The sequence below is a fragment of the Vibrio sp. SCSIO 43137 genome, assembly GCF_028201475.1.
Classification (GTDB): domain Bacteria; phylum Pseudomonadota; class Gammaproteobacteria; order Enterobacterales; family Vibrionaceae; genus Vibrio.
This window is the reverse complement of sequence record NZ_CP116383.1, coordinates 2479873-2537543: the sequence shown is the minus strand read 5'-3', so window position 1 is coordinate 2537543 and position 57671 is coordinate 2479873. Positions and strand designations below refer to the sequence as shown.

The 57671-nt window shown below is 45.5% G+C and carries 51 protein-coding genes, 17 tRNA genes and 1 pseudogene (2 of these 69 only partly in view); 31 read left to right on the top strand and 38 right to left on the bottom strand.

Going from position 1 to position 57671, the window contains the following annotated elements; translation table 11 throughout:
- Window positions 1–1492, bottom strand: the 5' portion of a protein-coding gene (gene leuS / locus PK654_RS11890) for a leucine--tRNA ligase (protein ID WP_271695990.1). The gene continues 1082 nt to the left of window position 1, outside the view; only the first 1492 of its 2574 coding nucleotides appear in the window; it begins with the start codon at window positions 1490–1492; its stop codon lies beyond the left edge, outside the window.
- Window positions 1493–1729: 237 nt separating this feature from the next.
- Between leuS and PK654_RS11885 the strand changes: the two genes are divergently transcribed.
- Window positions 1730–2200, top strand: a complete 471-nt coding sequence (locus PK654_RS11885; protein ID WP_271695989.1) for a zinc ribbon-containing protein — start codon at window positions 1730–1732, stop codon at window positions 2198–2200.
- A 61-nt stretch (window positions 2201–2261) separates the two neighbouring features.
- On the opposite strand, the gene lnt is transcribed toward PK654_RS11885, so the two are convergent.
- The 5 genes and pseudogenes from lnt to miaB form a co-directional block, all read right to left on the bottom strand.
- A complete protein-coding gene (lnt, locus tag PK654_RS11880; protein WP_271695988.1) occupies window positions 2262–3785 on the bottom strand; it encodes an apolipoprotein N-acyltransferase in 1524 nt (507 codons plus the stop codon).
- Between the two features lie 33 nt (window positions 3786–3818).
- Complete coding sequence (gene corC, locus PK654_RS11875) at window positions 3819–4712, bottom strand: CNNM family magnesium/cobalt transport protein CorC (protein ID WP_271695987.1); 894 nt, start codon at window positions 4710–4712, stop codon at window positions 3819–3821.
- A 73-nt stretch (window positions 4713–4785) separates the two neighbouring features.
- Window positions 4786–5247 (bottom strand): rRNA maturation RNase YbeY, encoded by a 462-nt coding sequence (gene ybeY / locus PK654_RS11870; protein WP_271695986.1) that lies wholly within the window; start codon window positions 5245–5247, stop codon window positions 4786–4788.
- Window positions 5247–6339: pseudogene (locus tag PK654_RS11865) on the bottom strand (PhoH family protein). Before PK654_RS11865 ends, ybeY begins: the two are co-directional and overlap by 1 nt.
- 85 nt (window positions 6340–6424) lie before the next feature.
- Window positions 6425–7849 (bottom strand): tRNA (N6-isopentenyl adenosine(37)-C2)-methylthiotransferase MiaB, encoded by a 1425-nt coding sequence (miaB, locus tag PK654_RS11860; protein WP_271695985.1) that lies wholly within the window; start codon window positions 7847–7849, stop codon window positions 6425–6427.
- Window positions 7850–8140: 291 nt separating this feature from the next.
- On the opposite strand from miaB, the gene PK654_RS11855 reads away from it, so the two are divergent.
- Window positions 8141–9304, top strand: a complete 1164-nt coding sequence (locus tag PK654_RS11855) for a 2-octaprenyl-3-methyl-6-methoxy-1,4-benzoquinol hydroxylase (protein ID WP_271695984.1) — start codon at window positions 8141–8143, stop codon at window positions 9302–9304.
- Between the two features lie 206 nt (window positions 9305–9510).
- Here the strand turns inward: PK654_RS11855 and PK654_RS11850 are convergent.
- The 20 genes from PK654_RS11850 to lolB all read right to left on the bottom strand — a co-directional run bounded on the left by PK654_RS11850 (window position 9511) and on the right by lolB (window position 15996).
- Window positions 9511–9585, bottom strand: a tRNA-Gln gene (locus tag PK654_RS11850).
- A 9-nt stretch (window positions 9586–9594) separates the two neighbouring features.
- A tRNA-Leu gene (locus PK654_RS11845) sits at window positions 9595–9679 on the bottom strand.
- 81 nt (window positions 9680–9760) lie between these two features.
- A tRNA-Gln gene (locus PK654_RS11840) sits at window positions 9761–9835 on the bottom strand.
- Window positions 9836–9844: 9 nt separating this feature from the next.
- Window positions 9845–9929 (bottom strand) — tRNA-Leu (locus tag PK654_RS11835).
- A gap of 54 nt (window positions 9930–9983) precedes the next feature.
- Window positions 9984–10058, bottom strand: a tRNA-Gln gene (locus tag PK654_RS11830).
- 9 nt (window positions 10059–10067) lie between these two features.
- Window positions 10068–10152: transfer RNA gene (locus tag PK654_RS11825), tRNA-Leu, on the bottom strand.
- Window positions 10153–10329: 177 nt separating this feature from the next.
- Window positions 10330–10404: transfer RNA gene (locus PK654_RS11820), tRNA-Gln, on the bottom strand.
- A 9-nt stretch (window positions 10405–10413) separates the two neighbouring features.
- Window positions 10414–10498, bottom strand: a tRNA-Leu gene (locus PK654_RS11815).
- Window positions 10499–10552: 54 nt separating this feature from the next.
- A tRNA-Met gene (locus PK654_RS11810) sits at window positions 10553–10629 on the bottom strand.
- 27 nt (window positions 10630–10656) lie between these two features.
- Window positions 10657–10741 (bottom strand) — tRNA-Leu (locus tag PK654_RS11805).
- A 25-nt stretch (window positions 10742–10766) separates the two neighbouring features.
- Window positions 10767–10851, bottom strand: a tRNA-Leu gene (locus PK654_RS11800).
- Between the two features lie 58 nt (window positions 10852–10909).
- Window positions 10910–10986 (bottom strand) — tRNA-Met (locus PK654_RS11795).
- A 193-nt stretch (window positions 10987–11179) separates the two neighbouring features.
- A tRNA-Gln gene (locus PK654_RS11790) sits at window positions 11180–11254 on the bottom strand.
- Between the two features lie 8 nt (window positions 11255–11262).
- Window positions 11263–11347 (bottom strand) — tRNA-Leu (locus tag PK654_RS11785).
- 39 nt (window positions 11348–11386) lie between these two features.
- A tRNA-Met gene (locus PK654_RS11780) sits at window positions 11387–11463 on the bottom strand.
- A gap of 236 nt (window positions 11464–11699) precedes the next feature.
- Entirely contained in the window at window positions 11700–12791 is a 1092-nt protein-coding gene (ychF, locus tag PK654_RS11775; protein ID WP_271695983.1) for a redox-regulated ATPase YchF, read from the bottom strand.
- Between the two features lie 10 nt (window positions 12792–12801).
- Window positions 12802–13392 (bottom strand): aminoacyl-tRNA hydrolase, encoded by a 591-nt coding sequence (gene pth / locus PK654_RS11770; protein WP_271695982.1) that lies wholly within the window; start codon window positions 13390–13392, stop codon window positions 12802–12804.
- Between the two features lie 156 nt (window positions 13393–13548).
- Window positions 13549–14493 (bottom strand): ribose-phosphate pyrophosphokinase, encoded by a 945-nt coding sequence (locus tag PK654_RS11765; RefSeq protein WP_271695981.1) that lies wholly within the window; start codon window positions 14491–14493, stop codon window positions 13549–13551.
- Between the two features lie 28 nt (window positions 14494–14521).
- Entirely contained in the window at window positions 14522–15409 is an 888-nt protein-coding gene (gene ispE / locus PK654_RS11760) for a 4-(cytidine 5'-diphospho)-2-C-methyl-D-erythritol kinase (RefSeq protein ID WP_271695980.1), read from the bottom strand.
- On the bottom strand, window positions 15391–15996 hold the full coding sequence (lolB, locus tag PK654_RS11755) for a lipoprotein insertase outer membrane protein LolB (RefSeq protein WP_271695979.1): 606 nt from the start codon (window positions 15994–15996) through the stop codon (window positions 15391–15393). The genes ispE and lolB overlap by 19 nt, the downstream gene beginning before the upstream one ends.
- Window positions 15997–16178: 182 nt before the next feature.
- On the opposite strand from lolB, the gene hemA reads away from it, so the two are divergent.
- The 8 genes from hemA (at window position 16179) to ybaK (ending at window position 24084) form a co-directional block, all read left to right on the top strand.
- Complete coding sequence (gene hemA / locus PK654_RS11750; protein WP_271695978.1) at window positions 16179–17447, top strand: glutamyl-tRNA reductase; 1269 nt, start codon at window positions 16179–16181, stop codon at window positions 17445–17447.
- 8 nt (window positions 17448–17455) lie between these two features.
- The gene (prfA, locus tag PK654_RS11745; protein ID WP_271695977.1) at window positions 17456–18544 is read left to right on the top strand and encodes a peptide chain release factor 1; all 1089 of its coding nucleotides are present in this window, start codon (window positions 17456–17458) and stop codon (window positions 18542–18544) included.
- Between the two features lie 9 nt (window positions 18545–18553).
- Window positions 18554–19420 (top strand): peptide chain release factor N(5)-glutamine methyltransferase, encoded by an 867-nt coding sequence (prmC, locus tag PK654_RS11740; RefSeq protein WP_271695976.1) that lies wholly within the window; start codon window positions 18554–18556, stop codon window positions 19418–19420.
- 23 nt (window positions 19421–19443) lie between these two features.
- The gene (locus PK654_RS11735) at window positions 19444–19827 is read left to right on the top strand and encodes a SirB2 family protein (RefSeq protein ID WP_271695975.1); all 384 of its coding nucleotides are present in this window, start codon (window positions 19444–19446) and stop codon (window positions 19825–19827) included.
- A 3-nt stretch (window positions 19828–19830) separates the two neighbouring features.
- Window positions 19831–20640 carry a SirB1 family protein gene (locus PK654_RS11730; RefSeq protein ID WP_271695974.1) on the top strand — a complete coding sequence of 270 codons (810 nt, stop codon included), beginning with the start codon at window positions 19831–19833 and terminating at the stop codon, window positions 20638–20640.
- Between the two features lie 15 nt (window positions 20641–20655).
- The gene (gene kdsA, locus PK654_RS11725) at window positions 20656–21507 is read left to right on the top strand and encodes a 3-deoxy-8-phosphooctulonate synthase (RefSeq protein WP_271698865.1); all 852 of its coding nucleotides are present in this window, start codon (window positions 20656–20658) and stop codon (window positions 21505–21507) included.
- Between the two features lie 368 nt (window positions 21508–21875).
- Window positions 21876–23531, top strand: coding sequence for a bifunctional UDP-sugar hydrolase/5'-nucleotidase UshA (ushA, locus tag PK654_RS11720; protein ID WP_271695973.1), 1656 nt, complete (start codon window positions 21876–21878; stop codon window positions 23529–23531).
- A gap of 82 nt (window positions 23532–23613) precedes the next feature.
- Window positions 23614–24084 (top strand): Cys-tRNA(Pro) deacylase, encoded by a 471-nt coding sequence (gene ybaK, locus PK654_RS11715; protein ID WP_271695972.1) that lies wholly within the window; start codon window positions 23614–23616, stop codon window positions 24082–24084.
- Between the two features lie 42 nt (window positions 24085–24126).
- On the opposite strand, the gene rluF is transcribed toward ybaK, so the two are convergent.
- From rluF to PK654_RS11700, 3 genes are all read right to left on the bottom strand, one after another.
- Window positions 24127–25110 (bottom strand): 23S rRNA pseudouridine(2604) synthase RluF, encoded by a 984-nt coding sequence (gene rluF, locus PK654_RS11710; protein WP_271695971.1) that lies wholly within the window; start codon window positions 25108–25110, stop codon window positions 24127–24129.
- 84 nt (window positions 25111–25194) lie between these two features.
- Window positions 25195–25776 (bottom strand): DNA endonuclease SmrA, encoded by a 582-nt coding sequence (smrA, locus tag PK654_RS11705; RefSeq protein WP_271695970.1) that lies wholly within the window; start codon window positions 25774–25776, stop codon window positions 25195–25197.
- Window positions 25777–25898: 122 nt separating this feature from the next.
- Window positions 25899–26039 (bottom strand): DUF3149 domain-containing protein, encoded by a 141-nt coding sequence (locus PK654_RS11700; RefSeq protein WP_271695969.1) that lies wholly within the window; start codon window positions 26037–26039, stop codon window positions 25899–25901.
- A 350-nt stretch (window positions 26040–26389) separates the two neighbouring features.
- Here PK654_RS11700 and PK654_RS11695 point away from each other — a divergent pair.
- A tRNA-Pro gene (locus PK654_RS11695) sits at window positions 26390–26466 on the top strand.
- Window positions 26467–26863: 397 nt separating this feature from the next.
- A complete protein-coding gene (locus tag PK654_RS11690; protein WP_271695968.1) occupies window positions 26864–27787 on the top strand; it encodes a Gfo/Idh/MocA family protein in 924 nt (307 codons plus the stop codon).
- Between the two features lie 2 nt (window positions 27788–27789).
- Here PK654_RS11690 and PK654_RS11685 read toward each other — a convergent pair whose 3' ends face one another.
- Together PK654_RS11685 and PK654_RS11680 are read right to left on the bottom strand one after the other, a co-directional pair.
- Window positions 27790–28656: a TraB/GumN family protein gene (locus PK654_RS11685; RefSeq protein WP_271695967.1), complete on the bottom strand. Its 867-nt coding sequence runs from the start codon at window positions 28654–28656 to the stop codon at window positions 27790–27792.
- A 64-nt stretch (window positions 28657–28720) separates the two neighbouring features.
- Window positions 28721–31426: a heavy metal translocating P-type ATPase gene (locus PK654_RS11680; RefSeq protein WP_271695966.1), complete on the bottom strand. Its 2706-nt coding sequence runs from the start codon at window positions 31424–31426 to the stop codon at window positions 28721–28723.
- A 174-nt stretch (window positions 31427–31600) separates the two neighbouring features.
- On the opposite strand from PK654_RS11680, the gene gltX reads away from it, so the two are divergent.
- Complete coding sequence (gene gltX, locus PK654_RS11675) at window positions 31601–33025, top strand: glutamate--tRNA ligase (RefSeq protein ID WP_271695965.1); 1425 nt, start codon at window positions 31601–31603, stop codon at window positions 33023–33025.
- Window positions 33026–33076: 51 nt separating this feature from the next.
- Here the strand turns inward: gltX and PK654_RS11670 are convergent, their stop codons facing one another.
- The 3 genes from PK654_RS11670 to PK654_RS11660 form a co-directional block, all read right to left on the bottom strand.
- Window positions 33077–34399, bottom strand: coding sequence for an IS4 family transposase (locus PK654_RS11670; protein WP_271695964.1), 1323 nt, complete (start codon window positions 34397–34399; stop codon window positions 33077–33079).
- Between the two features lie 126 nt (window positions 34400–34525).
- Window positions 34526–35020: a Fe3+-citrate ABC transporter substrate-binding protein gene (locus tag PK654_RS11665; protein ID WP_271695963.1), complete on the bottom strand. Its 495-nt coding sequence runs from the start codon at window positions 35018–35020 to the stop codon at window positions 34526–34528.
- A gap of 302 nt (window positions 35021–35322) precedes the next feature.
- A tRNA-Arg gene (locus PK654_RS11660) sits at window positions 35323–35399 on the bottom strand.
- A 181-nt stretch (window positions 35400–35580) separates the two neighbouring features.
- Between PK654_RS11660 and PK654_RS11655 the strand changes: the two genes are divergently transcribed.
- On the top strand, window positions 35581–37551 hold the full coding sequence (locus PK654_RS11655) for a methyl-accepting chemotaxis protein (protein ID WP_271695962.1): 1971 nt from the start codon (window positions 35581–35583) through the stop codon (window positions 37549–37551).
- Window positions 37552–37625: 74 nt separating this feature from the next.
- Here PK654_RS11655 and PK654_RS11650 read toward each other — a convergent pair whose 3' ends face one another.
- The gene (locus tag PK654_RS11650; RefSeq protein ID WP_271695961.1) at window positions 37626–38762 is read right to left on the bottom strand and encodes a flagellar assembly protein FlgT; all 1137 of its coding nucleotides are present in this window, start codon (window positions 38760–38762) and stop codon (window positions 37626–37628) included.
- Between the two features lie 179 nt (window positions 38763–38941).
- On the opposite strand from PK654_RS11650, the gene PK654_RS11645 reads away from it, so the two are divergent.
- Both PK654_RS11645 and PK654_RS11640 read left to right on the top strand, forming a co-directional pair.
- Entirely contained in the window at window positions 38942–39577 is a 636-nt protein-coding gene (locus PK654_RS11645; RefSeq protein WP_271695960.1) for a FlgO family outer membrane protein, read from the top strand.
- A gap of 8 nt (window positions 39578–39585) precedes the next feature.
- Window positions 39586–40017, top strand: a complete 432-nt coding sequence (locus PK654_RS11640; RefSeq protein WP_271695959.1) for an LPP20 family lipoprotein — start codon at window positions 39586–39588, stop codon at window positions 40015–40017.
- A gap of 86 nt (window positions 40018–40103) precedes the next feature.
- Here the strand turns inward: PK654_RS11640 and PK654_RS11635 are convergent, their stop codons facing one another.
- From PK654_RS11635 to flgA, 3 genes are all read right to left on the bottom strand, one after another.
- Window positions 40104–40529, bottom strand: a complete 426-nt coding sequence (locus PK654_RS11635) for a flagella synthesis protein FlgN (RefSeq protein WP_271695958.1) — start codon at window positions 40527–40529, stop codon at window positions 40104–40106.
- A gap of 20 nt (window positions 40530–40549) precedes the next feature.
- Window positions 40550–40858, bottom strand: coding sequence for a flagellar biosynthesis anti-sigma factor FlgM (gene flgM, locus PK654_RS11630; RefSeq protein WP_271695957.1), 309 nt, complete (start codon window positions 40856–40858; stop codon window positions 40550–40552).
- Between the two features lie 108 nt (window positions 40859–40966).
- Window positions 40967–41716, bottom strand: coding sequence for a flagellar basal body P-ring formation chaperone FlgA (gene flgA, locus PK654_RS11625; protein ID WP_271695956.1), 750 nt, complete (start codon window positions 41714–41716; stop codon window positions 40967–40969).
- Between the two features lie 75 nt (window positions 41717–41791).
- Between flgA and PK654_RS11620 the strand changes: the two genes are divergently transcribed.
- The 15 genes from PK654_RS11620 to PK654_RS11550 all read left to right on the top strand — a co-directional run.
- A complete protein-coding gene (locus PK654_RS11620) occupies window positions 41792–42724 on the top strand; it encodes a chemotaxis protein CheV (RefSeq protein WP_271695955.1) in 933 nt (310 codons plus the stop codon).
- A gap of 12 nt (window positions 42725–42736) precedes the next feature.
- Window positions 42737–43564 carry a CheR family methyltransferase gene (locus PK654_RS11615; RefSeq protein ID WP_271695954.1) on the top strand — a complete coding sequence of 276 codons (828 nt, stop codon included), beginning with the start codon at window positions 42737–42739 and terminating at the stop codon, window positions 43562–43564.
- Between the two features lie 279 nt (window positions 43565–43843).
- Window positions 43844–44239, top strand: coding sequence for a flagellar basal body rod protein FlgB (flgB, locus tag PK654_RS11610; RefSeq protein ID WP_271695953.1), 396 nt, complete (start codon window positions 43844–43846; stop codon window positions 44237–44239).
- 4 nt (window positions 44240–44243) lie between these two features.
- A complete protein-coding gene (gene flgC, locus PK654_RS11605; RefSeq protein WP_271695952.1) occupies window positions 44244–44660 on the top strand; it encodes a flagellar basal body rod protein FlgC in 417 nt (138 codons plus the stop codon).
- An 18-nt stretch (window positions 44661–44678) separates the two neighbouring features.
- Window positions 44679–45383 (top strand): flagellar hook assembly protein FlgD, encoded by a 705-nt coding sequence (locus PK654_RS11600; RefSeq protein ID WP_271695951.1) that lies wholly within the window; start codon window positions 44679–44681, stop codon window positions 45381–45383.
- Window positions 45384–45411: 28 nt separating this feature from the next.
- Window positions 45412–46716, top strand: coding sequence for a flagellar hook protein FlgE (gene flgE, locus PK654_RS11595; RefSeq protein ID WP_271695950.1), 1305 nt, complete (start codon window positions 45412–45414; stop codon window positions 46714–46716).
- A gap of 204 nt (window positions 46717–46920) precedes the next feature.
- Window positions 46921–47670: a flagellar basal body rod protein FlgF gene (locus PK654_RS11590; RefSeq protein WP_271695949.1), complete on the top strand. Its 750-nt coding sequence runs from the start codon at window positions 46921–46923 to the stop codon at window positions 47668–47670.
- 23 nt (window positions 47671–47693) lie between these two features.
- Entirely contained in the window at window positions 47694–48482 is a 789-nt protein-coding gene (gene flgG / locus PK654_RS11585) for a flagellar basal-body rod protein FlgG (RefSeq protein ID WP_271695948.1), read from the top strand.
- An 18-nt stretch (window positions 48483–48500) separates the two neighbouring features.
- The gene (gene flgH, locus PK654_RS11580) at window positions 48501–49277 is read left to right on the top strand and encodes a flagellar basal body L-ring protein FlgH (protein ID WP_271695947.1); all 777 of its coding nucleotides are present in this window, start codon (window positions 48501–48503) and stop codon (window positions 49275–49277) included.
- A 44-nt stretch (window positions 49278–49321) separates the two neighbouring features.
- Window positions 49322–50413, top strand: coding sequence for a flagellar basal body P-ring protein FlgI (locus PK654_RS11575; protein ID WP_271695946.1), 1092 nt, complete (start codon window positions 49322–49324; stop codon window positions 50411–50413).
- Window positions 50414–50423: 10 nt separating this feature from the next.
- Window positions 50424–51356, top strand: a complete 933-nt coding sequence (gene flgJ, locus PK654_RS11570) for a flagellar assembly peptidoglycan hydrolase FlgJ (protein WP_271695945.1) — start codon at window positions 50424–50426, stop codon at window positions 51354–51356.
- A 166-nt stretch (window positions 51357–51522) separates the two neighbouring features.
- Window positions 51523–53397, top strand: coding sequence for a flagellar hook-associated protein FlgK (gene flgK, locus PK654_RS11565; RefSeq protein ID WP_271695944.1), 1875 nt, complete (start codon window positions 51523–51525; stop codon window positions 53395–53397).
- Window positions 53398–53407: 10 nt separating this feature from the next.
- The gene (gene flgL / locus PK654_RS11560) at window positions 53408–54601 is read left to right on the top strand and encodes a flagellar hook-associated protein FlgL (RefSeq protein WP_271695943.1); all 1194 of its coding nucleotides are present in this window, start codon (window positions 53408–53410) and stop codon (window positions 54599–54601) included.
- Window positions 54602–54970: 369 nt separating this feature from the next.
- On the top strand, window positions 54971–56125 hold the full coding sequence (locus PK654_RS11555; protein ID WP_271695942.1) for a flagellin: 1155 nt from the start codon (window positions 54971–54973) through the stop codon (window positions 56123–56125).
- Window positions 56126–56734: 609 nt separating this feature from the next.
- On the top strand, window positions 56735–57671 hold the 5' portion of the coding sequence (locus PK654_RS11550) for a flagellin (protein ID WP_271695941.1). 194 nt of this gene lie beyond the right edge of the window; only the first 937 of its 1131 coding nucleotides appear in the window; it begins with the start codon at window positions 56735–56737; its stop codon lies off the right edge, out of view.

The following is a 57671-nucleotide window of genomic DNA, read 5'->3' as shown; positions in this document are numbered from 1 at the left end:
ACCAAGATGATTCCATAAAGGTATCAAAGGTATCTGTTTCTCTTAGTGCCGGCTGGCCTTCAAACGTGGTTTCTGCCCAGCTCTTGTCTGCCTTGATAGGACTGGTTACACCATCCATCACTACATCTTCAGGCAGAATAACAGGCAGTTGATCTGCCGGTACAGGATGAACTTCACCATCTTCAGTCGTTACCATTGGGATTGGTGCACCCCAGTAACGCTGACGAGATACACCCCAGTCGCGCAGACGGAAGTTAACGGTTTTGTTACCTTTAGAGATAGATTGCAGTTTTTCAGCAATAGCATTAAATGCCGCTTTAAAGCTCAGTCCGTCAAACTCACCAGAGTTAAACAGAACGCCTTTTTCCGTGTAAGCTGCTTCTGAAATATCCAGCTCAGAACCGTCTTCCGGCTTAATAACAGGCAGGATGTCCAGACCATATTTGCTGGCGAACTCATAGTCACGCTGATCATGTGCCGGTACTGCCATAACAGCACCTGTACCGTAATCCATCAGAACAAAGTTAGCTACATAGATTGGAACTTCACGGCCATTCAGAGGGTGAACAGCTTTCAGGCCGGTATCCATGCCTTTCTTTTCCATGGTCGCCAGTTCAGCTTCAGCGACTTTGTTGTTCTTACACTCATCGATAAAGGCAGCAAGTTCAGGGTTGTTCTGAGCCGCTACTGTTGCCAGAGGGTGACCGGCTGCAATACCTACGTAAGTCACACCCATCAGAGTATCAGGGCGGGTAGTGTACACTTCAAGATCAGCTTGTCCGGCAACATCAAATTTCAGTTCAACACCTTCTGAGCGGCCGATCCAGTTACGCTGCATGGTTTTAACCATTTCAGGCCAACCATCAAGGTTATCCAGTTCATCCAGAAGCTCCTGAGCGTAAGCGGTAATCTTAATAAACCACTGAGGGATCTCTTTCTGCTCAACCGGAGTATCACAACGCCAGCAAAGACCGTCTTCTACCTGCTCGTTGGCCAGTACTGTCTGGTCGTTCGGACACCAGTTAACGGAAGAGGTTTTCTTATAAACCAGACCTTTTTCGTACAGCTTAGTGAAGAACTCCTGCTCCCAACGGTAGTACTCAGGCGTACAAGTTGCGAACTCACGGTTCCAGTCGTAGCCAAAACCTAGCAGCTTAAGCTGGTTTTTCATGTATTCGATGTTTTCGTAGGTCCAAGGTGCAGGAGCTGTTTTGTTTTTAACCGCCGCATTTTCAGCAGGAAGACCAAACGCATCCCAGCCGATAGGCTGCATTACATTTTTGCCTTGCAGTCGCTGGAATCGGGAAACAACATCGCCAATGGTGTAGTTACGTACATGGCCCATATGGAGTCGGCCACTCGGGTAAGGGAACATTGACAGGCAGTAAAATTTCTCTTTGCTTGCGTCTTCAGTGACGACAAAAGTTTTGCTGTCGTCCCAGTGCTTTTGAACTTTTTGTTCAATCTCTTGCGGGTTGTATTGCTCTTGCATTTATGAAATCCGGTTATCTTGGAAACTGTGAGATCGGTTTGATCAGATACATATTGATCGGCATAGAATACCCTATATACCCGAGTAACCTCAACATGCTTATTACACAAGAGAATATTGGTTGATCTGAATCTCTGTTTTGAGGTGAATCGAGTATGTGCAGTTGTTTCAACAAGCTACAATTTAGATAGGGAGCTGTTTGTTCCCTGACATAACGGACTATGACGGAGGTAGAGTATGCCAAAGCGTAAACACGGCTATGAAGAGAAGTTTAAGGAAGTAGTAGAAACCATAAAGCACAGCCCTGAAGAGCTAAATAAGGTATTGGAAACTTCCGGTGAAGTTGCTCAGGCTGCCAGTGATATGACTAAAGATGAGCTGTCACTTATTTCAGCTTATATGAAGGCGGATTTAAAGGAGTTTGCTGATAACTATCAGGAGAGCAAAGACAGCCCGTTTTCTATTATGGTAACAGATTCCATCTGGCAGGCACTGCTGGACATTACTGACCGCACTAAAGTGGAGTGGGTAGAGCTGTTTGAAGACCTTGACCATCAGGGGGTATACAAAGCGGGAGATGTGATTGGCTTAGGTCACCTCATTTGCGAAAAGTGCGGACATAAAACCAAGTATATTCATCCGACGGTGATTGAGTCCTGCAGCCAGTGCGGTTGTAAAGAGTTTACCAGAATTGCATTGAAGCCTTAGAAGCGGCAGTGACAACTGCAATTGTAAAAGCAGCCTCTCAGGGCTGCTTTTTGCTGTCAGGTTATGCAGATTTAAGGCTATGCCTGTTAAACAAACAGATAACGGCGGAAACTATCAGGAACAGCCATACCGGCCAGTTACCCAGCGTATAGTAAGGCGTCATACCGGTTGTTGAAGCCACATTTGCGGTAAGTACCTGTGTTTCAAACTGAGGCACCTGAGCGATAATTTTGCCTTGATAATCGGTTATGCCTGTAACGCCGTTGTTGGTGGAGCGAATCAAAGGCTTACCCAGTTCCAGTGCCCGCATTCGTGCCATCTCCATATGCTGTAACGGGCCGATAGAGTGGCCAAACCATGCATCATTAGATAGGGTCAGAATAAAGTCTGTCTGTTCCGTTACATTCTTCCTTACCTGATCACTAAAGATAATCTCGTAACAGAGTGCCGGTGCCAGATGACGGCCGTTGGCAATCACGTTCTGTTGGATATAGTCACCGCGGCTAAAGGAGGACATAGGCAGATTAAACAAGGGTGCTAACGGGCGAAGTATCTCTTCAAATGGAACAAACTCGCCAAAGGGCAGCAGGTGATGTTTGTTGTATCTTGGCTGAGTATTGTAGTCGTATTCACCGCTGGGAGTTTCTCCCAAAGTAATAATGCTGTTGTAAAAGCGGCCTTTATCGTTGCGGGTTACCACTCCGGTAATCAGGGCACTGTTATTTTGACGGGCTGCTGAATCAACATTTCTCAGGAAGCTGGGCAGCTCTTTCTCCAGTGCAGGAATCGCCGCTTCCGGCCAGATAATAATATCCGATGACCAGTTCTTTCTGCTGAGATCCAGATACTTCATCAGGGTTGGCCAGCGCTGGCTAGGTAACCATTTTAACTGCTGGGAAATATTACCCTGAATCAGGGAGATTTTAGTCTGATCACTCTGGTTTTCTTCCACCCAACTTATCTGGTTCAGACCGAATGCGGTGGCAAATATAACGACTGGCAGTAACAGAGAATAGAAGCGTCGGGTTATTACCGAATATGCCAGAGCTGAACTACATAATGTTATGGCAAGCGTGATTAACTGAACGCCGCCAACCGGAGCGAAACTACTTAACGGACTGTCTATCTGACTATAGCCGAGCCATAGCCACGGGAAGCCGGTCATAACCCAGCCGCGGGCAAAGTCACTGATTAGCCAAAGTGCCGGTACGGCCAGAAAGAATCGTACTGCTGTATTGCCTTTGAAATAGCGGTTTAGTAAACCAGCAAAAAGCATGGGGTAGAGAGAAAGATAGGAAACCAGCAGAAACATTAACGTCAGGCTGGCAATTTTAGGCATGCCGCCGAAATTATCGATGCTAACCTGTACCCAGCTGATTCCTGTGGCGAACTGACCTAACCCCCAGAAAAAGCCGGTAAATGCAGCAGAACGGGCAGAGGCCTTATTTAAAAGCAATAACAGCAACGCGGGGCTAATAATAGCCAGAGGCCAGATTGAGTAAGGAGCAAAAGCTAAGGTTGTGGAGGCGCCAACAAAAACGGCCATTGCTGGCCGTATCAGGCGATGAGTCAGTTTGAGCATCATCTTTTACAATCGTATTGTTCAGGTTAGGAGGTATTAGTCTTCAACTAAGGTTGAAGTTTCACCATCCGGTATGGTTACCTGCAGTTGTACAACCCTGCGATTGTCTGCTGAGGTGACTTTAAAGCTGTAGTTCTCTATTTCAACCACTTCACCACGTGTAGGCAGATGACCAAATGTGGTCATAACCATGCCACCAATGGTATCCACTTCGTCATCACTAAACTGAGTTCCGAAGGTTTCGTTAAACTCTTCTATGGTGGTCAGGGCTTTGACGGCAAAGGTGTGCTTACTAAGTTTGCGGATTTCTGCTTCTTCCTCGTCATCGAACTCATCTTCGATCTCGCCGACAATCTCTTCGAGGATATCTTCGATGGTAACAAGGCCGGAAACACCGCCAAACTCATCAACAACGATAGACATGTGGTAACGCTCTTCGCGGAACTCTTTCAGCAGCCGGTCAACCCGTTTACTTTCCGGTACAACAACAGCTTGTCTTATGACTTCACTGATCTGGAATGGTTCACTGTCTGACCCAAGATATTTGATTAAGTCCTTCGCTAACAGAATGCCTTCTACATGGTCTTTGTCTTCGCTAATGACCGGGTAGCGGGAGTGTTGAGCTTCTGTGATAACAGCGATGAGCTCATCTAAATTCTGCTCTTTCTCTACTGTCACCATCTGAGAGCGCGGTATCATAATATCCCTTACCCGCATCTCAGAAATTTCCATTACACCCTCAAGCATGTCTCGGGTATCATGGTCTATCAGATCATTCTCTTCAGAATCCCGGATTACATCTACCAGTTCCTGTCGATCCTGAGGCTCTCCCTGAAATATTTTTCCAAGGCGTTCAAAGAAGGACTTTCTACTCGGACCTTCTGATTTGCCACTGTTCCCTTCGGAACTGGGCGCATTGTCGTCGTTCATATTTTCTCATAGTCAAACGCTATCAGATGTGTGATAGCACACTCAGCAGAGAGAGTTTGCTCTCTGCCAATCCTTATTTTTCTTCAATATAAGGATCATCAAAACCCATTTTCTGCATGATTTCTGTCTCCAGAGATTCCATCTCTTCGGCTTCATCATCAGCAATATGATCATAACCTAGCAGATGAAGGGCACCATGTACAACCATATGCGCCCAGTGTGCGTTCAATGGTTTACCTTGATCACTCGCTTCTGTTTCAACCACCTGTTTACAGATGATTAAGTCACCCAGCAGGTTAAGTTCAATACCCGGAGGTGCTTCAAACGGGAAGGAGAGCACATTGGTAGGTTTATCTTTGCCGCGATACTCAGAGTTGAGCTGCTGACTCTCTTCTGCATCGACCAGCCTGATAGTGACCTCTGCGTCTTGCTGAAACAGAGAGACCGCACTATCCAGCCAGAGCTGAAACTCTTGTTTGCCGGGTAGTTTGTCTTGTGCTTCTGTCGCGATTTGTAAATCCAGTTCGATAGCCATTATTTTTCTGCTTCCTGAGTCGCGGGGGAGAGTACTTGTGCAGCTGCCTGAAGGGCTTCACGCTCTTCACGACGACGCTTTTCGTACTCTTTGCGCTCTTTCTGATCTTTGGCTTCCCATTTCTCGTAGGCGTTTACAATTCTGGCGACCACAGGGTGACGAACAACATCATCGGCCTGGAAGAAGTTAAAGCTTATTTCATCTACCTCAGAGAGCACTTCGATAGCGTGACGCAGACCGGATTTCGCCCCCTCTTGGTAAATCAATCTGAGTAACATCACCGGTAATCACTGCCCTTGAATTAAAGCCAATACGGGTCAGGAACATTTTCATCTGTTCGACAGTGGTGTTCTGGCTCTCATCAAGAATAATAAAGGCATCGTTTAAGGTACGGCCGCGCATGTACGCCAACGGCGCTACTTCAATAACATTACGCTCGATAAGCTTTTCTACCCGCTCAAAGCCAAGCATTTCAAACAGTGCGTCATACAGGGGACGAAGATAAGGGTCTACTTTCTGGCTCAGATCACCGGGCAGAAACCCCAGTTTCTCGCCGGCTTCCACTGCCGGACGGGTAAGCAAAATACGGCGGATCTCCTGACGTTCCAGTGCATCTACAGCTGCAGCAACGGCCAGATAGGTTTTACCCGTACCGGCAGGGCCGATACCGTAACTGATATCGTGAGTGACCATATTGACCAGATATTGCGCCTGATTTGGAGTACGCGGTTTAATGACACCTTTTTTGGTCTTAATAAAGACCTCTTTGCCGTGCTCAATATTTGATTCAGTGGTCTGTTCCAGAACACCGGATTCTTTGATGGCAAGGTGGATCTGTTCTGGTTCTATATCCGGAATAGCGCCCTTGACCGGAGCCGTATCAACGTAAACGGTTTTAATAATGTCCAGTGCTGCTGCCGCAGTATGCGGTTTACCTACAATGGAGAATGCGTTGCCGCGGTGGTTAATTTCAACACCGAGACGGCGTTCCAGATGTTTGATGTTGTCGTCGAATGGGCCACAAAGGCTGGATAATCTGTGATTATCAGAAGGTTCCAGATCTATCTCTAGCGTAACAATTTTATTGCTCAATTTTACCTCTCTGTTTGCCGCTACTGAGCCCGACTTCGACCGGGCTCTAGGCTTTTATTAAGTATAGCGCTAAATGGTGACTTGACTATGGTGTGAAGGTTGCCACACCCAGCTCATCCTCTTTTTTAGCCTTCTTCATCATTGCAGAAGGAGACATAGCCACACGCAAATTCATTTCATTTTCGGTTCTTACCAGCTCACCACGAAGGGAGTTAGGGAACACATCGGTAATGTTCACATCAACAAACTGACCAATCAGATCGACAGAACCTTCGAAGTTTACAACACGGTTATTCTCTGTACGTGCTCTCAGCTCCATCAGGTTCTTTTTAGACGGGCCTTCCACCAGAACACGCTGCTCAGTGCCTAGCATTTGACGGGAGTATCTCATCGCCTGACTGTTTACCTGCTGTTGTAGCTCATACAGGCGTTGTTTCTTCTCATCTTCAGACAGGTCACAAGGGTAATCTGCCGCTGGCGTTCCCGGACGTGGAGAGAAGATAAAGCTAAAGCTCATATCAAAATCGACGTCTCTGATCAGCTTCATTGTGTCCTGAAAATCTTTGTCAGTCTCACCCGGGAAAGCGACGATAAAGTCAGAACTGATCTGAATATCAGGACGAGCTTTTCTCAGCTTACGGATAATCGATTTATATTCGATAGCGGTATGCGGGCGCTTCATCATAGTCAGAATACGGTCAGAACCACTCTGTACCGGAAGGTGCAGGAAGCTCACCAGTTCTGGTGTGTCTTCATACACGGCAATAATGTCGTCGGTAAATTCCAGCGGGTGGCTGGTGGTAAAGCGAAGCCTGTCGATACCGTCAATAGATGCCACAAGACGCAGTAGTTCAGCGAATGAACAGATTTCGCCGTCGTGCGTCGGGCCTCTGTAGGCGTTTACGTTTTGACCAAGCAGGTTGACTTCTCTTACACCTTGTTCAGCAAGCTGTGCTACTTCAAATAGCACATCGTCCATAGGACGGCTGACTTCCTCACCACGTGTGTAAGGAACCACACAGTAAGTACAGTATTTAGAACAACCTTCCATAATAGATACGAAAGCAGTAGCACCTTCAGCGCGAGGCTCAGGAAGTCGGTCAAATTTTTCGATTTCAGGGAAAGAAATATCCATTACAGGCGCATCATCGTTCTGAGATGCTTTGATCATTTCCGGCAGGCGGTGAAGGGTTTGCGGGCCAAAAATAACATCTACAAACGGGGCACGCTCACGGATATGATCGCCTTCCTGTGTTGCTACACAGCCGCCAACACCGATAACCACACCCTCTTTCTTATCTTTGAGGGTTTTCCAGCGCCCAAGCTGATGGAATACTTTTTCTTGCGCTTTTTCACGAATCGAACAGGTATTCAGAAGTAGAACATCTGCCTCGTCAGGATCTTCTGTCAGCTCATAGCCGTTAGCGGCATTAAGCAGATCTGCCATTTTTGATGAATCATATTCGTTCATCTGGCAACCCCAAGTTTTAATTAGCAGTTTCTTACTCATGTTACATTCGCTCGTCATTAATTCTTTAGTTTAAGCTTTGTTTGCTCATAGTGCTGCCGGCTACATCGTCGGCAAGCCGCGTATTGTACTGCTTTAAAATCCACCTGACCAGAGGTGTTGTCAATGAAATCGGTTTGCCTACAACCACCCTATTTACTTTATGGTTATGTGTATACGGATGAAGATATTTTATCTGTGATTTATTACGGTTTAAAAAAGTACTCTGAAACATTCTGTTATATGGCGGTTTTAATTTAGAATGGCGAATCAGTTATACGAAGAGATGGAAGTATGCAGAAGCAAGAGTTTGATATCGTAGTCGTTGGTGGCGGTATGGTCGGTGCTGCAACCGCATTAGGGCTGGCAAAGCAGGGCAGGAAAGTCGCATTAGTTGAAGGAAAAGCTCCGAAAGCTTTTGCTGAGCATCAGCCTATGGATGTACGTGTATCTGCTATCTCTATGGCTTCTGTTGATCTGCTGAAAGAGCTCAATGCCTGGCAAAGCATCAAGGATAAGAGAGTTTGCCCCTATCGCCGTCTGGAAACATGGGAACATGAAGAGTGCCGTACCCGATTTCATAGTGATGAACTGCAACTGGAACAACTGGGTTATATCATTGAGAACAGAGTGATACAACTGGGGTTATGGCAGCAGTTTGAGCTGTACGATAATTTGCAGATATTCTGCCCTGATTCATTGGCATCACTTGAGTTTTATCCTGAGCATAACCTAGTCACACTTTCGTCCGGCGTTGAGCTTGAAGCCCAATTGGTTGTTGGTGCTGATGGTGCTAACTCAAAAGTAAGAGCCGATGCAGGAATAGGTATTACAGCGTGGGATTATCGTCAGTCATGTATGTTGATTAACGTTGAAACAGAAAAGCCTCAGCAAGATATTACATGGCAATGGTTCACTCCGTCCGGTCCGCGCTCTTTCCTGCCTCTTCCGGGAAGACAAGGTTCCCTTGTCTGGTACGACTCTCCAAAACGCATCAGGCAGCTAAGTAAGATGAACAGCGAGCAATTGAGACAGGAAGTGCTTTTTCATTTCCCCGCTGAGCTAGGTGATATCAAAGTGTTGCAGTCTGGTTCATTCCCTTTGACCCGCAGGCATGCACAAAGCTACTTTAACAACCGCTGTGTTTTGTTGGGTGATGCTGCTCATACCATTAACCCGTTGGCAGGACAGGGTGTGAATCTTGGGTTTAAAGATGTCTCGGCGTTATTATCCGTTGTAAACGGAGTAGAGGCATTGTCAGAGCACTCTATGGAGAAGTATCAGAATGCCCGCAGGGCAGATAACTTGTTAATGCAAACGGGTATGGACTTCTTCTATACAACCTTTAGTAATGATATTGCGCCGGTTAAACTTATCAGAAATATTGCGTTAAAAGCGGCTGAAAACTCCGGGCCTATAAAGAAACAAGTATTGAAGTATGCGTTAGGACTAAAATAGCTATCCGTATTGAGAAGTTGTTTGGCAGATGTCGAACTCAAACATGAATAAGCCCACCCAATTCGCGGTGGGTTTTTTATTGATATCTGCCTGATGAAAGAGGAAGCAGTTATGATTAAGAACCGCTAATTAGAATTGTACAGATACAAAAAAACTCGCATAAAGCGAGTTTTTCTTTGGCTGAATTAATCAACCAAGATAATTAGTGGCTGGGCTACCTGGATTCGAACCAGGGAATGCCGGCATCAAAAGCCGGTGCCTTACCGCTTGGCGATAGCCCAACTGAATAATGGTGCGGAAGGAGAGACTTGAACTCTCACACCTTGCGGCGCCAGAACCTAAATCTGGTGCGTCTACCAATTCCGCCACTTCCGCAACTTAATCTGTAATCAATAAGAGAATTGGAGACTCTTACTAATATTGTGCTCTTTTGTAAAACCAGAGAGTTTTAAATAGTGGCTGGGCTACCTGGATTCGAACCAGGGAATGCCGGCATCAAAAGCCGGTGCCTTACCGCTTGGCGATAGCCCAACTGAATAATGGTGCGGAAGGAGAGACTTGAACTCTCACACCTTGCGGCGCCAGAACCTAAATCTGGTGCGTCTACCAATTCCGCCACTTCCGCAACTTAATCTGTAATTAATAAGAGAATTGGAGACTCTTATTAATATTGTAATAGTGGCTGGGCTACCTGGATTCGAACCAGGGAATGCCGGCATCAAAAGCCGGTGCCTTACCGCTTGGCGATAGCCCAACTAAATAATGGTGCGGAAGGAGAGACTTGAACTCTCACACCTTGCGGCGCCAGAACCTAAATCTGGTGCGTCTACCAATTCCGCCACTTCCGCAACTTATATCTGTAATTAATAAGAGAATTGGAGACTCTTATTAATATTGTGCTCTTTGGTAAAACCAGAGAGTTTAAATAGTGGCGGGGCTACCTGCGTTCTTTAAACAGAGAGGGAACCAGGGAATGTCGGTATCAAACTGTTTATGACGTCGAGTAATTCAACCACTGATAATAATGGCTGGGCTACCTGGATTCGAACCAGGGAATGCCGGCATCAAAAGCCGGTGCCTTACCGCTTGGCGATAGCCCAACTGAATAATGGTGCGGAAGGAGAGACTTGAACTCTCACACCTTGCGGCGCCAGAACCTAAATCTGGTGCGTCTACCAATTCCGCCACTTCCGCGCTCAAACTGTTTGGTTCATCCGCTAACTGGTAAAAGCCAATGAACTTTGTAAATGGTGGCTACGACGGGATTTGAACCTGTGACCCCATCATTATGAGTGATGTGCTCTAACCAACTGAGCTACGTAGCCACTCTAATCTTTATCACTAAAGAATAATGGTGCGGAAGGAGAGACTTGAACTCTCACACCTTGCGGCGCCAGAACCTAAATCTGGTGCGTCTACCAATTCCGCCACTTCCGCAAATTTTTATCAGAGAACAGTGAGATGGTGCGGAAGGAGAGACTTGAACTCTCACACCTTGCGGCGCCAGAACCTAAATCTGGTGCGTCTACCAATTCCGCCACTTCCGCGTCTCAAGTTTTCTGATTTATCTAACGGTTAATTGGTATAAACCGTTAAACAAAATGATGGTGGCTACGACGGGATTTGAACCTGTGACCCCATCATTATGAGTGATGTGCTCTAACCAACTGAGCTACGTAGCCATCTAAATTGAGCGAGACAATATAATACAATCTCAGCTCTAATAACAGTATTATTCACACTATTATTGAATAATGATTGAACTCAATCATTAATAATATGGCTGGGCTACCTGAGTTCTTTAAACAGAGAGGGAACCAGGGAATGCTGGTATCAAACTGTTTATGACGTCGAGTAATTCAACCATCAATAATATGGCTGGGCTACCTGGATTCGAACCAGGGAATGCCGGCATCAAAAGCCGGTGCCTTACCGCTTGGCGATAGCCCAACTAAATATGGTGCGGAAGGAGAGACTTGAACTCTCACACCTTGCGGCGCCAGAACCTAAATCTGGTGCGTCTACCAATTCCGCCACTTCCGCATATTTCCTAATAACACTTAATAAAATGTTTTTAGGAAATGGTGGCTACGACGGGATTTGAACCTGTGACCCCATCATTATGAGTGATGTGCTCTAACCAACTGAGCTACGTAGCCATTTTCTCGTTTTCTGCCCTTTTGGAGTTTGACCCCCTGAGACAGGAACGGAGCGCATTATGCGGATCTGTAGGAAAACCGTCAATAGTTTTTTTGAATAAATTGCTTAAGATTGACTGTTCGGGTTTTTTTTAAACAAAGCGGGCTATTTTTACCCAAAAAAAACCGTTAAACAGCCAAATTGGATGCTGCAAGAAAGAAAAAAGCCAGCAACTTGTGCTGGCTTCTTAAAGAGGTTATACGTTAAAGCGGAAGTGAACTACATCACCATCTTTCACGATATAGTCTTTACCTTCAAGACGCCATCTTCCGGCCTCTTTTGCACCACTTTCGCCCTGATGCTCGATAAAGTCATCATAACCAACAACTTCAGCACGAATGAAGCCCTTTTCAAAGTCGGTATGAATTTTACCTGCGGCTTGCGGTGCTGTTGCTCCGATAGGAATTGTCCATGCGCGAACTTCTTTTACACCTGCTGTGAAGTAGGTTTGCAGAGTCAGCAGCTCATAACCTGAGCGGATAACACGGTTCAGGCCTGGCTCTTCGATACCCATATCTGCCAGAAACTCTTCTCTGTCTTCGTCGTCCAGTTCTGATAGCTCAGACTCAATTGCAGCACATACAGGTACCACTACATTGTTCTCTTTTGCCGCAAACTCACGAACCTGATCAAGATACGGGTTATCTTCAAAACCATCTTCATTAACATTGGCAATGTACATGGTTGGCTTCAGGGTCAGGAAGTTAAGGTAGTTGATCGCTGCCAGCTCTTCTTTTGCCAGCGCTACTGTTCTTGCCATGCCACCTTCAGTCAGTACCGGCAGAAGTTTTTCCAGAACGGTAATTTCAAACTTAGCGTCTTTATCTCCGCCTTTGGCTTTTTTCGCCTGACGTTGAAGTGCACGTTCACAAGAGTCCAGATCGGCTAGTGCCAGCTCTAGATTGATGATCTCAATATCTTCCAGAGGGGAGATTTTGCCTGCTACGTGAACGATGTTTTCATTTTCAAAACAGCGAACTACGTGACCGATAGCATCGGTTTCACGGATGTTTGCCAGAAACTTGTTACCCAGACCTTCACCCTTTGAAGCGCCTGCTACCAGTCCGGCGATATCAACAAATTCCATTGTGGTAGGCAAAACCTTTTGCGGATTAACGATAGCTGCCAGTGCATCAAGACGTAGATCCGGTACAGGAACTATTCCTGTGTTAGGCTCGATAGTACAAAAAGGGAAGTTAGCGGCTTCGATTCCCGCTTTAGTCAGTGCATTAAACAGAGTTGATTTACCTACGTTTGGTAAGCCAACGATGCCACATTTGAAACCCATGATATAAACCTTATTCTGCTTTGAACGTATGTAAGCGATTTTGCGCTTTTGTCAGGCCATCTTTTAACAGGATGTCCAGGCTGCGAACGGATTCGTCAACCACTGCGTCTATGCATTCCTGTTCTTTTGCCGGGGCTTTACCCAGCACATAACCTGACACTTTATCTTTATGCCCCGGATGGCCAATGCCTATCCGTAAGCGATAGAATTCTTTATTGTTACCCAACTTGTTGATGGTATCTTTCAACCCGTTGTGACCACCATGGCCACCGCCTTTTTTGAATTTTCCGACACCGGGTGGTAGATCCAGTTCGTCATGAGCGACCATTATCTCTTCCGGCTTGATTTGATAGAACTTGGCCAGAGCAGCAATGGCTTTTCCGGAAAGATTCATAAAGGTTGTTGGTACCAGTAGGCGAAGATCTTGCCCATGTACCATAATCCGGCCGGTATAGCCGAAAAATTTGCTCTCATTCTTTAACGTAACGTTATGAACTCTGGCTAGCTCTTCTACTACCCAAGCACCGGCGTTATGCCGGGTTTTAGCATACTCAGGTCCCGGATTTGCCAGTCCGACAAGCAGTTTTATTTGCTGACTCACAATGAACTTCTCTCTTGCATTCACAAAAAGCGCGCTATGGTAGCACAGGATCTGCTTTACAGGCTAGCAACGCTGGTGTTCCTCAGAGCTGGCGATAATAAAAAACGCCTCACCGGAGTGAAGCGTCTTTCTACTATTCTGGCCGAACTAAAATAATTAGTTAAACATGGCAGAGATAGATTCTTCGTTGCTGATACGACGAATCGCTTCAGCCAGCATGCTGGATAGGGTTAACTGAGTCACTTTTCCAGTCGCTTTCATTTCATCAGTCAGAGTAATGGAGTCAGTAATAATTACCTGATCCAGAACTGAACCACCGATGTTTTTCGCTGCGTTCCCGGAGAATACTGCGTGAGTCGCATATGCATATACACGCTTGGCACCACGTTGTTTCAGTGCTTCTGCTGCTTTACACAGAGTGCCGCCAGTATCGATCATATCGTCAACGATAACGCAGTCACGGCCTTCAACGTCGCCGATCAGGTTCATCACTTCAGAGACGTTGGCACGTGGACGACGCTTATCTACGATAGCGATATCAACATTACCAAGGGCTTTTGCTGTTGCACGTGCGCGAACAACACCACCAAGATCAGGAGATACGACAACAGGATCTTCCAGTCCACGTTCGATCATATCTTCCATCAGTACCGGAGTACCAAAGATGTTATCTACAGGAACATCGAAGAAACCCTGAATCTGTTCAGCGTGCAGGTCGATGGTTAGTACGCGGTCAACACCGACGTTAGACAGGAAGTCTGCAACAACTTTTGCTGTAATCGGCACACGGGCAGAACGTACGCGACGATCCTGACGGGCATAGCCGAAGTAAGGGATTACGGCGGTAATCCGGCCGGCAGATGCGCGGCGCATAGCATCAATCATAACAACCAGTTCCATTAGGTTGTCGTTGGTTGGTGCACAAGTAGATTGGATAATGAATACATCACTACCACGGACATTTTCATTGATTTGTACTGCGACTTCTCCATCAGAGAAACGGTCTACAGTAGCATCACCAAGGGAAATATAGAGACGATCAGCAATACGTTGGGCTAGTTCAGGTGTAGCGTTACCAGCAAATAGCTTCATATCAGGCACGGTGGAAACCTCAGGGTTGCGTCCAGTTTTAGTTCGGTTGGGTGTTAGCTAACTGATAGTTAGCAAGTGTTTCTTTTAAAGGCGAAATATTTCGTCCTTGTGCTATAAAAGCAGAGACACTGTCAGGAAGTTTAGCACGGATCTTCTCAGCTTCGTCTCTGTTTTCAAACTCTGAAAACAGACAGGAACCGGTTCCCGTCAATCTTGACGGCGCGTATTGTAGCAGCCATGAAAGTTGCTTATCAACCTCTGGATAGAGCAATCGGACGATTTTTTCGCAATCGTTTTCTTGTGATCCGCTTATCAGCTCAGAAATAGGACGTTTTGGCGTGTTTCTGGTTAAATCCGGGTGGGAGAAAATCTCTGCGGTTGAGATACTGACGTCCGGTCTGACGACCAGATAACATTTCTCATCCGGCCGAACCGGTTGCAATTTCTCTCCTACACCCTCTGCAAAAGCAGCAAATCCTCTGACAAAAACAGGAACATCAGCGCCGAGATCCAGTCCGATTTCAGCCAGCTTGTCGTCAGACAAACCGAGCTGCCATAGATAGTTTAATGCGATCAGCACCGTTGCGGCATTTGATGAACCACCACCGATACCGCCGCCCATAGGAAGGATCTTTTCCAGATGGATATCGGCACCAAACTCATCAGGCGTATACGGTTTTAGTGCCTGAGCCGCTTTCCAAATCAGGTTCTGTTCAACGGGAAGCCCTTCTATTTCAGGGGTTAGTGTTATTTCACCGCTCTGGTTTGCGGTAATGGTTAGCTGGTCACCATGGTCGAGAAACTGAAACAGGGTTTGCAGATCATGATAACCGTTCTCCCTGCGACCGGTAATGTAAAGGAACAGGTTGAGTTTAGCCGGAGAAGGCCACTGGGTTTTCTGGGTGATCATGAATCGATTTTCCATGTTGAGACAACAATTTGTACCTGAGTATCTTTTTTGGCCAGTTTCATTTTGTAAGGCATTGGTGTGTTGTTGATATCCTGATAGCTGGTGTAATCAAGTTGCCAGAGTTGGCGGTTAATTGTTTTGCTGAGGGAACTCAGTGTATGTGTTTCGTTTAAGGCGTAACTATCTGCCTGAGCCGGCTGTCCTTTTAACCAGTCTTTAAGCTGTTCTACCGGAAATTGCAATCGGGTTAGCTGATAGAAGAGAGTGCTGGCATCTTTATTGAAAAAAGTCTGGTTGTCAGAGTTAACCAGAGTCGCCCCTTGCTTATTGATGTTCAGGGTTAATACGGTTTTACCCAGAGGGTTGAATAGCTTTAGCTGGCTTGAGTCGGCCGTCTGTTTCCAGTTAAAGCTGGCGGAAAAGCGTTCTTCAGGAGAGCGAAAGCCAATTTTCCCGGTTGCTTCAAACTGTTCTATTTTAGCCAGCTGAGCCTGATGGCTTTCCCACTGGACATTAGTCTCAGAAAGTTGTGGTACGGTTTCACATCCTGCCAGTATCAAAAGTGACAGGGAAAGAAAAAGTATTGATTTAATGTTATTCATTTGTTGACGTATTTGTCTTGGTTTAACACAAGGGATTAGAAAGCCATTACAACTTTAGGGGTAACTATATCACCTAAATCACGAAGTCAGAAAAACAAATAGGCGATACTCTTTCATTACGGGTAGCCATCAAGTAAAATTCTGTTTTTGATTTATTTTCCAACGTTGAGAAATCCTATTTAATGTCTTTGCTTGCTATTGGTATCAATCACAATACAGCGTCGGTTGAATTGCGAGAAAAGGTTGCGTTTTCCCCTGAGAAGTTAACAGAGGCTCATCAGCAACTGAAGTCTAACGCACATGTACATAGTGGGGTTATCTTATCTACCTGTAACCGTACAGAAATCTATTGTGATCTGAAAAACTCTGCCAATAAAAACAAAGTGATAGAGTGGTTATCTCAGTTCCATCAGGTTAAACCTGAAGAGTTAAAACCCAGCTTATATATCTATGAAGAGCAGGCGGCGATTAAACACCTGATGAGGGTATCGTGCGGGCTGGACTCACTGGTATTAGGCGAACCGCAGATTTTAGGCCAGGTTAAGCAGGCTTATTCCGGTGCCAGAGAAGATAAAGCGGTAGACAGCACCATGGAAAAGCTGTTTCAGAAAACTTTTTCAGTGGCTAAACGGGTGCGCACAGAGACGGAAATTGGCGGAAGTGCAGTGTCTGTTGCCTACGCCGCTTGTACGTTGGCAAAACATATTTTTGAATCCCTTGAGAAATCTACCGTGCTTCTGGTTGGCGCGGGAGAAACCATAGAGCTGGTGGCTAAGCACCTGTCCGATAATGGCTGCGAAAAGATGATTGTTGCCAACCGTACCCGTGAAAGGGCGATGAATCTGGCGGAACAGTTTAATGCCGATGTTATCAGCCTTCAGGATATTCCGGAACATCTGCATAAAGCCGATATTGTGATCAGTTCAACGGCCAGTCCTCTGCCTATTATTGGTAAGGGAATGGTAGAAACCGCAATCAGAAAGCGCAAAAGACAGCCGATTCTGATTGTTGATATCGCTGTACCGCGAGATGTTGAACAGCAAGTAGGTGATCTGAACGACGTCTATTTGTATACTGTCGACGATTTGCAATCCATCGTAAATCAGAATATTGAACAACGAAAAGTCGAAGCTATTCAGGCGGAAGCAATTGTGACTGAAGAGAGTGCGGTGTTTATGACATGGCTTCGCTCTTTACAAGCTGTCGATAGCATCAGAGAATACCGTAATTCAGCCAATAGTATCCGCGAAGAGTTAATCGCGAAAAGCATTCAGTCTCTGGCATCTGGTGGTGATCCGGAGAAGATCCTGCATGAATTAGGTAATAAGCTGACAAATCGACTTATCCATGCTCCGACACGAGCGCTACAAAGCGCCGCTGAGCAAGGAGAACCAGAAAAGCTCTCTGTTATCCGACAGAGTCTGGGTCTTGACGACCTTCAACAGAATTAAAGAAGACTATGAAATCATCCATTCTTACTAAGCTTGAAACCCTTGTAGAGCGTTATGAGGAAGTTCAGCACCTGCTTGGCGATCCCGATATTATTGGCGACCAAGACAAATTCCGTGCCCTGTCAAAAGAGTATTCACAACTGGAAGAAGTGACTAAGTGCTTTCAGGCTTATCAGCAGGCGCACGAAGATTTAGCTGCCGCAGAGGAGATGGCAAAAGAAGATGACGCTGAGATGCGTGAGATGGCACAGGAAGAGATTAAAGAATCTGAAGCTTTAATTGAAAAACTGGCTGATGATCTACAAATTCTGCTTATTCCGAAAGATCCAAACGATGAGCGTAACTGCTTCCTGGAGATTCGAGCCGGTGCCGGTGGTGATGAAGCGGGTATTTTTGCTGGTGACTTGTTCCGGATGTATAGCAAATATACAGAAAAAATGGGCTGGCGCATCGAAGTGATGAGCTCAAATATCTCTGAGCAGGGCGGATACAAAGAGATGATTGCCAAGGTATCCGGCGACGGCGCTTATGGTGTACTTAAGTTTGAGTCTGGCGGTCACCGTGTTCAGCGTGTACCAGCGACTGAATCACAGGGTCGTGTTCATACTTCAGCTTGTACCGTCGCTGTGATGGCTGAGATCCCTGAAGCCGACCTGCCGGAAATTAAGGCTGCTGATTTGAAGATAGACACATTCCGCGCTTCTGGTGCCGGTGGTCAGCACGTTAACACCACGGACTCCGCTATCCGTATTACTCACTTACCAACTGGTACTGTGGTTGAGTGTCAGGATGAACGTTCTCAGCATAAGAACAAAGCTAAGGCTATGTCTGTTCTGGCTGCGCGAATCATTCAGGCAGAAGAGGCACGCCGTGCTGCGGAAGTTTCAGATACCCGTCGTAACCTGTTGGGCTCTGGTGACCGTAGTGACCGTATCCGTACTTATAACTATCCTCAGGGTCGTGTATCTGATCACCGCATCAACCTGACCTTATACCGTCTGGCTGAAGTCATGGAAGGTGACCTTCAGAGTCTGGTTGACCCTGTGCTTCAGGAGCATCAGGCGGATCAGTTAGCTGCTTTAGCAGAGCAAAACTAATCAACAGCCATGTCTGATAATTTGCCATCTATTGAAGATGCATTAAAAAAAGCCATTGTCGAACTACACGACAGTGGCAGTGATTCCGCAGCACTTGATGCTGCGGTCTTGTTATGTCATGCGCTGGATAAACCACGCAGTTACCTTCTTACCTGGCCGGAAAAAGTATTAAATCAGCAGACTCTTGAACTTTTTTATACTCTGATGGAAAGAAGGCTGAAAGGTGAACCTGTTGCTTATATTGTCGGAGAAAGGGAGTTTTGGTCTCTGCCTCTGAAGGTTTCTCCGTCAACATTGATTCCGCGCCCTGATACTGAACGTCTGGTTGAACTGGCGTTGGAAAAAGCAACCGCAGAACCAAACAATATACTGGATCTTGGCACAGGAACGGGCGCCATTGCTCTGGCATTAGCTTCTGAGCTGCCATCAAGTCAGGTTACCGGTATCGATTTACGTCCGGAAGCGGTTGAGCTTGCGACGGAAAACGCCGCCCGCCTTGAACTGAAAAATAGTCGTTTTCTTCAGGGCAGCTGGTTTGAACCCGTTGAGCAATCCGGTAGCAGTGAGCTTTTCTCACTTATTGTTTCAAACCCTCCTTATATTGAGAAAAATGATCCCCATTTATTGCGCGGAGATGTCCGCTTTGAGCCGCTGTCAGCATTAGTTTCTGAGCAGAAAGGCCTAGCTGATATTCGTCATATCGCAGAGAACGCCGGAAACTACCTGCAAGACAAGGGTTGGTTACTGTTTGAGCACGGCTTTGAGCAGGGCAAAGAAGTTCGCCAATTAATGGAGAAATTTGGCTATACTAGCGTATCAACTGAGCAGGACTATGCCGGAAATGACCGGGTAACCATGGGTCAGTTGGTAGAATAACTAAACTTTATAGAGAGAATACTGTGTATTTCGCATTAAAACATATTCATTTTCTGGCAATTGCACTGAGTGCACTACTACTTTCAGTGAGATTTGCTCTTGTGATGGCTGAATCTCAATTAATGGAAAAAAAGCTTATCAGAGTTGCACCTCACGTAGTTGATACTATTCTGATTTTGTCAGGGGTAGGTTTAGTGTTTGCTATGGGCTTTGTACCTTTCACGCCGGGAGCGGAGTGGTTCACCCAAAAAACAACCTGTATTCTTGCTTACTTTGCATTAGGCTTTTTTGCCCTGAGAATGGCAAAGAACAAACTACTAAGAATTTTTGGCTTTTTTGGTGCGCTGGGCTGGATGCTGATGGCGGCCAATATTGCAATGACCAAATCAACTTCGTTACTGGGATAAAACATGTTTGATTTGTTTGATGAGGACTTGGATCAACTGGAGCTGGTTGAGGGTGCAATAGCCTTGAATCATGCCGTCAACCCTGAAGTAGAGGTAAACTGGGTTGAAGCTGAGCTGGACAGGCTTTATAACGACGCTGAACTTTTGTTGGTCAATGAACTGGATGAGAAACAGAAATTTGAATCGTTTCTGAGAGTGTTCTATTACGACTGGAACTTTGCCGGTGACAGCGAAGCCTATTTCTCATCTGAAAACGTATTTATTGATAAAGTATTACAGCGTCGTAAAGGTATTCCTGTCAGTCTTGGTGCCTTGCTGCTCTATTTTGGCCGTAAGCTTGGCTTTCCGCTGGAAGGCGTCACTTTTCCTACTCAGTTTCTGGTTAAAGTGAGCTGGCATGATGAACCGGTCAGATATGTTAACCCTTATAATGGCGAGTACGTGGCAGAGAGTGTGCTTCAGGCCTGGCTGATTGGTCAGGAAGGACCGCTGGCTGAGCTTAAGTCGGAGCACCTTGAATCAGCAGACCATCCTACGGTTATTGGCCGCTGGCTGGCGATACTGAAAAGTGCACTGCTTCGCGAAGAGCGCTATACCCTTGCCCTTAAATGTACCGATCTAGCGTTGACCTTTGTTCCTGATGATCCGTATGAGATTCGCGACAGAGGCTTTATATATCAGCAGCTTGATTGTCATCAGGTTGCTAAAAATGATTATCAGTTTTTTATTGACCAGTGCCCGGAAGACCCAGCAGCAGAGTTGCTGAAGAGTCAGTTAAAAGCGCTGGATGAAAACTCAGTTACAATTCATTAAATGTAGAGACAAATGATGGAACAAAAAATCGTTCATGTTGGTGACATTCCTGTTGCTAATGACAAACCTTTCACCCTTTTCGCTGGTATGAATGTTCTGGAATCCCGTGATTTGGCTATGCAAATCTGTGAGCATTATGTGAAGGTAACAGAAAAGCTGGGTATTCCTTACGTGTTTAAAGCGTCTTTCGACAAAGCAAATCGTAGCTCAGTGCATTCTTATCGTGGCCCGGGTCTGGAAGAAGGTATGAAGATCTTTCAGGAACTAAAAGATACTTTTGGTGTAAAAATCATTACTGATGTACACACAGAAGAGCAGGCACAACCTGTCGCTGACGTTGTTGATGTTATTCAGCTTCCGGCATTTCTTGCCCGTCAGACCGATCTGGTGGAAGCGATGGCAAAAACGGGAGCGGTTATAAACGTGAAGAAACCTCAGTTTATGAGCCCGGGTCAGGTTGGCAATATCGTAGAGAAATTTGCCGAGTGCGGAAATGAAAATATCATCCTCTGCGAACGTGGTTCTTGCCATGGTTACGATAATCTTGTGGTGGATATGCTTGGCTTTGGCGTAATGAAAAAAGAGTCTAAGGGAAGCCCGATCATCTTTGATGTCACTCACTCTCTGCAGATGCGTGATCCATCGGGAGCAGCTTCCGGCGGCCGTCGTGAACAAACTGTTGAGCTGGCAAAAGCTGGTCTGGCGACTGGTATTGCCGGTCTATTTATTGAAGCGCACCCAAATCCGGATCAAGCGCGCTGTGATGGTCCTTCTGCATTACCACTGGATAAACTGGAACCTTTCCTGAGTCAGATGAAAGCTCTGGATGATTTGATTAAAAGTTTTCCACAAATCGAAATTAAATAAGACTTAGCTCAAACTTTTAAGCCAGCGTTTTCGCTGGCTTTTTTCTATCTGTATATACTTATTTGCTTAGGTCACCGAGTGATATCTTTAGTTTAAAGAGTAAACAGACGTTAGCACGATAGAGCAAAAGCACCAAGATCATAAGCAAGCGTTTGCCTGTGATAAGCCTTGGTTTTGCGTGCAATGTTGATTTACTGTTACAACCTTTATGTACTATAAAGGTGATCTGAAATTGATAATGATGAAATCACTAAGATAGATTTCTTTACTTATCTTAAACTACTTCATGTTTTCTGCCCTCCGTTGGCTGGCCGGGAACACAAAAAGCAGTGGAAATCCCCTCGATTTAATAAGAAAGGTAATTCAAGATGAAGCAACGCCTATTACTAAAAACAGCAGTAAGTACTGCTATTCTGGCGACTCTTGCCGGATGTGCATCAGGTCCTGCGTGGGAGCAAGATCAGACTTACAAGCTAACTGTTCTGCATACTAACGATAACCATGGTCGTTTCTGGTCTAACAAATATGGCGAATATGGTATGGCAGCGCGTAAGACGCTGATCGACCAAATTCGTGCTGAAGTTGCTGCAGAAGGTGGTAGCGTACTTCTTCTATCTGGTGGTGATATCAACACTGGTGTTCCAGAGTCAGATCTACAAGATGCTGAACCAGACTTCAAAGGTATGAGCAAGATTGGTTACGATGCGATGGCACTAGGTAACCACGAGTTCGACAACCCTCTTTCTGTTCTTGAAAAGCAAATCGACTGGGCTAACTTCCCTGTTCTGTCTGCAAACATCTATGACAAAGCTACAGGTAAGCGTAAGTATCAAGCTTATCAGATGGTTGAGAAGCAAGGCATCAAGATTGCTCTTATCGGTCTGACGACTGAAGATACCGCGAAAATCGGTAACCCTGAGTACATCAGTGGCCTTGAGTTCCGCGATCCTAAAGTTGAAGCGAAGAAACTGATTGCAGAAATCGAAAAGACTGAAAAACCTGATCTAATCTTTGCTCTGACTCATATGGGTCACTACGAAGATGGCAACCGTGGTGTCAACGCACCGGGTGACGTAGCTCTTGCACGCTTCCTTGATGAAGGTTCTCTGGACATGATCGTTGGTGGTCACTCTCAGGAGCCAGTATGTATGGAAGGCCCGAACGTAATGAACAAAAAGTTCAAGCCGGGTGATGAGTGTAAGCCAGACAACCAAAATGGTACTTGGATTGTTCAGGCTCACGAGTGGGGTAAATACGTTGGTCGTGCTGACTACGAATTCCGCAACGGTGAGTTAGAGATGGTAAGCTACGATCTAGTTCCCGTTAACCTGAAGAAGAAGATCAAGGTTGACGGTAAGAAGAAGCGCGTATTTATCCAGAAAGAGATCCCTCAGGATGCTGAGATGATCGCATTCCTGCAGCCTTACCAAGAGAAGGGTAAAGCTCAGCTAGAAGGCAAGATCGCTGAAACTAACGGTACGCTGGTTGGTGAGCGTAACATCGTTCGCTTCAAGCAGACTAACCTTGGCCGTCTGATTGCTTCTGCACATATGGCACGTACCAATGCAGACTTCGCAGTAATGAACTCTGGTGGTGTTCGTGCGTCAATCGAAGCTGGTGACGTTACTTATAAAGATGTTCTGACTGTACAGCCATTTGGTAACGCAATCACTACTAACGACATGTCTGGTGCTGAAGTACTGGATTACCTGAACGTTGTTGCAACTAAGCCTGTTGACTCTGGTGCATACGCTCAGTTCGCTGGTATTTCTATGACTGTTGCTGACGGTAAAGTAAGCAACGTAATGATCGGTGGTAAGCCACTAGATATGGCTAAGACTTACCGCTTTACAGTACCAAGCTTTAATGCAGCAGGTGGTGACGGCTATCCTAAACTAACTGCTAACCCTGGCCACGTTAACACTGGCTTCGTAGATGCTGAGGTTCTTAAAGATTTCCTTGAGAAGAACAGCCCAATCGACGTAAGCAAGTTTGAGCCAAAAGGTGAAATCGTTTATAAGTAATCTTGACGATTACTGATAATCCGACGTAGATTAAGGCGATGCAACTGCATCGCCTTTTTTCTGTCTAATTTTCAGGTACTTTATGACGCCCGCTATCAATGCCGCTAAGAAGAGCAAGGTTACATTCAAGATTCATCAATACAAGCATAACCCATCGCACTCCAGTTACGGTCTGGAGGCGATTGAGGTGCTAGGGCAACCTGCAGAGCAGGTGTTTAAGACTCTGCTGTTTTGTCTCAACGGAGAGCCGAAGCAGTTGGCTGTTGCCGTGGTTCCGGTAAAGCAGAAGCTCAATCTGAAGAATGCAGCCAAAGCGGCTAAGGCGAAAAAAGCCGATATGGCGGACCCGGATATTGCCCAGAAAGTGACAGGATATGTTGTCGGAGGTATAAGCCCTTTGGGACAGAAAAAAGCGTTGCCAACTTTTATTGATGCATCAGCAGTTGGTCAGCAGACCATCTGTGTATCAGCCGGCAAAAGGGGGCTGGAGATAGAGTTGTCTCCTGAGGATTTAGCAAAGCTAACCCAGGCCGAGTTTGTTAGTTTAACCTGAAAAAACAGGGCAGCCGGGCTGCCCTGATATTACTTTGTCAGATTATTTGTTCAGGGATAGAGTACCACCAATACGTTTAGCCGGCGTTTTCTCAGAAGTTTTGTTTACTCTGCTGCTGTTTTTATTGGTTTTCCCTTTACCCGGAGCATGACGATACTTCTCGGCATTGTTGCCTTTAAAGGTTTTATGCTTCTGGTTTCTTCGCGCTTTTGAGTGCTGGTTTTCTTCCCGGCTGTCAAATAGCTTGGCGTCTGTGGCCTTGCTAATTTTCTTCCCTTTATTGTCTTTAGAGGAGGCTTCTTCTGTACCACTTGAGCCCGAAATCATATGGGTAATTTCGGCCACTTCGCTGTCGGTCAGATAACGCCATTTACCATTCGGTATACCATCAATGGTGATATTCATAATACGCACTCTGCGTAGCTTAAATACCTCGTAACCAAGTGCTTCACACATTCTGCGGATTTGTCTGTTCAAGCCTTGCGTCAGGGTAATTCTGAACGAGTAACGGGTCTCCTGAGTCACTTTACATGGCAGTGTTACGGTATCAAGAATTTCGACACCCGATGCCATCTTGTCAAGAAACTGTTTGCTCACTGGTTTATCGACCCTTACTACATACTCTTTTTCGTGGTTATTGCCTGCGCGAAGGATCTTATTGACGATATCGCCGTCATTGGTGAGGAAAATCAAACCATCAGAGGGCTTATCCAGGCGTCCTATAGGAAAAATGCGCTGTTTAAGACCGATAAAGTCGACAATATTTCCCTCGACATCGCGTTCGGTAGTGCAGGTGATGCCGGTGGGCTTGTTAAGAGCAATATAGATGGGTTTAGCTTTCGCCCTTAGTGGTTTGCCATCGACCAGTACATCGTCGTCCGGGTGCACTTTAGTGCCCATTTCTGGCTGGTTACCATTTATACTGACGCGTCCTTGTTCAATAAGGCGGTCTGCTTCGCGGCGGGAACAGAATCCTGTTTCGCTAATAAACTTGTTCAGGCGTTTAAGCTGGATTTCAGAAGACATAGATTTTCTCTTGCGTTTCACAACGGTAATAAAAACTTTCCTGATGAGGAGAGCTGAAGAGGGGGAAGTCTACCACATAATCGTCTAACCCATACGTTTTTGATGACGCTCTCTGTTTTCTGCTTTTTTCTCTGCACTCTTTCTGAGAAGAACATATACCGCGCCGGAGCCACCATGAAACTGCTGTGCAGAATGAACACACATAACATCGCTAATCTGTTCCAGCCAGCTTGCCGTATAGCTTTTCATCATAGCGGGTGGGTTAGAACGTTCTCCTTTACCATGAACGATAATAACCGTGCGTATATCCATTCTCAGGCACTGCTTCAGAAAGCGGATAATCTCGTCTCTGGCTTCTTTTAGCGTTCTTCTGTGCAGATCCAGTTTGGCTTGTATCGGGTATTTACCAAGGCGGAGTTTGCGGAAGACGCCTTCCTGAACACCATCGCGCTTAAAAGCAATGATATCTTCCGGCTTAAGCATGACAGCATGATCTAAGGAGAGGTAATCGGGCTCTTGTTCACTAAGCCACATTGCTGCTCTCTGCTTGGTCAGGTGCGTTTCCGTGACCTGATGCTGTTTTTTAAGTTCTGCGGTGTCTTGTTTGATGGGTTTTACATCTTCCATCATCTGCTGGAATAGCTCGAAATCATCGTGTTGAGACATAGAAGGATAACTGTATGGAACCGGATAACAGAGAGTATATCAGCAGGGGCAAATTTCAGACAAAGAAAACCGGAACAAATAGTCAATTTGTTCCGGAGCAATAGCTTTAATTGCTAAGCGATCTAGTGAGGAGATTTGTCATTCACCGCTTTATAAATGAAGTAACTACCGAAAAATAGCATCAGACCAAGGGCGCCAAAGATAACTATCATGGAAGACAAACCTACAGCGTTGCCAAATAAAAGATCTAACCAAAAGTCCATAGTTCCTCCTAAAAACGTTAGTGAAGACAATAAGTAACATAGAGGTTGCGTATGCTTTATGTTCTGATCTAGATCAATTGTGGCAAAATAGTTAAGCGTATGTTTTTATTGTTGCGTTTTTAGTCACACTTTAAGGCGGATTGCTTCTGTTTTAACCAAACAGATTTATTTCAGAAAAAACTTTATAAAATGGCTTGCGTCCTGATAAATTTACCGTATTATACGCATCCGTTCTCAGTGATAAGAACAACAAATTCGGTGAATAGCGCAGCTTGGTAGCGCATCCCGATTTTAGAATAGCGGGACTAGAGGGTGACCCTCTGGCAGCATTTCAAATGAGAACAACATTTCGGTGAATAGCGCAGCTTGGTAGCGCATCTGGTTTGGGACCAGAGGGTCGGGGGTTCGAATCCCTCTTCACCGACCACATTTAGAAAGCCTCAGCAGAAATGCTGGGGCTTTTGTCATTTTGGAATTCCGTATTTAGTTAATGAACGGAACCTGAGGGTCGGGGGTTCGGCTATTCCTGAATTCGGCTCTTCACCGACCATATTCTGAAAAGCCTCGTCTTTATGACGAGGCTTTTTTCGTTCTGAATTCTGTATTTAACCAATGAACGAGACCAAAGGGTCAGGGGGTCGGCTATTTCTGAACTCAGCTCTTCACTGACCATATTTAGAAAGCCTCAGCAGAAATGCTGGGGCTTTTGCCGTTCTGGAGAATCCTCTTTCACTTCTTTTGTGCACCTCTTTACAGCAAATACTCTGCTATCTGATAAAGTAATGTTGTTCACCCTTGCTGAAACCTTAAGAGGAAGCCTGAAAATGAAGATTGCTGTTATCGGTCTCGGGGATATTGCCCAAAAGGCTTACCTGCCGGTTATTACACAGAAAACGGATATTGAGCTGGTGCTTTGTAGCCGCAGCAAACCTGTACTCTCCGGTATGGCAGATAAATACCGTATTAAAGAGTTTAATAACGATTATAAAAGCTTATTGGGCTCAAATATCGATGGGGTAATGATTCACGCCGCCACAGCAGTTCATACTGAGGTAGCCAGCTTTTTCCTGCAGCACGGTATTGCCACGTTTGTTGATAAACCTCTGGCAAACAGCGCAGCTGATTGTGAGCTACTTTATGAGTATGCCGAGAAACATAAAACGCCACTGTATGTCGGCTTTAACCGGCGTCACCTTCCTTTGCAGGCAAAGTTTCTTAGTGGCGTACAGCAAGGCTTAAGACCCGATCTGTTTTCGTTACGTTGGGAAAAGCACAGACATAATCAGCCCGGAAAGGTCAGAGACTTTATTTTTGATGATTTTATTCATCCGTTAGACAGTGTGAACATCTTTGCTAAATCCACACTGGATGATATGGATGTGATTTATCACCAGCAGAATGGTTTGCTTGGCAGGATAGATGTTCACTGGCAGCAGAAACAGACCTTGTTACACGCTTCGATGGATCGGCTGCACGGCGTAACGAGAGAGCGTATTTCGGCAGACTTCGCTTCTGAATCCTATGAGTTTAACTCATTCGATAATGGCACATTATGGAAAGATAATCAGCAGAGCAGTATTGGCCTGAAAGACTGGACACCAATGCTAACCAGCAAAGGTTTTGATTGTATGATTGATGACTGGTTTAGGGTGGTAAACAAAGGGCGACTGGAGAGCGAGGTCATCAACCGCAATATAGCTACTCATCAGTTAGCTGAGCAGCTATGTAATAAGATCGGTAAGCTCTGACATTAGTGACAAGAAACGGCTTCCGGCCTGGACAACAGCTCTATCTGGTAGCCCTTCTGCCTCAAAAGCTGAATCAGGTTTTGCTCCCCAACCAGATGCAGGGCACCCACTACCACCAGATAACGGCCGTCTTTTAAAAACTGACGGTTGCTCAGTTTGTCTGCCCAGTCTCTGTTTCTTTTATAGATAAAGCGTTCGCTGATAAAGTCGTTTATTTTGCTCTCTTGTGCCAATGATGCCAGATGAGCGGCATTTCCTGATTTCCAGCTGTCGGCCAGACAGCGGCTTATTTGTTGATTTTCCTGCCAGTAATCTACGGTATTGGTCAATAACCACTTACTGATTCTGACATCATCGGTAAACAAGCCGAGTTGATAACCGACGCTCTCGAGTCCGAATACGGGAATGTTATTTTTCGCTGCCTGAACGGTGAAGTAGTTATCTATACCTAAATCGGTTTTATAACCGAGCGAGGTAAGTTGCCCTACCTGAAGAGTCAGGGCGGTTTGCCATGCCGGGAGATCGAAAAATGCCTCGTCAGGGTATCCGAGCGTCCGGTTAATTTTACTTAAAGTGGCTAGCTGAGCATCACTAAGTATTTCGCGTGTTAATGGTTGTTTATCTGCGGTAATAGTTTGCTGGCCGGAGGCGTTGAGATCGATTTCAGTGACCAGACCATCGCCGGACTTCAGAAAGTCAACAACCCGCTCTGGTAAAGGGTACATATCAGGAGTACCAAGATGAATGGAACCCAGAATCATAAATGTACGCCCGTCTTTGCTTGCCTGCCAGTGAAGAGGTTCTGATATTGCCGGGTTGGTAAACAGAATTAAAACAGAGAGTAATGCGAGCTGTATTTTGTTTTTCATATCCTGACCGAAAAGTATGGTATGCGAAAAGAAACATACCATACTCTTACGGAGCGGGCGAAAGTTAGTTGAGTTTAAACAACCTCAACCGGTTGGCGTTGGTAACTACTGTAATGGATGACAGAGCCATGGCCGCTCCGGCAATAACCGGACTTAGTAAAAAGCCGGTAAACGGATAGAGAACGCCTGCAGCTACGGGAATACCCAATGAGTTGTAGATAAATGCGCCAAACAGGTTTTGCTTCATATTTTTTAGTGTCGCTCTGGAGAGATCAATGGCATTAATTATGGCAAAAGGCGATGAGTTAAGCAGAGTCATTTGAGCATTTTCTATTGCCACATCCGAACCACTCCCCATAGCAATACCTATATCGGCTTGTGCCAGTGCCGGCGCATCGTTGATTCCGTCTCCGACCATAGCTACCTTTTTGTTCTGCTTTTGCAGTTGCTGAATATGAACCGCTTTCTGATCCGGCAATACTTCTGCGATAACATGCTGAATGCCAAGCTGGGCAGCAATTTTTCCGGCCACTTGTTTGTTGTCACCGGAGAGAAGTATCACTTCTATTCCCCGTTCATTAAGCTGTCTGACAGCCTGTTCAGATTCCGCCTTGATGGTATCGGAAATAGCAATAACCGCAGCAGCAACACCGTCAATACTAACTACGACAGGCGTCCACGCTTTATCGGTAAAAGAGGCAATGGTATCTGTTTCATTAAAGGGGCAAAGAGAGGTAATAAAATCAACGGATCCTATGGCAACCTCTCTGTTTTGAACTCTGCCTGTGATGCCTTTACCACGTTGTGTGGCAACGTTGTCTGCCTCAGCCAGAGTCGTTCCCAGCTGTTTTGCATAGTCACAAACGGCGGCAGCCAGAGGGTGTTGAGAGTGGGACTCAAGGGCGTATACCAGTTCCAGCAGCTCTTTCTCCTGCCAGTTACTTAGCAGGGTAATTTGCTGAACGGAAGGTTTCCCTTCTGTCAGGGTACCGGTTTTATCAAATACTACAGTATCGATTTTGCTTGCTGTCTGCAGTACTTCTGCATCACGGATAAGAATACCTGCCTCAGCCGCTTTACCCACACCAACTGTGATTGATAGGGGAGTCGCCAGCCCCAGAGCACAAGGGCAGGCAATAATTAATACCGTGGTAGAGACTACCAGCATATAGCTAGCCTGAGGCTCCGGACCTAGCAACCACCATGTTACTGCTGTCACTATTGCAATAGCGACCACTACGGGAACAAATACGGCTGAAATTGAATCGGCCAGTTTTGCGATAGGCGGTTTACTGCTCTGAGCCTGCCTTACCATGGAAATAATTCTTGCCAGCATAGTCTGGCTGCCGACACCGGTAGCTTCAATAAGCAGGCTTCCGTCACTGTTGATGGTACCTGCCGATACTTTATCGCCAATGGTTTTAAGTTTTGGGACCGGCTCACCGGTCAGCATAGCTTCATCGATATAGCTTTCACCCTTAACTACGGTACCGTCAATAGCTACTTTACCTCCCGGTTTTACTCTGATCTGCATGCCCGTCTGAATCTGCTCTATGGGTAGCTCTTTTTCGCCTTCTGCGGTAACTACGGTTGCCACTTTAGCCTGCAATCCGATCAGAGACTGCAGAGATTGAGTGGTTTTAAACTTAGCTTTCGCCTCAATATAATGTCCTAATGAGATAAGGCCGATAATCATGGCGCTCGCTTCAAAATAGACATGGCGGGAAGCTGGCGGAAACCATTCAGGCAATAACACCACCAGAGTTGAATAAAACCAAGCGGCTCCGGTACCCAAAGCTACCAATGTATCCATTGTGGCTCTTTTATGTTTCAGCGACTGGAATGCATTAACAAAGAAGGAGCGTCCGGCCGTTGCCAGTAAGGCAAAGCAGATCAGGGCAACAGCCCCCCAACCGATTTGATCGGCAGGAGAGGTAATCATCATACTGCCGCCCAGCATCCCCCATAACATCATAGGCGCACCGATTACCAATGCCTGAATGGCACTGCGTTTATAGTGGTTTTGTTGGTTGATATTTGCCTGCTGAAGCTCTTGTTGTTGCTGCTGTTGATTTTGTATTGCAGACGCACCATAGCCGGCTTGTCCGACCGAACTGATTAGCTGAGATAACACAGCAGAGTCGTCAGCATTTTCCGCCAGCCAGACAGTGGCACTCTGTTCGGCAAGGTTTATCTGAGCTTTTGAAACTCCCTCAACGGCCAGACAAGCTTTTTCTACCGAGGCAACACAACTGGCACAAGTCATCCCCTTAAGTACAAGGTTGATGACATTTGAATGTTCTGTAGAGTTGTGAACTTGTATATTTTCAAAAGGCTCGGATGAGGAGGGACTGCTCTGGTCAGAGCCAGGATAGTTTAAAAGCTGTTTTTCAGTTGCGGCCTGATAGCCGAGTGACTGAATCTCGGCTATGACTTCATCTACGTCGAGTGTTGTTTTAAGGCTAAGTTCTGTCTTACTTATTTCAAACTCAGCGACCTGATACAGGCCGGATAGGTGCTGTTTTACCTTGTTAACACATCGGCCACAGTTCAGGCCGGATAAAGCCAGAGTAAAGTGATTACCTGCGCCGTAGCCCAGCTGTTCAATTTTCTGAATCACGCCTGATAGGGGGAGTGACGTGGTTAAAACTAACTGCTCTTTAGTGATAGATTCGATTTGAGAGTCAGCTTCCTGCCCGAACAGATCAGACAGTTTTTTGATGCACTTGCCACAGCCTAACCCGGAGAGAGCAATAGTATAAGTTTTCATAATAATTCTCTGACAGCTAACGTTTTACAAAAAGATAAACCCTACCCCTTGGGTAAGGTCAAGGGGTTAATAATTCCGGATTGAGAAAAACAACCACACAATGCTAGAATACCGCCACTTTTTTGTCCTTATCCGCGGCTAACGCTGCACCTTTTTATCACTAAGGTAATTTACATGACGGTAAAAACTCGTTTTGCTCCTAGCCCGACAGGCTATCTTCACGTTGGTGGTGCGCGTACAGCACTTTATTCATGGCTATATGCTAAAAATCAGGGCGGTGAATTTGTTCTGAGAATTGAAGATACAGATTTGGAACGTTCAACTCAGGAAGCCGTTGATGCCATTCTGGAAGGTATGAGTTGGATGGGATTAGAGTGGGACGAAGGGCCTTACTACCAGACAAAACGCTTTGATCGTTATAACGAAATGGTGGATAAGCTGTTAGCGGAAGATAAAGCTTACAAATGCTATGCCTCTAAAGAGCTGCTGGACGAAATCCGCGCGGAGCAGGAAGCGAATAAAGAGATGCCGCGTTACGATGCTAACCACCCTAAGATTGTTGCCGTAAATCAGGCAGCAAATGAGGGCGACCCGTGTGTTATCCGTTTCCGTAACCCTGTTAGTGGCAGCGTTGTTTTTGAAGATCAGATCCGTGGCCGTATTGAGATTGGTAATGACCAACTGGATGATTTGATTATTCGTCGTACCGATGGTTCTCCTACCTACAACTTCTGTGTAGTGGTTGATGACTGGGATATGGGTATCACTCATGTAGTTCGTGGTGAAGACCATATCAATAATACGCCTCGTCAGATCAACATCTATGAAGCTCTGGGTGCCCCTGTACCTACTTTTGCTCACTGTGCAATGATTCTGGGTGATGACGGTGCTAAGCTGTCTAAACGCCACGGTGCAGTCTCTGTGATGCAGTATCGTGATGAAGGTTATCTGCCGAACGCACTGAACAACTATCTGGTTCGTCTGGGCTGGTCTCATGGTGATCAGGAGATCTTCTCTCAGCAGGAGATGATTGATCTGTTTAGCTTAAGCGCCATCAGTAAGTCTGCTTCTGCGTTTAATACCGATAAGCTTTTGTGGCTGAACAACCACTATATCAAGACATCTGATCCTGCTTATGTTGCAGAGCACCTGCAGTGGCATCTGGATAATCAGGGTATTGATAAGGCAAACGGCCCGGCAATTGAGTCTGTTATTGCCCTGGTTGGTGAGCGTTGTAATACTCTTGTTGAGCTTGCCCAGCAGTCGCGCTATTTCTATCAGGACTTTGATGCCTTTGATGCGGCAGCAGCAAAGAAACATCTGCGCGGTGTTGCTAAAGAGCCTCTTGAGCTGGCGTTGTCAAAAGTTGAAGCTCTGGAAGAGTGGACAACAGAAAACCTGCACGCTGTGATTGCTCAGGTTTGTGAAGAGCTTGAAATCGGTATGGGTAAAATCGGTATGCCACTTCGTGTTGCAGTAACCGGTGGTGGTCAGTCTCCCTCTGTTGATGCTGTGATGCAGTTAATCGGCAAAGAGAGAGTGACAGGCCGAATCAAGATGGCTTTGGCATTTATCGCTGAACGTGAAGCTAACGCATAATAGTTTCAGGTCTGAATAGAAAATCCCGCCAGATGGCGTAATGCCAGTCAGTTAAGCTGACTGGCATTTTTTGTAAGGGTACTTTTTAGGTTTTTTCCTCATCACTCGAGGATACTTTCTATCTGGTACCTTGTCTGGCAATTCAAACATTCTTAACGTTTCCAGAAGCGTAGCATAGTGCTTCGGAAGGTTACCCGGACTACTGATCGGTATAGTAGTTAGATAAACCATTACATGTCTCGCGCAGTGAGAGAAACTTAACCTATTTGGATTAACATCATCCATGCCTGAAGCAGCTTCGATCATCGCTATACGAACCAAATTGTAGGCAACAAGTACTCCCCATAGCTCTTGCCGAACCATGTCTGGCTTTCGACTTCTTAGTGTGTGGGCAGACAATAAAAGGGTTTGTTTTATTTCTCGATAGCCAAGCTCAATTTCCCAACGCTGTTGGTAAAGCTCTACCAGCTCGTTATATTGATATTTCAGCGGATCTGTCAGCGAGCTTAAAACACGATACTCCTGACCATCAATGGTATAACTTGTTAATCTTACGATTAATTCTTCATTTAAGTCAGAGAACTTTTTTCGTGCCTGAGGAGATGTTTTGATTGATACCAGCCTGTCTCTTTTTCCGAGTTTATGCACTTCAGTGTAAACAAGGTCCTTTTTAGCCGGTATCATCCAGTGCCTTTCTGTTCCCGCCTGAGACCAGCTATTTAACAGGCCAAGTGAATAGTAACCTCTGTCAAATAGGGTTAGTGAGTAATCAGGTGCGTGTTCAATCAGCCTTTCGGCAAGAGTCATTTCGCCAATCTTTCTGGCATCGAAGGCACTGTCCAAAAGCAGATGACTTGATAGCTCCATCAAGCAGCACATGCGCACCTGAGGGTAACTGTTTTCCCCTTGTTTATTGCTATCGGAGCCGAAGAAGTCCCGGTTTTCGGCATTGTCATGGGTACGAAAAACGACACCGTCCACTGCAAGCAGGTTAAGTCCATGCCACACTTCAAACTTTTGCTTATTAAAGTGATGAGCAGCCAGAGCCTGAAATGTTTCCTGCATGGCTTCCACACCTAGCCTCTGCCGGGCTTGAACTAATGCGCTTGGTGCAACTAAATGACGTTTTCCAGGCAAAGATACATCAAGTTTACTGGCTATATCCCAGACGGATTCTTGTCGGAATAAACCCATTCCTACAACTGACCAAACCACAGCCTCCAATGGCAAGCGACGTTTGCGTACAGTTGCAACCCCCGCTTTTTCAAATGCTTGTGCAAGCAACTCAGGAGAGAGTAGTGAGTTCAACTTGTCTAATGAAGTGAGCTCTTTTACAGAGGAAATAGTTGTATCAAGGAGGGACTGAATAGACATAAAAAATCCGGCATCAATTACTTGATACCGGATTTTGAAGCCTTTTAAGGATCGTTCAACTGATCTATTAAATTTCTTAACTGATCAGCATTACGCCAGATGGCGGGATTTTGTTTTTCAAAAGCTCTATTTCAGGTCGATACTGTTTAGCCGTCCCATAAACATTAACAGGTCAATCACGTCTTTATGAGCTTCCAGCAGAGCCCGCTTTGCGATGGAGTAAGCGGCCAGCTTTCCGTGTTTATCAATTGAGCAAACTTTACTGCGGTATTTAAACTCTCCTTCACCAATATATTCACGCCACTTGGCGATATAGTAGCCTTCGCTGGTGGCAGGGTCTCTCGACTTGTAAACGATTTTAGGTTCCAGATCATGTGGCAGTCGTGTCATAAGATAAGGGTCTTTCAGTAAGCGGTTCCAAAACTTCCCCCACATCTCTTTGCCCAGTTCATTCCTTAGCTCGATGGTTTTTTTCAGCGCTTTCTCTTCACCAAGGCGAATAAAGCCCACCGAACGATGCAAAATCTTATCATCGGGCGTATGGATATGAATTTTAAAGGCGGTTTTACCTTTGGATATAAATCGGTGACCGGTGTTTGTCGTTAGGTTGCTTTTACTCATCGCTTAGCTATCTAAATGACACTTCTATTAATATAAAGCCTATGACATTCTCGCGGAAAATTGAAGAAATCAAGGCATTTTTTTAATTTGAGCTATCGGTAATAAACAGAGAGTTTCTGAAAAATAACTTATAGAAAAGTTATTAGGTGCTGATATATCAGGTTTGGCGCTATTTTTTATATAAAAGAGATACCTAATAAGGGGTAAATTAAAAGAGTTGTGAATGGTGTATCTGGAAATAAATGAGCTAAATAAATAAGAATACAGGCCCTGAATACAAGCGGCAAAGATGAAAGGGTAAATGGCGTCCCCTACAGGATTCGAACCTGTGACCTACTCCTTAGGAGGGAGTCGCGCTATCCAGCTGTGCCAAGGGGACCCATTGAGAATCTGATTATATAGAGATTTTTTTTGATTTCTAAAGGTTTTTTGTCTTTTGTGGCTTAATTGTCTGAATAACAGGCAATTTATGCACCATATATTAAACTTGTAGTACAGGGATCGGGAATTCAACGTCAATAAGGCGTGGAAGCATTATTTTTGTTTGTATAGGACCTAACATGCAATTAAATGTAAGGCAAAAACTGATGTTGGTGGTGATACCAATATTGGTTGCTTTGTGTTATTTCGCCGGAGTTCAAATCACCGGCAGCCTCAAGGTAAAAGATTCTGCAACGACAATTTACAACTTTGTCGAACTCTCTGCTTATAACAGCCGTCTGGTGCATGAGCTGCAAAAAGAGAGAGGAATGTCAGCGGGCTATATTGGCTCAAAAGGTAACAATTTTGCCGATAAGTTGCCCCGGCAGCGTAAAGAAACGGATAAGCGGCTTAAGGATTTAAAAGCGTATCTGGCTGAACATTCATCAGAGCTACAACAACATAGCCAGCTTTGGCGTGTGGTTGAGGATGCAAACAGCATGATAGCTCAGATAGCTGAGATGCGCAGCGGAATTACCTCTCTGAGTACGCCACTAGGAAAAGCACTGAGTTACTATACAACGCTGAACGGAAAGTTGTTATCTGTTCCAGGTCTGGCCGTTTCAATCTCAGAAGTGGCAGAGATTAGCCGTTCTCTGGCTGCTTATTACGAGTTTTTGCAGGGCAAAGAGAGGGCTGGTATTGAAAGGGCTGTGCTAAGTAATACATTTGGCAGAGGCGAGTTTGGTAATGGTATGTTCAGAAAATTTGTTCAACTGGTAAGTGAACAAAACAGCTACTTTTCAACCTTTCAGATTTACGCTTCGCCGCAGCATGTAGATTCCTTTCGTCAGATGATGAGTGCCCCGTCTGTCAAGCAAGTGGAAGCGTATCGTAGTAAAGCATTTGCCAATGAATTGAATCAGAAAGCAGAAGAGTGGTTTGCTCAATCTACGGCAAGAATTAACCTGCTGAAAGAGCAGGAAGAGATGCTGACGGAAGAGATTCTGAAGTTATCGTCGGGTATTGTCTCTTCATCTCAGAGAGCTTTCTGGCTCTACTTAATAGTGTCTGCTGTGTTGATACTACTCTCTTCCTATTTCAGCATAATGCTGCTCAAAGGCTTTACCCGCCAGATTCATAGCCTTAAAGGAACGATGGAAAAAGCAGCTGATAAAGATCTTGCCTCTCGTTGTGACTCAGCAAGTGGTGATGAGCTGGGCATGATCGCCAATGACCTCAACAGAATGCTTGATTCTATCACTGAGACAGTGAATGTTATTGCCGGTTCAAGTGATCAACTGGCTGCTGCCTCTGAAGAGTCAACGGTCACAGTGCGGGAAAATGCAGAGTTACTGAAGAAAGAACAGAGTCAGGTACTGTTAGTGGTCAGTGCCATGGAACAGATGAGTGTTTCAATTAAAGAAGTTGCCAGCAATATTCAGCTCACTTCTGAAGAGGCCAATTCGGCCAATGAGCGGATTACTGATAGCAGCAGGACAGTTGATGAGTCCACTCAGTCAATACACCATGTCTCTTCCCGTATCGATTCCGTTTCAGAGACGATTAATGAGCTACATGAAAGTAGTGGCAATATCTCCGGAGTGGTTGATGTTATTCAGGGTATTGCCGAGCAGACCAATCTGTTGGCGCTGAATGCTGCTATTGAAGCTGCAAGGGCGGGGGAGCAGGGGCGTGGTTTTGCCGTTGTTGCGGATGAGGTTCGTTCGTTAGCCCAGCGTACTCAGGAGTCGACCCTTGAAATTGAAAATATGGTGAAAAAGCTGCAGCAGTTTAGTGATAGTGCGTTCGAGCAGGTAAGGGATGCAAAACAGCTGGCAACGTCCAGTGTAGAGAAGTCTGAACAAGTTCAAACTACATTGGCGGTAGTGGTTGACTCTATTGATAATATCAGACAGATGGCAACCCAGATTGCATCAGCCGCTGAGCAGCAGGTCACCGTAAGTAGTGAGATATCGGCCAGTGCTCAGGATATCAGCAATAGTGTTCAGGTCACCGCAGAGAGTGGCGAGCAGATAGCTCTTGCCGCTCAGGAGCAGACAGGGCTGGCAGATCAACTGAAAAGGCTGGCAGGCCAGTTTAAGTTATAAAGCTTGTTTGATAGCTGGAATAATGAGGGCTTTGCAATTAGCAAAGCCCTTTTCTTTAGCGGTATACTAATGAGTTAAGGAAGATTCTTATGCATTACATCGCCAAGCTGAATGCTCTGTGCCAGTTGAGGTTGATCGACCATAAGTTCAGATTCCTGGTCATACGTTCTGCTCACGGTGAGGGTAATATCACTTTGGGATACCTTATTTCTGGGTAATCCAAACTGGTCGATAAATGAACCTGTGTGCCAGAGTTGCAGTTTATCACCCACTTTTACCCCGTGTAGGCGGCCTAAATTGATGGTGACTTTTGAGTCGTTTACCGCAACTACTTCAGGCAGGGTTATTTTACAGGAGAGCTCTGATTCAAGATCCAGCATAATGTTACGGCTGACTCTCAGCAGCATACTACCGTAAGTAGATGCCCAGAAACGGGCACTGCGGGTGTCAACCTGGCTGGACTTAGGAAACGGCCACTGTGCGACTTCACGGTAGGCCTTGTTATACACTTCCTGGCCGGTTTTACCGTCATATACCTGCATTTCAAGGGCAAACTGGCGGTTAATCATATCGTCACCCAGCAACTTTTTCTCAACTGTGGCAGTCAGGTCGGTAATTTCACCTCCGATGATATACTGGGCACTGGTGTCCTGAGCAATCATCTGCAACACGGCAGGGTTGCCTTTATCTATCTGGTAATCTGTAGTGCCGACCGAAACAAAACTGACAGAGTCCTGTTCCAATTGACGATTGACAATATGACTGAAGTCATCCCCTATGTCATAAATCTGACCCATAACCGCCTGTTGAGGAGAGGCAATATCAATGCTGCCGACCAGAAAGGTCTTTTTATACTGGCCGACGTGGCAACCCGTTGCCGAAGGGTAGATATCCATCTGGACCCGAAGTTCCATTTTGCCGTCAGAGGCTTCGGCCTCAACCACACGGATATAGCGGACTTCGTGGTTGGTAAACTGATATTCACTGCGCTTCTGTTCCAAAAATGGTCGTAGGGATGCCAGAGACCCAATATCTGCCCCGGAAAACTTCATTCCTTGGTAGAGGGCGTCTTCCAGAGCGTTTACCCTTGCCGTCTCTTCTGAGGCTACAAAGCTGGCCGTCCCTTTTGCTTCAAACCATTCCGCAAAAGCTAACTTGCTGAAAAGTAGGGTTGTAACAACAAAACTGGCACTGAATATCTGTTTTTTCATTCGGCTTTCCAAATTGGGTATGAATTTTGCTTTAGTTTCTGTAGCTGATTTAGGTGTCGTAATTCTGAACAGTACAAGTATAGAGAAGCAAAGATTGTTCCATATCTGTTAAAGAGAGATAACAGCTTTTTAAGAGGACAGTCAGCTAACGACATCAAGTATATCTGGAGATCAAGAAAATGAAAAAATGGTTTATAGTAGCAGTGACGATGCTTTTAGCATCCTGCTCATATTCGCCCATTTATAATGGTAAGGAACCCTATCCGGGTAGCCGCTTTATGCTGATGGAAAATCCCCGCCATACGATGGATTACTTCGTTGAGAGTATGACAGAGGGGCTGGTGGAGACAAACACCAGCATTTCCGCACGTACACCAATTGCAGTAACATCATTTGTTGACCTTCAGAATATGGATACCACCAGTTGGTTGGGCAATTCTGTTTCTGAAGCGTTTATCTTTCAGTTGCAGCAGCGAGGCTTTAAGGTGGTTGATTTTAAAACCACAGGTTCTATCAGAGTTACCCAGCAAGGTGATTTTGCGCTCAGCCGTGACTGGCAGGATCTGGCACAGGAGCAGCAAGTGACTTATGTGCTGACCGGTACTATGCTTCGGCAGGAAGGTGGTGTTCTGGTAAATGCCAGGGTTGTGGCAATGCGTAGCCGCATAGTTGTTGCTACTGCACAGGGCTTTTTGCCGGCAGACAGAATCGGCCGTGATCTGGATACTATGAATACTATAAGAACAGAAGATGGTTTGATTATCCGTTCCGACCCTACCCGAAATTCAAAGAACACGATTATTCTGCGCCCATAGGAGCCAACATGAAGAAGTTATTTATCATCGCATTTCTATTGGTTGCAGCCGGATGTCAGCCTCTTCAGACCATGCAGGAAGCGAATGTACTGACAGCCGTTGGTTATGCCAGTATCAGTGAACAGAAAGGTCAGACAGACGAAGAGAAACGTGTCAGAGCGATGCGGGCGTCTAAAATTGATGCCTACCGCGAATTGGCTGAGCAAATTTACGGTATGAGAGTGAGCGGCAGAGCGAACCTTCAGGATCAAAGGCTTGGTGTTGAAACCACATCAGGTGCTGTAGATGGGGTAATACGTGGCGCAGAAGTTGTACGTAGCTATCCGGTTGGTGACAGTTATGTAACTGAGCTTGAGCTGGACATTGATAAGATGAACAGATTAAGAGATTACGGTGAAGTTCAGCAGGTCCCTTCCAAGAGACAGCAGACACTATTCTGATTTAAAAGATCCACTCCAGATACAACAAAAGCGGCTCAATTGCCGCTTTTGTTGTTTTTAAACTGATTGTAATTAAATAGGCTAAGTTACGCTTTGATATCTGTGCCAAGAGTAGAGATGCTGTTTGTCTGGCCGCCGGAAGTGTAGGTCATTCCGATCTTTCCGCGGCTCTGTTGCATCAGGTTATTAAGCTTGTTGTAACTTAACTGCGCCCTCTGTAAAGCTTCGCCGTTAACTTCGTTACTCTGTTTGCAGTCGTGGACAATTGAGCGAATAGTGGCCACTTTCTGCTTAAAGCCTTCATTCTCATTAATCTGAGCGACGTCAGTATGATCAGCAATTCGTTTATCTGTTTGCTGTAGCTGGGAGATCAGCGTGAGTTTTTCTTTTGCTAACCGCTCTATATCTGCCGACACTCTGGAGGTGATGGCTACCTTTTCATTTTCTAACAGAGCGGAAAGTGCCTGTGCATTTTCCAGCTGATAGTCAAGTAAGTCAGAGAGTTTTGCCATAGGAAGTCCGGGCTAAAAAATTACAGCCCGCCCAGCTCTTTTTCAAACTTCATCATATTATCAGCAAGTTTGTCCGGGTCGACTTTATAAGAGCCATTGGCAATGGCTTCTTTAATCGCCGCAACTTTTGCACTATCGAAACTCGGCTGCGCTGCCATATCTTGTTGAAGCTTACCCATAGCTTTACCTTGCTGGCTCAATGACACCGAATCCTGACTCCCTTTAGATTCTTTCACTGAATCTGAACGGGGAGCTCCTGACTCTGAACGAGACGGACTACGATTTGTGGTCATAGTTTGTCCGGTGCGGATATTGTCAATGCCTGCCATATAAAAAGCCTTATCGCTTATAAATTAAATTTTGTAACCAGAGTATCGACCGAAATTGTCTAACCTTTAGACTTTTTTATCGGTTTCCCTAGTTTGCGGGAAAAAAAATCAAAAATATACTGTAATTTCAGCAATTCCCGTCACAACTCCCTCAATTATACGTTTAGATTTATCATTTTTCACTCTGATTTGGTCACCGGAAGCGCCATCGGTCAAAGCGGTTCCTTTAGTTGTAATGGTCATGCCGCCTTTTACCGCTTTTATAATCACTTTTTCGTTGCGGCAAACAACGCAGATATCATTACGTTCCAATACCTTACCCGGGCGCACATTTTTCTTAAGTTTAGCGCCTACTGCCTGATTTATATCAGTTAATCCTTGTCTACGATATCCCGTCAGCTTTATCATACTCATAGACAGATCACCGGCGGCAATAATATCCCCTCTCGACAGGGAGCGGTTAACGGTGACCAGAGGTAAAGAAATTGATGTTTTTACCGGTACATAAACCCGCCAGTTTTCTGCATCGCATTCAATTAAGACGGTAACGCTACTGGTTGTGTGGCTTTTTGTTGAAGAAGAAGCAATCAATGGCTGAGAACAGTCAGAAGCTTTGATTCTGGAATCTAGCTGAGCCGCTTTTGCGACTAACTCACCCTGCTCGGGAAGGTCTATAATGCTATTAACATGTTGTTCTGCTGCGGTCTGAATCGCCAAAATCTGTTCAGGTGTCGCAGAAAAGCAAGATAGGCTAAAGAAAAACATAAAAAAACCGATAGATTTATCAAGAAATTTGTATAAAGCTTTACACTTAGATATAGAATACATAGTTGGTATGCCTGACTGTACGAGGGCCATTTTGTGTGCTTTCTTTAAATATAACCTCTATAGTTTATCATTTTTTAATCAGAAGTTTGAGATGGAGTTGAGTTTATGACCGGTATCATGGATTCTGTGAATCAGCGAACGCAGTTAGTAGGTCAAAACAGATTGGAGTTATTAACGTTCCGTCTGATGGGGCGTCAGCGTTATGGGATTAACGTTTTTAAAGTAAAAGAAGTGCTTCAATGCCCTCAGTTGACATCAATGCCAAACCTGAACCCAATGGTAGTCGGTGTTGCTCATATTCGCGGACAAACTATTTCTGTTATTGATCTCAGCCTTGCTATCGGCGGGCGGGCAACTCAGGATCCTCAAAACTGTTTCGTTATTATCTCGGAATTTAACCGTACAATTCAGGGCTTTTTGGTGACTTCGGTTGAGCGAATCATTAACATGCACTGGGAATCCATATTGCCGCCACCTGAAGGCGCCGGCAAAGGCAACTATTTAACTGCGGTTACCAATATTGATAATGAGCTGGTTGAAATTATTGATGTTGAGAAAATTCTGGCAGAAATTTCTCCTGTTGAGGAGGAAATGGACGCTGGCCTTGTGGAAGAAATTGCTCAGGTAGAACAGGAAAGCGAGAAACCAATTGTTCGTCGTATCCTGATTGCCGATGACTCTACTGTAGCCCGTAAGCAGGTTCAGAGAGCTGTTGAATCAATTGGTTTTGAAGGCATTCTGGTGAAAGACGGAAAAGAAGCCTATGATAAACTCGTTGAAATGGCAGCAGAAGGTAGCATTTACGACCAGATATCCTTGGTAATATCAGATATCGAAATGCCTGAGATGGACGGCTATACTTTGACAGCAGAGCTTCGTCGTCACCCTGATTTTAAGGATTTGCATATTATCCTGCATACATCACTCAGCGGTGTATTTAATCAGGCTATGGTAGAGCGCGTTGGTGCCAACGAGTTTATTGCTAAATTTAACCCAGATGAATTAGGCGCCGCAGTAAAAGCAGCAGTCAGCAAATAAAAAGAGAAGTGAATGACAGCAATTACGATAAGTGATCAAGAGTACAGAGATTTCAGCCGATTTCTAGAATCACAGTGTGGTATTGTTTTAGGCGACAGCAAGCAGTATTTAGTGCGAAGCCGCTTAAGTCCCCTTGTGACAAAGTTTAAGCTTGAGTCCTTGTCTGATTTACTGCGAAATGTGGTTACCGGGCGTAACCGTGAACTAAGGGTTGCCGCCGTTGATGCCATGACAACCAATGAAACACTTTGGTTCCGGGACAGTTATCCGTTTACAGTACTTGCTGACAAACTATTGCCGGAAATGGCAGAAAAGAAGCGACCAATAAAGATTTGGTCAGCAGCAAGTTCATCGGGTCAGGAGCCATACTCAATGGCGATGACGGTTTTGGAAACTCAGGCTAAACGCCCGGGGTTTCTGCCAAGCGTCTCTATTACCGCGACAGATATCTCCGCCAGTATGCTGGATATGTGCCGTGCAGGAGTTTATGACAACCTGGCTCTAGGACGAGGCCTGTCTCCGGAAAGACGCCGCACCTTCTTTGAAGATGCCGGTGACGGAAGGATGAAGATCAAAGATAACGCCAAACGTTTAGTGAACTTTCGTCCTCAGAACCTGATGGAAAGCTACGCACTACTTGGCAAGTTCGATATTGTCTTTTGTCGTAATGTTTTGATCTATTTTTCACCGGATATGAAATCGCAGGTACTGAACTCTATTGCCAACTCATTAAATCCGGGTGGCTATCTGTTGCTTGGTGCATCCGAGTCTCTAACCGGATTGACGGATCGCTTTGAAATGGTACGTTGCAATCCAGGTATTATTTATAAGCTTAAATAAGCCGGCAAAAATGACATACCAAGAGGAGCCATAGTGCTCCTCTTTCTTTTTCAGCTCTACTTTCCCTTCACGCCATTATTCGCTGATAGTGACAATATTCGCTATTCTTAAAGAGACATTTCAGATTTAGCAATTTTTTTGGCTCGATTTATGCAAATGTTTACCTGCAACTTAGTGTTGTAACACTAGATTAAAGATAAATTATCCGAGTGTTAATTGTTGGCATGATGATTGCTTTTAATCTTAGTAGTAAGTCATTTTGGATGGTAGAGGCACAATATGGCCATTTCTTTTAATAATGCTCTGGGCATTCACCAACATACTGTTGGAGTACGTGAGCGCAATGCGGAGGTTATCTCTTCAAACATTGCGCAGGCGAACACGCCCGGGTTTAAATCAAAAGGAATGGACTTTCAGCGAGCACTTGCCGCGGCAACGTCGGGGGCAAGTTTTGGTCTTAGCCGCACCAATGAACGGCATATTGCTGCCACCACCAATGTGAACGGGGATGTTAAGTATCGTGTTCCTACCCAGCCTGATACGGGTGACGGTAATACTGTCGATGTGGATTTAGAGCGTAACTTGTTTATGCAAAACCAGATCAGACATCAGGCTTCACTCGACTTTCTGGGTGGTAAATTTAAAAACTTAACTAAGGCGATTAAAGGGGAATAATTAGATGAGCTTATTTAATGTGTTCAATGTGACTGGTTCTGCAATGAGTGCTGAATCTGTTCGTCTAAATACCACTTCAAGTAACCTTGCCAACGCAGACAGTGTCAGTGGCTCTGCTAAAGAGACCTACAAAGCACGCCATGCTGTATTTGGCGCTGAGTTAAGTAAAGCACGCTACAACCGTGATCATAATGTGCCTGTTAAAGTGATGGGCATTATTGAGAGCGATAAACCGCTTCAGGCGGAATATAACCCGGATCACCCTCTTGCCAATGATGAAGGGTATATCTACAAACCTAACGTCAATGTCATGGAAGAAATGGCGAACATGATTTCAGCTTCTCGTTCATATCAGACGAATGTGCAGGTGGCTGATGCAAGTAAACAAATGCTGCTGCGTACGCTGCAGATGGGTCAATAAGGATAAGGAGATAGCGTAATGGCAATCAACAACGTTGGTCAGAACGGTTTATCCTACCTTGATCAGCTTAAAAATCTTCAAGAGCAAAATAAGCCTACGGAGACGACTGGTAAGCAAGAACTCAAACAAGAGGACTTCTTATCCTTGCTCACAAAGCAGCTTGCTCAGCAGGATCCTTTTAAGCCGGTTGGTAATGACCAGATGATTGCGCAAATGGCTTCATTTGCGACTGTTGACGGAATCACCAAAATGAATGGACAGTTTGAAAGCCTGAACTCGTCCATGACTTCAAATCAGGCTCTGCAGGCATCCACGCTTGTAGGACGTGATGTGTTGGTTCCCGGAGCTGCCGGTGTTAAGCCGGACAATGCGGGAATGGCGGCTATGGTGAAACTTCCTCAATCGGTAGATAACCTGTTTGTTCGTGTTGAAAACGAGCTGGGACAATTAGTAAGAACACTTGATGTTGGTGCTAAACCCGCTGGTGAGAACCGCGTCGAATGGGATGGTAAAGATGAAAACGGTAATCCGTTGCCTGCCGGCAAATATAACGTAAAAGCCGGTGGACTGCTGGACGGACAAAGCACAGAGTTTGAAGTTTCGACTTATGCGAATGTGAATAGTGTTCTGCTCGGCAAAGGTGACGGAAACGTACTGCTCAATCTGGCTGGATTTGATTCGCCAGTTCGACTTGCTGAAGTACTAGAAGTTGGCAAAGCGTAATTACGCAGGCTAGATAGGAGAATTTGAAATGTCATATGTATCTTTAAGTGGTTTAGCCGCTGCTCAATTAGATTTAAACACGACCAGTAATAACATTGCTAACGCCAACACATATGGATTTAAAGAATCCCGTGCTGAATTTGGTGATGTTTATTCTAACTCACTGTTTACTAATGCTAAAACAACTCCAGGCGGAGGTGTTCAGGCAAACAAAGTTGCCCAGCAATTCCATGAAGGTTCTAGTGTTTATACCAATAACCCTATGGATTTACGGGTAGCAGGTACCGGCTTTTTCGCTGTATCAAAAGATCGTATGGTTCCTGCTCAAAATGAACTGACCCGTAACGGTGCTTTTCACCTGAATAAAGATAACTACATGGTAACTTCTAACGAAGAGTATCTGTTGGGTTATCAGGTGAATCCGGATACCGGTGACGTTCTCTCTTATGAACCTTCACCACTTAATGTTCCTGCTGAATTTGGTAAGCCAAAGCAGACGGCAAACGTTGAAGTGGGCGTAAACCTGCCGGCAAATGGTGACCTCAAAGATCCTGCGCTGTTCGATTTTACCGATGAAGAGACTTATAACCGTTCAACTTCATCCACGATTTATGACTCGATGGGACAGTCGTACAAACTGACGACCTACTATCTTAAAGATATGACCCAGCCGAATACGTGGCAAACATACTATACTGTGACTGATGAGGCTGGTGAAAAGCCCGTGAATATCACAGGTGGTGATGCCACGAATGCGACGGGTCATGTCGGTCATACCATGAAGTTTAACAATGATGGTACTCTTCAATCGTTAAATAACGGTCAGCCAATTGTTTCTGATGCCCTTGGTGCAGGAGCGAACCCGATAGATCTTAACGGTGCCGATCCGACTCAGCAACTGAGCTTTAAGCTGGACAGTGCGACACAGTTTGCTGCTCCGTTTGAGTTGACTAAGTTTGATGAGGATGGTGCGACCACCGGCTTCCTTATCAAGCTGGACTTCGATGAAAACGGCAGTGTTCTGGGTACTTACTCAAATGGTGAAAACGTGACATTAGGCCGGGTAGCTCTGGTACGTGTACCAAATGAGCAAGGGCTGGATAAGAAAGGCGGAACTCAATGGGATTCAACTCAGTTTTCCGGAGATAAAATCTGGGGTGAGTCGAATAAGGGCTCGTTCGGTACCATCAGTAACGGTACATTAGAGCAGTCAAACATTGATATGACGCAGGAGTTGGTTGACCTAATCTCTGCTCAGCGTAATTTCCAGGCGAACTCCCGTTCTCTTGAAGTGCATAACCAGACTCAGCAGACTATTCTGCAGATTCGTTAATGCAATCATCTGTCGATCAGGCTACAGAGCAATTTGTGGCCTGATTTTATTGCCGCATAAGCGGCAATAACTTACATACATTTCTCCCTTCCCACCTCTTTGTATAATGTCACCGTTATGCAAGTGTTTGTTATATCTGATTTAAATCAAGTTGGCACGCCAATTGCTTTATAAGCTTCAGAAACGATTTTTTGGAGCAAAATTATGGATCGCGCACTGTTTCTTGCCATGAGTGGCGCTAAGCAAAATATGCAGGAAATGCAGCTGAGAGCCAATAACCTGGCTAACGTCAGTACTACCGGCTTTCGTGCCGATCTGGCACAAGCCCGTTCGATGCAGGCTTACGGCGAAGGTTTGCCGTCAAGAGTGTTTAGTATGACAGAGCGTCCGGGTCACAGTTTTGCTCAGGGTAGTGTGGTAACCACCGGCCGTGATCTGGATATTACCGTTGAAGGTGATGGCTGGATTTCGGTAATGGATAAAACTGGTCAGGAAGGCCTGACACGCAATGGTAACCTCCATATTGATGAAACCGGCCTGCTTTCTAACGGTTCAGGTCATGCGGTTCTGGGAGAGACAGGAGCCCCTATTACGTTACCCATACCACTGGCTAAAGTAGAAATTGGCCGTGACGGCACTATTTCCGTTTTGCCACAAGGTGCTCCGGCTAATGCCATTGAGGTGGTTGACCGTATCAAGCTAACCAGTACCAATAATCGTGATTTATTCAAAGACACTAATGGTCTGTTTCGCTCCAAAGATCCAAATATGGTATTTGAAGCCGACGCTGATGTGAAAATTATGACCGGCGCGGTCGAAGGCAGTAACGTCAATGCCGTAAGTGAAATGACCAATTTAATTGATTTACAGCGCCAGTTTGAAATGCAAGTCAAACTGATGAGCAATGCAGAAGATATGGACAAAGCGTCCGACTCATTGCTTCGTATGAGCTAACAGTATAAGGAAGGGGAGAGATTATGCATCCTGCACTATGGGTAAGTAAAACAGGTTTAGATGCGCAACAGACAAATATTGCCACCATCTCGAACAACCTTGCCAACGCCTCTACTGTTGGCTACAAAAAGAGCCGTGCAGTATTTGAGGATCTTTTTTATCAGAACATTAATCAGGCTGGTGGTCAGTCATCTCAGAATACCGAGTTGCCAAGTGGTTTGATGCTGGGTGCCGGTTCCAAGGTGGTGGCAACGCAGAAAATTCATACTGACGGTAATGCCCAGACTACTTCCAACAGTCTGGATATGATGATTGAAGGTGACGGTTTTTTCCAGGTACTCATGCCGGACGGAAATATTGGCTATAGCCGAAATGGTCAGTTTACCCTGAATGATGAAGGAACCATTGTCACTTCCGCAGCAGGTTATTCCCTGCAGCCGGAAATCGTCATCCCTGAAGATGCTATCTCAATCACAATTGGTAACGATGGTGAAGTTTCAGTACGTGTACGTGGTCAGCAGAACAATCAGGTGGTGGGGCAGATTACTACCGTTGATTTTATTAACCCGGGCGGTCTGGAACCTATTGGTCAGAACCTCTACCTGCCGACGGGCGCCAGTGGTGACCCACAGGAAGGTGTTCCGGGGCTGGAAGGTCTGGGCGCAATTAAACAGTCGATGCTGGAGAGTTCAAACGTAAACGTTACGGAAGAGCTGGTTAACCTGATTGAAGCCCAGCGTGTTTATGAGATGAATTCAAAAGTAATTTCAGCTGTGGATAAGATGCAAAGCTTTGTTAACCAGCAACTTTAATATTCTGAGTATTTGATTATGAAAAATTATATCGCGTTACTTATGCTGGCTCTGCTTTCAGGTTGTTCTCTTGCCCCTTCTGATTCTGGTAGTGATGTAGAGCAGGCGACCACATTAGTTGATGCCGTAGAGGGTGATAAATCTGAAGAAGAAGATACGGGAGTGATCGATACATTACGTAGCCGTATTGACCCGCTGAAAGGTGATCCGGCATGGGCACCTATTCATCCGAAGAAAAAACCACAGCATTACGCTACAGCAACCGGTTCCCTGTTTAACAGTAACTATGCCAGCAACCTTTATGATGATTCTAAGCCACATGGTGTGGGTGATATTGTTACGGTAATGATGGATGAGAATACTAAAGCGGCAAAAAGTGCTGATGCTGATCTGTCTAAATCTAATGACGCCTCTATGGACCCGCTATCTGTAGGCGGCAAACCGCTGACTATCAATGATTACAACTTCTCCTACGAACTGAAAAACGGCAATAAGTTTAAAGGTAACTCATCCGCTAATCAGAGCAACAGCATCACAGGTTCTATTACTGTAGAAGTTATTGACGTACTGGCGAACGGCAATCTGGTGATTCGCGGTGAGAAGTGGCTGACACTGAATACCGGTGACGAATATATTCGTCTGAGCGGAACCATTCGCCCTGATGATATAAGTTTCGAAAATACAATCGCTTCCACGCGAATTTCCAATGCCAGAATTCAATACTCGGGCACGGGAACGCAACAAGATATGCAAGAACCTGGATTCTTGGCACGATTCTTTAATGTCTCCCTTTAATTGAAATTTAAGGTCGATGTTTTGACGGTAAACAGGGTTTAGTCATGAGAAAGTTAACACTAGCCATTGTGAGCATAATGATGATATTTACATCAGCACATGCTGCAAGAATCAAAGATGTAGCCGAAGTTGCCGGTGTACGTAGTAACCAGTTAATTGGTTACGGGCTAGTGACAGGTCTGCCGGGTACCGGCGAGTCTACTCCCTTTACCGATCAAAGTTTCAATGCCATGCTGCAAAACTTCGGCATTCAGTTGCCGCCGGGAACCAAACCGAAAACCAAGAATGTTGCAGCAGTGATTGTCACCGCTGAATTACCTCCCTTTTCTAAACAGGGGCAACAAGTTGATGTGACCGTCTCTTCTATCGGTTCAGCAAAAAGCCTGCGTGGCGGTACCTTAGTTCAAACTTTTCTGAAAGGTCTGGATGGTGAAATCTATGCCGTTGCTCAGGGTAATCTGGTGGTAAGCGGTTTTAGTGCCACAGGTGCCGATGGTTCCAAGGTGGTAGGTAATAACCCGACGGTTGGTTTAATCTCTAGTGGTGCGACAGTGGAAAGAGAGATACCAACACCATTCAGCCGTGGTGACTTTATTACTTTTAACCTGCTTGAATCAGACTTTACTACGGCGCAGCGTATGGCTGATGCGGTAAACAATTTCCTTGGCCCTCAAATGGCTTCAGCGGTGGACTCAACCTCTGTAAGGGTACGTGCTCCGAGAGATGTGAGTCAGAGAGTGGCGTTTTTATCTGCCATCGAAAACATTGAATTTAATCCGGCAGAAGGTTCGGCAAAAATTATTGTTAACTCACGTACCGGTACCATAGTGGTCGGCCAGCATGTGAAGTTAAAACCTGCTGCTGTGACCCATGGTGGTATGACGGTAGCAATTAAAGAAAATCTTCAGGTTAGTCAGCCAAATGCTTTATCTCAGGGACAAACAGTGGTTGTTCCTAATTCCACCATAGAGGTGAATGAAGAGCAGGGTAAGATGTTTAAGTTTGAACCCGGCCTGACACTTGATGATCTTGTCCGCGCGGTAAACGAAGTAGGTGCAGCGCCTTCAGATCTTATGGCGATATTGCAGGCCCTTAAGCAGGCCGGTGCAATTGAAGGCCAGTTGATCATTATCTGAGGACACTATTATGGTTAACAAGGCAACAGACGTCGGATTTATTCACGATATCGCTAACCTGGACCAGCTTCGTCAGAGCGCGGTAAACAGCAATGATGCAGATGATCAGAAACAAGCGCTTCATGCAGCTGCAAAGCAATTTGAAGCCATTTTCACCAACATGCTGTTTAAGTCTATGCGCGATGCCAACTCGGCTTTTGAGTCAGATATGCTGAAAAGCCAGAGTCAGGATTTTTATCGTCAGATGATGGATGATCAGATGGCCAGTGAGATCAGCTCTTCCGGTTCTCTTGGTCTGGCCGATATGATTGTGGCTCAACTGGGTGCCGGTTTGCCTCAGGATGAAACAGAGCTGGCAATGAGAAATGCAGCCCTTGAAGCAACCTCTAAATCATCCATTGATTCTGAGCAGGCAGGCTTGGTGGCTGACAAAGCATTTCAGGCTATGCAGGCAAACAGGGTCAGAAAAGAGCCGGCATCTTTTGACAGTCCTGAGCATTTTGTCCGTTCTATGGGGCCATATGCTGAAAGAGCAGCAAAAGCCCTTGGTGTTGATCCGTCACTTCTGATTGCACAGGCAGCCCTTGAAACAGGCTGGGGGCAGAAGATGGTGAAAAACGCTCAAGGCAGCAGCAACAACCTGTTTAATATTAAGGCAGACAGAAGCTGGAAGGGCGATAAGGTAGCGACACAAACTCTGGAGTTCCACGATAACGTGCCGGTTAAAGAGCGGGCCTCTTTCCGCTCATATTCCAGCTATGAAGATAGCTTTAACGACTTTGTTCGTTTCCTTAACCAAAATCCGAGATATCAGAACGCCCTGCAGCATGACAACAATTCGGAGTCATTTATTCATGGTATTCATAAGGCGGGTTATGCAACTGACCCTAATTATGCCGATAAGGTTCTGAAGGTGAAACAGCGCGTCGACCAGATGCTATAAAAGTTATTTAAAAGGGCGAAAGCCCTTTTTTCTTTATTACTAATCAATAGTTTAATCTAATCTTCTTATCGGTTATTTCAGTCGGAACATTTTTGGCATATATGTTGCTATAGAACCTATAGAGATTTAAAGATTTTCTAAGTTTATTGGTTCTACTGGGGGCATTATGGCGTCGGATTTGTTGAATGTTGGTACTCAGAGCGTATTGACCGCTCAGAGACAACTCAACACCACAGGTCATAACATATCGAATGCGAATACCGAAGGCTATAGCCGTCAGTCGGTAATCCAGGGCACCAATATGCCGCGGCAATATGGCGGCGAAACTTATGGTATGGGCGTACATGTGGAAAATGTTCGCCGCTCATGGGATCAGTTTGCCGTTGCCGAACTGAATGTTTCTACTACCAACAATGCCAACCGTAAAGATGATGAAGAGCATCTGGATATGCTGACAACCATGCTTTCATCACTTGCCTCGAAGAAAATTCCGGAAAATATTAACGAGTGGTTTGATTCGGTAAAAACACTGGCGGACTCACCAAACGATGTGGGTGCACGAAAAGTGGTAATGGAAAAAGCGGATCTGATCAGCCAGAACCTGAACACCTTCTATGAAACCGTCCGTCAGGAATCATCAAACACGAACAGAAAACTTGATTTAGCCGTTGAGCGTATTAACCAGATCGCCGGTGAAATTCGTGATATCAATAAATTAATGATGAGAACGCCCGGTCCTCATAATGACCTTATGGATACTTATGAAAAGCTGGTGCGTGAGTTATCTCAGTACACCAAGGTAACGGTGACTACTCGTGGCAATAATGAAGGATTTAATGTTCATATTGGTAGCGGTCACACCTTAGTATCCGGCAATGAAGCCAGTACACTGACCATGGTGGACGGCTCTCCGGATCCTAATCAGCGCAAACTGGCGCTGATTGAAGGTAAAGGGCTCAAAGTTATTAAGAACGAAGGCATTGATGGTCGCCTCGGAGCGCTATTCAAAATGCGTGATGAGTTGATTCCTTATGTGCAGGACGAACTTGGCCGCGTTGCCACCTCTCTCTCTTATGAAGTGAATGAACTTCAGGCTCAGGGGCTGGATCTTCATGGTAATGTCGGTGCGCTGTTGTTTACCGATGTGAACTCAGATCGGGTTGTTAAAGATCGCGTCTTCACCGAGAAAAACTCAGAAGCTGATATGGGCGTCTATATCGACGATATCAGCCAGATTAAAGCCGGGGATTATCATCTCAGGTATGACGGCAGCGATTACACCGTTATTAAGCCAAGTGGTGAAATTGTTCAGGTTGAACCACAAAACTCTGCCCTGTATATCGATGGAATGCGGGTGGAAATTGCCAGTGACCCGAGAGCGGGTGAAAAGATTATTTTGCGTCCGGTGCGTTTCGGTGCCGAGCAGATCAAACTGATGATGAATGACCCGACAAAAATTGCCGCTCAAAGTTACCAGAGTTCGGTGACTTTTGCTCAGGGTGATGCGGACTTCCGTGTTTTAACGGCCGGCAGCCTTAAAGAGTTTCAGGTTGTTGTTTCGCCGAAGGGAGATCAGTTTGCCGTGCTGGATATGGCCGGAAGAGTATTACTCCAGCCTCAGGCTTATCCGCCAAGTGGTCCGGTTACCGTTCAGGGAACCACTTTTAGTTTGTCCGGCGGTGCGATTGCTAATGATAAATTAGCCGCCAACCTGACGCCGTCAGAAGGTGATAACGGTAACCTGCTTAAGATGCAGGATCTACAGACGGCAAAAACCGTTGATGATAATAACTCGACCATACTCGAGCTTTACCACAACCTGAATACCAACGTGGGACTGAAAATGTCTACCGCGTCCAGACTGGCAGACGTTGCCCGTCTGGAAAAAGAGTCTGCTGAAGAGCGTGTGGCTGAAATCTCCGGAGTTAACCTGGATGAAGAAGCGGCCAATATGATGAAATTCCAGCAGGCTTATATGGCTTCATCCCGCATCATGCAGGCAGCCAATGACACCTTCGATACAATTCTGGCGTTAAGGTAGGAGGTGAAAAATGGTTGGAAGAATCGCAAGTTTTCATAACTACCAGTCAGTGCAGAATGATCTGCGCCGTCAGGAGAACAAAATTTTCCACAATCAGGCGCAGCTGGCGTCTGGTAAAAAACTGCTTAACTCCAGTGATGATCCGCTGGCGACTCACTATATACAGAGTATTGGTCAGCAGACCGAGCAGTTGCGTCAGTATATGGACGCAATCGTACTGGTCAGAAACCGTCTGGAACATCACGAAGTGCTGGTGGCTAACTCGGAAGATTATGCCGATAAAGCGAAACGGACTGTGATGGAGATGATCAACGGTTCGCACTCCGCAGAAGACCGGATCGCTAAAACCCGTGAACTGGAAGAGATAGCTGACAACCTGCTGACTCTGGCGAACAGTCAGGATGAATCCGGTAACTATATCTTTGCCGGTACTAAGCCTAAGAACCAGCCTTTCTTCCGAGACAATCAGGGTAACGTTAGTTACTCCGGTGATGATTATCAGAGAAAGATGAAGGTCTCTAACCAGCTGGAAATGCCGACTAATGATCCCGGCAGCAAGATGTATATGCAGATAGCTAACCCGTTTGGTGATTACTCACCGAGCTATCAGCTTCAGCCTGCATCTGAACTGCTGCTGGAGAGAGCAACCAATCTCGATTTTAATGACAATGCCAGTTACACAGTGACGTTTGTTGATATGGGAACCGGCAAATTTGGTTATCAGCTAGAGAAAGACGGCAGTGTGGTTGGCGCGGCAGAATTTGACCCGGCAGTAGGTATTAAAAACGAAGGCCTGACCATTCAGCTGAAAGGGCAGATTACTGCCGGTGACAGTATCACCATTAGCCCGAAAAAGACGATAAGTATTTTTGACAGCTTTAAACAGGCGATAGATTTATCAGGTACATCAGTATCTGACACGAACGCTACTGCAGAGCTGCAACGAATCACCGAAGAATTTGCGGCAGCCTTTATCCACCTTGGTAAAGCAAGAACGGATGTGGGTGCCCGGATGAACACTCTGGATATTCAGGAAGATTTGCATGAAGACTTTAAGCTGACGCTGGCAAAGTCTAAAAGTGCCTTTGAAGATCTGGATTACTCGCAGGCAGTTATCGATTTTAACGAGAACTCCCTTGCACTGGAGGCTTCACAAAAAGCTTTCGGAAAAACCAAAGACCTCACTCTTTTTAACTATATCTGAGTTTTAACTGCCGTATGTGCTATTGCCATACGTGCCAAAACTGAAACTAGGTTAACAAAGTGCGGCAACAGGAAAAGCGGCAAAATTTGGTTTTTATACCTTTGCCGCCTCACCTGAAAGAGCACAGTGACTGAGGCAATTATTGATGCTAACTATATAAGTCTCTGTAATATAAAGAAAATAAATTTATTTTCAGAAAATTTGTAAAGTGGCACGCTACTTGAATGTATTTATACAGATTATGAATACGATTTGAGCTTAGCGTTAGCGCTAAGTTCAGCAAGTAACTATACGGTCAGTGCTTATCCAAATGAGACGAAAAGCTGGCCGCTTCGCAAACTACTTGCGAACTCAACAGGAGAGCAAAATATGGCTGTTACAGTAAGTACTAACGTCGCGGCAATGACGTCTCAGCGTTACTTAAACAAAGCGACGGATAACCTGAATACATCGATGGAACGTCTGTCATCCGGTCACAAGATCAATAGTGCAAAAGACGATGCGGCAGGTATGCAGATATCTAACCGATTGAATGCACAGTCCCGTGGTCTGGATGTGGCAATGCGAAATGCTAACGATGGTATCTCTATTGCACAGACTGCTGAAGGTGCAATGAACGAATCGACTGCGATTCTGCAACGTATGCGTGACCTGTCACTGCAATCGGCTAACGGCTCGAACTCACTGTCTGAGCGTCAGGCTCTGAACGAAGAAGTAAGCGCACTGCAGGACGAACTTAACCGTATTGCAGAAACAACGTCATTTGGTGGACGTCGTCTGCTTAACGGATCATTTGGTGAAGCGGCATTCCAGATTGGTTCTAACTCTGGTGAAGCCATGATTGTGGGTCTGACCAGCATCCGTGCTGATGACTATCGTATGGGTGGTGAGACTTTCTTCTCAGAGCTTCCTGAAGGAAAAACCATTGGTAAAGACTGGGGTGTGCCGGCAGATAAGCTGGATCTTAAATTCACTTTTGCTGCTGATGCAGAAAATGAAGAGCAGGTTATCGATATCCAGGCAAAAGCCGGAGACGATATCGAAGAGCTGGCAACATACATTAATGGTCAGACAGACAGACTGACTGCATCTGTCGGTGAAAATGGCTTGCTACAGATATTTGTTGCTGAACCTGATGTAGCTGGTGGTCTGGATATTGCCGGAGGACTGGCTTCTGAAGTTGGTATCGCTGGTGCTGCGGCAGTGGCAACGACCACTCAGGATATTGATGTAACTTCTGTAAAAGGTTCTCAGAACGCAGTAGGTGTTATTGATGCTGCACTGAAATATGTAGACAGTCAGCGTGCAGACTTAGGTGCGAAGCAGAACCGTCTAAGCCACAGTATCAACAACCTGGCGAACATTCAGGAGAACGTTGAAGCCTCTAAGAGCCGAATCAAAGATACTGATTTTGCCAAAGAGACAACGGAACTTACTAAAAACCAAATTTTGCAACAGGCAGGTACTTCCATACTTGCTCAGGCAAAACAATTGCCAAACTCTGCTATGTCTCTGCTTCAGTAGACGTCATAACAGTAATGTCGGAATGGTTCTGCTTTGGCAGGCACAGACGTGAGTCAGCCAGTGGCTATTCCGGTATGGCAATCGCATTTTAAATCAGAAGGTCTGAAGCTCTCTCACTCTCACTGCTGAAGACCAGACGTTTTAAAATGCATCGCTTAGCCAGTTATGTGACATTTCTCTCGATCTCCACATAGGCAGCTGGCTTCGCGAACGGCCCCGGTTCTCTCAAAGGATAGGGGCTTTTTCCTTTCTGCTATCTTTAAAATTTACTGCTATCTTTAAAACTTAGCGCAAGCTGGTTTGCTATTTCCCCTAGATTTTTGCCTTGGTGTTAAACGGCAATCCACTACACTTCTGAGTCACAAAAAACAGAAAACCCCACTCTATCGACCATGATTATGTGATCTTTAGCATTAATTTGCTTTTAATTTAATAAACTCCAATGAGCCTCACGCTTTACTTTTCTTCGACATTTTTTTTAAAAAAAAGCCGTGTTTTTTCTAAAGGAATTTCCGCCAGCGCCGTTAATGAAAGTAACTTTGAGAGAACTACTTGGTTTTCCGAGACGTCGGAAACCGCACAACCGGAAAATCAATTGGAGAAATCACCATGGCAGTTAATGTAAATACTAACGTAGCGGCAATGACGGCTCAGCGCCATCTGAATAGCGCAGCAAGCGACCTGAACGGTTCAATGGAACGCCTGTCATCAGGTTTCAAAATCAACAGTGCAAAAGACGACGCAGCGGGTCTGCAAATCTCGAACCGTTTGAATGTACAAAGTCGTGGTCTTGATGTAGCAGTACGAAATGCTAACGACGGTATCTCTATCGCTCAAACCGCAGAAGGTGCGATGAAAGAGACCACTAACATCCTGCAACGTATGCGTGACTTGTCACTGCAGTCAGCGAACGGCTCAAACTCAAAAGAAGAGCGTGTGGCGATTCAGGAAGAGATTGGTTCATTGAACGATGAGCTTAACCGTATCGCAGAAACCACGTCATTTGGTGGTAACAAACTACTGAACGGCACCCACGGAACAAAATCTTTCCAGATTGGTGCAGACAACGGTGAAGCGGTAATGCTTGAGCTAAAAGACATGCGTTCAGACAATGCTCTGATGGGCGGCTCTAGCTACAAAGCAGAAAACGGTAAAGGTAAAGACTGGGAAGTAGCACAAGATGCTCAGCTGACTATCGGCCTGACAGACCAGTTTGGTGAAGCAAAAGAGTTCACTATCAACGCGAAAGCCGGAGATGACATCGAAGAGCTGGCAACTTACATTAACGGTCAGCAAGACGTAGTAAGTGCTTCAGTAGACCAGGATGGCAAGCTACAAGTATTTGCCGGTAACAACAGCGTACAGGGCGATGTAACCTTTGGTGGCAGCCTAGCTGGTGAACTGGGCATGGGTGCAGCGAAAGAAGTCTCTGTTGACACTATCGATGTTCGCTCAGTAGGCGGCGCACAAGAATCTGTAGCGATTGTTGATGCGGCCCTGAAATATGTAGATAGCCACCGTGCGGAACTAGGTGCATTCCAGAACC

Excerpts from the sequence above, each read along its gene's own strand:
- PK654_RS11650 (WP_271695961.1), bottom strand. The coding sequence starts at position 38,762 with ATGAAAAAACAGATATTCAGTGCCAGTTTTGTTGTTACAACCCTACTT.
- PK654_RS11730 (WP_271695974.1), top strand. The coding sequence starts at position 19,831 with ATGTTTGATTTGTTTGATGAGGACTTGGATCAACTGGAGCTGGTTGAG.
- PK654_RS11575 (WP_271695946.1), top strand. The coding sequence starts at position 49,322 with ATGAGAAAGTTAACACTAGCCATTGTGAGCATAATGATGATATTTACA.
- rluF (WP_271695971.1), bottom strand. The coding sequence starts at position 25,110 with ATGTCTTCTGAAATCCAGCTTAAACGCCTGAACAAGTTTATTAGCGAA.
- flgK (WP_271695944.1), top strand. The coding sequence starts at position 51,523 with ATGGCGTCGGATTTGTTGAATGTTGGTACTCAGAGCGTATTGACCGCT.
- flgL (WP_271695943.1), top strand. The coding sequence starts at position 53,408 with ATGGTTGGAAGAATCGCAAGTTTTCATAACTACCAGTCAGTGCAGAAT.
- PK654_RS11680 (WP_271695966.1), bottom strand. The coding sequence starts at position 31,426 with ATGAAAACTTATACTATTGCTCTCTCCGGGTTAGGCTGTGGCAAGTGC.
- PK654_RS11855 (WP_271695984.1), top strand. The coding sequence starts at position 8,141 with ATGCAGAAGCAAGAGTTTGATATCGTAGTCGTTGGTGGCGGTATGGTC.
- ushA (WP_271695973.1), top strand. The coding sequence starts at position 21,876 with ATGAAGCAACGCCTATTACTAAAAACAGCAGTAAGTACTGCTATTCTG.
- prfA (WP_271695977.1), top strand. The coding sequence starts at position 17,456 with ATGAAATCATCCATTCTTACTAAGCTTGAAACCCTTGTAGAGCGTTAT.
- PK654_RS11645 (WP_271695960.1), top strand. The coding sequence starts at position 38,942 with ATGAAAAAATGGTTTATAGTAGCAGTGACGATGCTTTTAGCATCCTGC.
- PK654_RS11555 (WP_271695942.1), top strand. The coding sequence starts at position 54,971 with ATGGCTGTTACAGTAAGTACTAACGTCGCGGCAATGACGTCTCAGCGT.
- gltX (WP_271695965.1), top strand. The coding sequence starts at position 31,601 with ATGACGGTAAAAACTCGTTTTGCTCCTAGCCCGACAGGCTATCTTCAC.
- PK654_RS11685 (WP_271695967.1), bottom strand. The coding sequence starts at position 28,656 with ATGAAAAACAAAATACAGCTCGCATTACTCTCTGTTTTAATTCTGTTT.
- flgC (WP_271695952.1), top strand. The coding sequence starts at position 44,244 with ATGAGCTTATTTAATGTGTTCAATGTGACTGGTTCTGCAATGAGTGCT.
- PK654_RS11615 (WP_271695954.1), top strand. The coding sequence starts at position 42,737 with ATGACAGCAATTACGATAAGTGATCAAGAGTACAGAGATTTCAGCCGA.
- PK654_RS11655 (WP_271695962.1), top strand. The coding sequence starts at position 35,581 with ATGCAATTAAATGTAAGGCAAAAACTGATGTTGGTGGTGATACCAATA.
- hemA (WP_271695978.1), top strand. The coding sequence starts at position 16,179 with ATGTCTTTGCTTGCTATTGGTATCAATCACAATACAGCGTCGGTTGAA.
- flgB (WP_271695953.1), top strand. The coding sequence starts at position 43,844 with ATGGCCATTTCTTTTAATAATGCTCTGGGCATTCACCAACATACTGTT.
- PK654_RS11635 (WP_271695958.1), bottom strand. The coding sequence starts at position 40,529 with ATGGCAAAACTCTCTGACTTACTTGACTATCAGCTGGAAAATGCACAG.
- flgG (WP_271695948.1), top strand. The coding sequence starts at position 47,694 with ATGCATCCTGCACTATGGGTAAGTAAAACAGGTTTAGATGCGCAACAG.
- ybeY (WP_271695986.1), bottom strand. The coding sequence starts at position 5,247 with ATGGCTATCGAACTGGATTTACAAATCGCGACAGAAGCACAAGACAAA.
- flgA (WP_271695956.1), bottom strand. The coding sequence starts at position 41,716 with ATGGCCCTCGTACAGTCAGGCATACCAACTATGTATTCTATATCTAAG.
- smrA (WP_271695970.1), bottom strand. The coding sequence starts at position 25,776 with ATGTCTCAACACGATGATTTCGAGCTATTCCAGCAGATGATGGAAGAT.
- flgE (WP_271695950.1), top strand. The coding sequence starts at position 45,412 with ATGTCATATGTATCTTTAAGTGGTTTAGCCGCTGCTCAATTAGATTTA.
- PK654_RS11590 (WP_271695949.1), top strand. The coding sequence starts at position 46,921 with ATGGATCGCGCACTGTTTCTTGCCATGAGTGGCGCTAAGCAAAATATG.
- PK654_RS11600 (WP_271695951.1), top strand. The coding sequence starts at position 44,679 with ATGGCAATCAACAACGTTGGTCAGAACGGTTTATCCTACCTTGATCAG.
- PK654_RS11700 (WP_271695969.1), bottom strand. The coding sequence starts at position 26,039 with ATGGACTTTTGGTTAGATCTTTTATTTGGCAACGCTGTAGGTTTGTCT.
- flgH (WP_271695947.1), top strand. The coding sequence starts at position 48,501 with ATGAAAAATTATATCGCGTTACTTATGCTGGCTCTGCTTTCAGGTTGT.
- PK654_RS11690 (WP_271695968.1), top strand. The coding sequence starts at position 26,864 with ATGAAGATTGCTGTTATCGGTCTCGGGGATATTGCCCAAAAGGCTTAC.
- flgM (WP_271695957.1), bottom strand. The coding sequence starts at position 40,858 with ATGGCAGGCATTGACAATATCCGCACCGGACAAACTATGACCACAAAT.
- corC (WP_271695987.1), bottom strand. The coding sequence starts at position 4,712 with ATGAACGACGACAATGCGCCCAGTTCCGAAGGGAACAGTGGCAAATCA.
- miaB (WP_271695985.1), bottom strand. The coding sequence starts at position 7,849 with ATGAGTAAGAAACTGCTAATTAAAACTTGGGGTTGCCAGATGAACGAA.
- PK654_RS11885 (WP_271695989.1), top strand. The coding sequence starts at position 1,730 with ATGCCAAAGCGTAAACACGGCTATGAAGAGAAGTTTAAGGAAGTAGTA.
- lolB (WP_271695979.1), bottom strand. The coding sequence starts at position 15,996 with ATGAATAACATTAAATCAATACTTTTTCTTTCCCTGTCACTTTTGATA.
- PK654_RS11640 (WP_271695959.1), top strand. The coding sequence starts at position 39,586 with ATGAAGAAGTTATTTATCATCGCATTTCTATTGGTTGCAGCCGGATGT.
- PK654_RS11620 (WP_271695955.1), top strand. The coding sequence starts at position 41,792 with ATGACCGGTATCATGGATTCTGTGAATCAGCGAACGCAGTTAGTAGGT.
- lnt (WP_271695988.1), bottom strand. The coding sequence starts at position 3,785 with ATGATGCTCAAACTGACTCATCGCCTGATACGGCCAGCAATGGCCGTT.
- PK654_RS11665 (WP_271695963.1), bottom strand. The coding sequence starts at position 35,020 with ATGAGTAAAAGCAACCTAACGACAAACACCGGTCACCGATTTATATCC.
- ychF (WP_271695983.1), bottom strand. The coding sequence starts at position 12,791 with ATGGGTTTCAAATGTGGCATCGTTGGCTTACCAAACGTAGGTAAATCA.
- ispE (WP_271695980.1), bottom strand. The coding sequence starts at position 15,409 with ATGGAAAATCGATTCATGATCACCCAGAAAACCCAGTGGCCTTCTCCG.
- kdsA (WP_271698865.1), top strand. The coding sequence starts at position 20,656 with ATGGAACAAAAAATCGTTCATGTTGGTGACATTCCTGTTGCTAATGAC.
- prmC (WP_271695976.1), top strand. The coding sequence starts at position 18,554 with ATGTCTGATAATTTGCCATCTATTGAAGATGCATTAAAAAAAGCCATT.
- PK654_RS11670 (WP_271695964.1), bottom strand. The coding sequence starts at position 34,399 with ATGTCTATTCAGTCCCTCCTTGATACAACTATTTCCTCTGTAAAAGAG.
- flgJ (WP_271695945.1), top strand. The coding sequence starts at position 50,424 with ATGGTTAACAAGGCAACAGACGTCGGATTTATTCACGATATCGCTAAC.
- ybaK (WP_271695972.1), top strand. The coding sequence starts at position 23,614 with ATGACGCCCGCTATCAATGCCGCTAAGAAGAGCAAGGTTACATTCAAG.